General features: G+C 63.9%; 57 protein-coding genes, 1 tRNA gene and 1 other RNA gene (2 of these 59 running past the window's edge). 22 read left to right on the top strand and 37 right to left on the bottom strand.

What is annotated here, in order from left to right; translation table 11 throughout:
* From lon to ffs, 6 genes are all read right to left on the bottom strand, one after another.
* A protein-coding gene (gene lon / locus JY451_11650) for an endopeptidase La (protein QZH74333.1) crosses the window boundary here: on the bottom strand, positions 1-72 show its 5' portion. The gene continues 2331 nt to the left of window position 1, outside the view; the window shows 72 of its 2403 coding nt (coding positions 1-72); its start codon is at positions 70-72; its stop codon lies beyond the left edge, outside the window.
* A 116-nt stretch (positions 73-188) separates the two neighbouring features.
* A complete protein-coding gene (locus JY451_11645; protein ID QZH74332.1) occupies positions 189-1034 on the bottom strand; it encodes an energy transducer TonB in 846 nt (281 codons plus the stop codon).
* 96 nt (positions 1035-1130) lie between these two features.
* Positions 1131-1964 carry a hypothetical protein gene (locus JY451_11640; protein ID QZH74331.1) on the bottom strand — a complete coding sequence of 278 codons (834 nt, stop codon included), beginning with the start codon at positions 1962-1964 and terminating at the stop codon, positions 1131-1133.
* A gap of 9 nt (positions 1965-1973) precedes the next feature.
* The gene (locus JY451_11635) at positions 1974-2312 is read right to left on the bottom strand and encodes a YbaB/EbfC family nucleoid-associated protein (protein QZH74330.1); all 339 of its coding nucleotides are present in this window, start codon (positions 2310-2312) and stop codon (positions 1974-1976) included.
* Between the two features lie 20 nt (positions 2313-2332).
* Positions 2333-4141, bottom strand: a complete 1809-nt coding sequence (locus JY451_11630) for a DNA polymerase III subunit gamma/tau (GenBank protein ID QZH74329.1) — start codon at positions 4139-4141, stop codon at positions 2333-2335.
* 49 nt (positions 4142-4190) lie between these two features.
* Positions 4191-4285: signal recognition particle sRNA small type (ffs, locus tag JY451_11625), an RNA gene on the bottom strand.
* Positions 4286-4395: 110 nt separating this feature from the next.
* Here ffs and JY451_11620 point away from each other — a divergent pair.
* Positions 4396-4797, top strand: a complete 402-nt coding sequence (locus tag JY451_11620) for a hypothetical protein (protein QZH74328.1) — start codon at positions 4396-4398, stop codon at positions 4795-4797.
* A 21-nt stretch (positions 4798-4818) separates the two neighbouring features.
* On the opposite strand, the gene JY451_11615 is transcribed toward JY451_11620, so the two are convergent.
* The 3 genes from JY451_11615 to JY451_11605 form a co-directional block, all read right to left on the bottom strand.
* The gene (locus JY451_11615) at positions 4819-5097 is read right to left on the bottom strand and encodes an ETC complex I subunit (GenBank protein QZH74327.1); all 279 of its coding nucleotides are present in this window, start codon (positions 5095-5097) and stop codon (positions 4819-4821) included.
* A 166-nt stretch (positions 5098-5263) separates the two neighbouring features.
* Positions 5264-7702, bottom strand: a complete 2439-nt coding sequence (gene hrpB / locus JY451_11610; GenBank protein QZH74326.1) for an ATP-dependent helicase HrpB — start codon at positions 7700-7702, stop codon at positions 5264-5266.
* 158 nt (positions 7703-7860) lie between these two features.
* The gene (locus JY451_11605) at positions 7861-8883 is read right to left on the bottom strand and encodes a polyprenyl synthetase family protein (GenBank protein QZH74325.1); all 1023 of its coding nucleotides are present in this window, start codon (positions 8881-8883) and stop codon (positions 7861-7863) included.
* A gap of 105 nt (positions 8884-8988) precedes the next feature.
* On the opposite strand from JY451_11605, the gene JY451_11600 reads away from it, so the two are divergent.
* The gene (locus JY451_11600) at positions 8989-9297 is read left to right on the top strand and encodes a chorismate mutase (GenBank protein QZH74324.1); all 309 of its coding nucleotides are present in this window, start codon (positions 8989-8991) and stop codon (positions 9295-9297) included.
* Here JY451_11600 and JY451_11595 read toward each other — a convergent pair.
* Complete coding sequence (locus JY451_11595; GenBank protein QZH74323.1) at positions 9294-9797, bottom strand: hypothetical protein; 504 nt, start codon at positions 9795-9797, stop codon at positions 9294-9296. The genes JY451_11600 and JY451_11595 overlap by 4 nt on opposite strands.
* Positions 9798-9976: 179 nt before the next feature.
* On the opposite strand from JY451_11595, the gene JY451_11590 reads away from it, so the two are divergent.
* Together JY451_11590 and JY451_11585 are read left to right on the top strand one after the other, a co-directional pair.
* Complete coding sequence (locus tag JY451_11590) at positions 9977-11092, top strand: PAS domain-containing protein (GenBank protein QZH74322.1); 1116 nt, start codon at positions 9977-9979, stop codon at positions 11090-11092.
* Complete coding sequence (locus tag JY451_11585) at positions 11089-11469, top strand: response regulator (GenBank protein QZH74321.1); 381 nt, start codon at positions 11089-11091, stop codon at positions 11467-11469. The genes JY451_11590 and JY451_11585 overlap by 4 nt, the downstream gene beginning before the upstream one ends.
* Positions 11470-11475: 6 nt before the next feature.
* Here JY451_11585 and JY451_11580 read toward each other — a convergent pair whose 3' ends face one another.
* The 4 genes from JY451_11580 to JY451_11565 form a co-directional block, all read right to left on the bottom strand.
* Positions 11476-12786 carry a HAMP domain-containing histidine kinase gene (locus JY451_11580; GenBank protein QZH76701.1) on the bottom strand — a complete coding sequence of 437 codons (1311 nt, stop codon included), beginning with the start codon at positions 12784-12786 and terminating at the stop codon, positions 11476-11478.
* Positions 12787-12964: 178 nt separating this feature from the next.
* A complete protein-coding gene (locus tag JY451_11575; protein ID QZH74320.1) occupies positions 12965-13642 on the bottom strand; it encodes a response regulator transcription factor in 678 nt (225 codons plus the stop codon).
* Positions 13643-13742: 100 nt separating this feature from the next.
* Positions 13743-14063, bottom strand: coding sequence for a hypothetical protein (locus JY451_11570; GenBank protein ID QZH74319.1), 321 nt, complete (start codon positions 14061-14063; stop codon positions 13743-13745).
* A gap of 75 nt (positions 14064-14138) precedes the next feature.
* Complete coding sequence (locus tag JY451_11565) at positions 14139-14855, bottom strand: SIMPL domain-containing protein (protein ID QZH74318.1); 717 nt, start codon at positions 14853-14855, stop codon at positions 14139-14141.
* 111 nt (positions 14856-14966) lie between these two features.
* Here JY451_11565 and JY451_11560 point away from each other — a divergent pair, with 111 nt between their 5' ends.
* Together JY451_11560 and JY451_11555 are read left to right on the top strand one after the other, a co-directional pair.
* Entirely contained in the window at positions 14967-16952 is a 1986-nt protein-coding gene (locus JY451_11560; GenBank protein ID QZH74317.1) for an ABC-F family ATP-binding cassette domain-containing protein, read from the top strand.
* A 77-nt stretch (positions 16953-17029) separates the two neighbouring features.
* The gene (locus tag JY451_11555; protein QZH74316.1) at positions 17030-18187 is read left to right on the top strand and encodes a hypothetical protein; all 1158 of its coding nucleotides are present in this window, start codon (positions 17030-17032) and stop codon (positions 18185-18187) included.
* 5 nt (positions 18188-18192) lie between these two features.
* Here the strand turns inward: JY451_11555 and JY451_11550 are convergent, their stop codons facing one another.
* The gene (locus JY451_11550; protein QZH74315.1) at positions 18193-18666 is read right to left on the bottom strand and encodes a hypothetical protein; all 474 of its coding nucleotides are present in this window, start codon (positions 18664-18666) and stop codon (positions 18193-18195) included.
* Positions 18667-18774: 108 nt separating this feature from the next.
* On the opposite strand from JY451_11550, the gene JY451_11545 reads away from it, so the two are divergent.
* Together JY451_11545 and JY451_11540 are read left to right on the top strand one after the other, a co-directional pair.
* Positions 18775-19347, top strand: coding sequence for a helix-turn-helix transcriptional regulator (locus tag JY451_11545; protein ID QZH74314.1), 573 nt, complete (start codon positions 18775-18777; stop codon positions 19345-19347).
* A 9-nt stretch (positions 19348-19356) separates the two neighbouring features.
* A complete protein-coding gene (locus JY451_11540; GenBank protein QZH74313.1) occupies positions 19357-20550 on the top strand; it encodes a glycosyltransferase in 1194 nt (397 codons plus the stop codon).
* 41 nt (positions 20551-20591) lie between these two features.
* Here JY451_11540 and secF read toward each other — a convergent pair whose 3' ends face one another.
* The 3 genes from secF to yajC are packed head-to-tail and all read right to left on the bottom strand — an operon-like array spanning position 20592 to position 23531.
* On the bottom strand, positions 20592-21569 hold the full coding sequence (secF, locus tag JY451_11535; GenBank protein QZH74312.1) for a protein translocase subunit SecF: 978 nt from the start codon (positions 21567-21569) through the stop codon (positions 20592-20594).
* A 13-nt stretch (positions 21570-21582) separates the two neighbouring features.
* Positions 21583-23184 (bottom strand): protein translocase subunit SecD, encoded by a 1602-nt coding sequence (gene secD, locus JY451_11530; protein QZH74311.1) that lies wholly within the window; start codon positions 23182-23184, stop codon positions 21583-21585.
* A gap of 23 nt (positions 23185-23207) precedes the next feature.
* Complete coding sequence (gene yajC / locus JY451_11525; GenBank protein ID QZH74310.1) at positions 23208-23531, bottom strand: preprotein translocase subunit YajC; 324 nt, start codon at positions 23529-23531, stop codon at positions 23208-23210.
* Between the two features lie 159 nt (positions 23532-23690).
* Between yajC and JY451_11520 the strand changes: the two genes are divergently transcribed.
* Positions 23691-23767 (top strand) — tRNA-Pro (locus JY451_11520).
* A gap of 439 nt (positions 23768-24206) precedes the next feature.
* Here the strand turns inward: JY451_11520 and JY451_11515 are convergent.
* The 5 genes from JY451_11515 to JY451_11495 are packed head-to-tail and all read right to left on the bottom strand — an operon-like array spanning position 24207 to position 30744.
* Positions 24207-24833 carry an NAD(P)H-dependent oxidoreductase gene (locus JY451_11515; GenBank protein QZH74309.1) on the bottom strand — a complete coding sequence of 209 codons (627 nt, stop codon included), beginning with the start codon at positions 24831-24833 and terminating at the stop codon, positions 24207-24209.
* A gap of 2 nt (positions 24834-24835) precedes the next feature.
* Entirely contained in the window at positions 24836-25168 is a 333-nt protein-coding gene (locus tag JY451_11510) for a Rieske 2Fe-2S domain-containing protein (protein ID QZH74308.1), read from the bottom strand.
* A gap of 1 nt (position 25169) precedes the next feature.
* Complete coding sequence (locus JY451_11505; protein ID QZH74307.1) at positions 25170-26330, bottom strand: acyl-CoA dehydrogenase family protein; 1161 nt, start codon at positions 26328-26330, stop codon at positions 25170-25172.
* Positions 26331-26345: 15 nt separating this feature from the next.
* On the bottom strand, positions 26346-28247 hold the full coding sequence (locus JY451_11500) for a PQQ-binding-like beta-propeller repeat protein (protein ID QZH76700.1): 1902 nt from the start codon (positions 28245-28247) through the stop codon (positions 26346-26348).
* A 25-nt stretch (positions 28248-28272) separates the two neighbouring features.
* Positions 28273-30744 carry a TonB-dependent receptor gene (locus JY451_11495; GenBank protein QZH74306.1) on the bottom strand — a complete coding sequence of 824 codons (2472 nt, stop codon included), beginning with the start codon at positions 30742-30744 and terminating at the stop codon, positions 28273-28275.
* A gap of 157 nt (positions 30745-30901) precedes the next feature.
* Here JY451_11495 and JY451_11490 point away from each other — a divergent pair, with 157 nt between their 5' ends.
* The 4 genes from JY451_11490 to JY451_11475 are packed head-to-tail and all read left to right on the top strand — an operon-like array spanning position 30902 to position 33408.
* Positions 30902-32254 (top strand): aromatic ring-hydroxylating dioxygenase subunit alpha, encoded by a 1353-nt coding sequence (locus tag JY451_11490; protein ID QZH74305.1) that lies wholly within the window; start codon positions 30902-30904, stop codon positions 32252-32254.
* Positions 32255-32271: 17 nt separating this feature from the next.
* Complete coding sequence (locus tag JY451_11485; protein QZH74304.1) at positions 32272-32562, top strand: antibiotic biosynthesis monooxygenase; 291 nt, start codon at positions 32272-32274, stop codon at positions 32560-32562.
* A complete protein-coding gene (locus JY451_11480; GenBank protein ID QZH74303.1) occupies positions 32549-32869 on the top strand; it encodes an antibiotic biosynthesis monooxygenase in 321 nt (106 codons plus the stop codon). The genes JY451_11485 and JY451_11480 overlap by 14 nt, the downstream gene beginning before the upstream one ends.
* A complete protein-coding gene (locus tag JY451_11475; protein QZH74302.1) occupies positions 32866-33408 on the top strand; it encodes a nuclear transport factor 2 family protein in 543 nt (180 codons plus the stop codon). The genes JY451_11480 and JY451_11475 overlap by 4 nt, the downstream gene beginning before the upstream one ends.
* A gap of 4 nt (positions 33409-33412) precedes the next feature.
* Here the strand turns inward: JY451_11475 and JY451_11470 are convergent, their stop codons facing one another.
* Genes JY451_11470 through JY451_11440 form a run of 7 tightly spaced genes read right to left on the bottom strand, consistent with a single transcriptional unit; the run spans position 33413 to position 40529 of the window.
* Positions 33413-34822: a 2-oxo acid dehydrogenase subunit E2 gene (locus tag JY451_11470; GenBank protein ID QZH74301.1), complete on the bottom strand. Its 1410-nt coding sequence runs from the start codon at positions 34820-34822 to the stop codon at positions 33413-33415.
* 5 nt (positions 34823-34827) lie between these two features.
* Complete coding sequence (locus JY451_11465) at positions 34828-35838, bottom strand: alpha-ketoacid dehydrogenase subunit beta (GenBank protein QZH76699.1); 1011 nt, start codon at positions 35836-35838, stop codon at positions 34828-34830.
* A 10-nt stretch (positions 35839-35848) separates the two neighbouring features.
* A complete protein-coding gene (locus tag JY451_11460; GenBank protein QZH74300.1) occupies positions 35849-36820 on the bottom strand; it encodes a thiamine pyrophosphate-dependent dehydrogenase E1 component subunit alpha in 972 nt (323 codons plus the stop codon).
* Complete coding sequence (locus JY451_11455; protein QZH74299.1) at positions 36820-38163, bottom strand: aromatic ring-hydroxylating dioxygenase subunit alpha; 1344 nt, start codon at positions 38161-38163, stop codon at positions 36820-36822. The genes JY451_11460 and JY451_11455 overlap by 1 nt, the downstream gene beginning before the upstream one ends.
* A gap of 23 nt (positions 38164-38186) precedes the next feature.
* Positions 38187-38948 (bottom strand): SDR family oxidoreductase, encoded by a 762-nt coding sequence (locus JY451_11450; GenBank protein ID QZH74298.1) that lies wholly within the window; start codon positions 38946-38948, stop codon positions 38187-38189.
* A gap of 2 nt (positions 38949-38950) precedes the next feature.
* Positions 38951-39715, bottom strand: a complete 765-nt coding sequence (locus tag JY451_11445; GenBank protein ID QZH74297.1) for an SDR family oxidoreductase — start codon at positions 39713-39715, stop codon at positions 38951-38953.
* Between the two features lie 58 nt (positions 39716-39773).
* Entirely contained in the window at positions 39774-40529 is a 756-nt protein-coding gene (locus JY451_11440; GenBank protein QZH74296.1) for an SDR family oxidoreductase, read from the bottom strand.
* A 101-nt stretch (positions 40530-40630) separates the two neighbouring features.
* Here JY451_11440 and JY451_11435 point away from each other — a divergent pair, with 101 nt between their 5' ends.
* Complete coding sequence (locus tag JY451_11435; protein ID QZH74295.1) at positions 40631-41284, top strand: TetR/AcrR family transcriptional regulator; 654 nt, start codon at positions 40631-40633, stop codon at positions 41282-41284.
* Between the two features lie 6 nt (positions 41285-41290).
* On the opposite strand, the gene JY451_11430 is transcribed toward JY451_11435, so the two are convergent.
* The gene (locus tag JY451_11430; protein ID QZH74294.1) at positions 41291-42016 is read right to left on the bottom strand and encodes a ThuA domain-containing protein; all 726 of its coding nucleotides are present in this window, start codon (positions 42014-42016) and stop codon (positions 41291-41293) included.
* A 102-nt stretch (positions 42017-42118) separates the two neighbouring features.
* Here JY451_11430 and JY451_11425 point away from each other — a divergent pair, with 102 nt between their 5' ends.
* On the top strand, positions 42119-43333 hold the full coding sequence (locus JY451_11425) for a CoA transferase (GenBank protein QZH76698.1): 1215 nt from the start codon (positions 42119-42121) through the stop codon (positions 43331-43333).
* Here JY451_11425 and JY451_11420 read toward each other — a convergent pair.
* The gene (locus JY451_11420) at positions 43321-43689 is read right to left on the bottom strand and encodes an OB-fold domain-containing protein (protein ID QZH74293.1); all 369 of its coding nucleotides are present in this window, start codon (positions 43687-43689) and stop codon (positions 43321-43323) included. The two genes, JY451_11425 and JY451_11420, sit on opposite strands and share 13 nt — an antisense overlap.
* Positions 43690-43757: 68 nt before the next feature.
* Here JY451_11420 and JY451_11415 point away from each other — a divergent pair, with 68 nt between their 5' ends.
* Positions 43758-44909 carry a thiolase gene (locus tag JY451_11415; protein ID QZH74292.1) on the top strand — a complete coding sequence of 384 codons (1152 nt, stop codon included), beginning with the start codon at positions 43758-43760 and terminating at the stop codon, positions 44907-44909.
* A gap of 25 nt (positions 44910-44934) precedes the next feature.
* Positions 44935-45495, top strand: coding sequence for a carboxymuconolactone decarboxylase family protein (locus tag JY451_11410; GenBank protein ID QZH74291.1), 561 nt, complete (start codon positions 44935-44937; stop codon positions 45493-45495).
* Positions 45496-45553: 58 nt separating this feature from the next.
* Here JY451_11410 and JY451_11405 read toward each other — a convergent pair whose 3' ends face one another.
* The 3 genes from JY451_11405 to JY451_11395 all read right to left on the bottom strand — a co-directional run bounded on the left by JY451_11405 (position 45554) and on the right by JY451_11395 (position 49111).
* A complete protein-coding gene (locus tag JY451_11405) occupies positions 45554-47053 on the bottom strand; it encodes a CoA-acylating methylmalonate-semialdehyde dehydrogenase (GenBank protein QZH74290.1) in 1500 nt (499 codons plus the stop codon).
* A gap of 98 nt (positions 47054-47151) precedes the next feature.
* Positions 47152-47934 (bottom strand): enoyl-CoA hydratase/isomerase family protein, encoded by a 783-nt coding sequence (locus JY451_11400; protein ID QZH74289.1) that lies wholly within the window; start codon positions 47932-47934, stop codon positions 47152-47154.
* Entirely contained in the window at positions 47927-49111 is a 1185-nt protein-coding gene (locus JY451_11395) for an acetyl-CoA C-acyltransferase family protein (GenBank protein ID QZH74288.1), read from the bottom strand. Before JY451_11395 ends, JY451_11400 begins: the two co-directional genes overlap by 8 nt.
* A 188-nt stretch (positions 49112-49299) precedes the next feature.
* On the opposite strand from JY451_11395, the gene JY451_11390 reads away from it, so the two are divergent.
* Entirely contained in the window at positions 49300-50511 is a 1212-nt protein-coding gene (locus tag JY451_11390; protein ID QZH74287.1) for an aromatic ring-hydroxylating dioxygenase subunit alpha, read from the top strand.
* Positions 50508-51413, top strand: coding sequence for an SDR family oxidoreductase (locus JY451_11385; GenBank protein QZH74286.1), 906 nt, complete (start codon positions 50508-50510; stop codon positions 51411-51413). Before JY451_11390 ends, JY451_11385 begins: the two co-directional genes overlap by 4 nt.
* A 12-nt stretch (positions 51414-51425) precedes the next feature.
* Here JY451_11385 and JY451_11380 read toward each other — a convergent pair whose 3' ends face one another.
* Both JY451_11380 and JY451_11375 read right to left on the bottom strand, forming a co-directional pair.
* Positions 51426-53060 (bottom strand): acyl--CoA ligase, encoded by a 1635-nt coding sequence (locus JY451_11380; GenBank protein QZH74285.1) that lies wholly within the window; start codon positions 53058-53060, stop codon positions 51426-51428.
* A gap of 52 nt (positions 53061-53112) precedes the next feature.
* Entirely contained in the window at positions 53113-53607 is a 495-nt protein-coding gene (locus tag JY451_11375) for a VOC family protein (GenBank protein ID QZH76697.1), read from the bottom strand.
* 163 nt (positions 53608-53770) lie between these two features.
* Between JY451_11375 and JY451_11370 the strand changes: the two genes are divergently transcribed.
* From JY451_11370 to JY451_11360, 3 genes are all read left to right on the top strand, one after another.
* The gene (locus JY451_11370; protein ID QZH74284.1) at positions 53771-54274 is read left to right on the top strand and encodes a MaoC family dehydratase N-terminal domain-containing protein; all 504 of its coding nucleotides are present in this window, start codon (positions 53771-53773) and stop codon (positions 54272-54274) included.
* A 397-nt stretch (positions 54275-54671) separates the two neighbouring features.
* Positions 54672-55397 (top strand): cytochrome c oxidase assembly protein, encoded by a 726-nt coding sequence (locus JY451_11365; GenBank protein ID QZH74283.1) that lies wholly within the window; start codon positions 54672-54674, stop codon positions 55395-55397.
* Positions 55394-55455, top strand: partial view of a cytochrome b/b6 domain-containing protein gene (locus JY451_11360; protein QZH74282.1) — the 5' portion only. It continues 589 nt past the right edge of the window; 62 of the gene's 651 nt are visible here — the first part of the coding sequence; the start codon lies at positions 55394-55396; its stop codon lies off the right edge, out of view. The genes JY451_11365 and JY451_11360 overlap by 4 nt, the downstream gene beginning before the upstream one ends.

Genomic DNA, 55455 nt, shown 5'->3' with positions numbered 1-55455 from the left:
GACAAACAGCGGAACGACCATGCCGGGAAAGACGACAATGTCGCGCAAGGGGAGGAGAGGATAGGCGTTCATAGTGTTTTCCGTGCTTTACTTTACGCGGCGCGCGGGTGCTGCCGCCATGCTTGACCCGGAATATGGGGGCACCCGCGGCGCGGTGCAACGGGGGGTGGCTGGGGAGGTGTGGACGGTCAGCTTATCGAATAGATCACGTTGCTGGACCAGAACCCAAAGGTGGGCTCCCCTTGCGGACCGAGCGCGGGTTCGAAGCGCGCATACTCAGCCAGCGCCGCACAGGCGACAGCCGCGAAGTCCTCATTGGTGAGTGCATTGAAAATCGCACATCGCTCCACCCGTCCCTCCGCATTGATCAGAAGAGTGACGGCGAGACTTGCCTCCCGTCCCTGAGCCAAAGCTCTGCGCGGGTAGTGATTTATAATCTGTCTGGTCCATGCCTGCCGGTCAAGGGGAGTTGGCGGTCTTGTCAGGGCTCCCAGGATAGCAAGGTCTACGCCCCAGCCGGTGATCAGTTCGTCCATGCAGGTCCGCAAGGCTTCCATCGCTGCATGCATACTGCCGGTTTTCAGAAAGACCGGCTGGGCAAAAGCATTGTCGATCTGGAACCCGCGAATCTCGCTTTCTCGCGCATTGCGCGCTGCGTCGTCCAGCCGATAGATGGCCTCACCTTCTACACCCCTGCTCAAAGGCGACACACGGCCGTAGAAGCCCCGCATGTTGCTTTCGCCGGTGATGAAAGTCGGAGCAGGCAGTTCGCTTGGTTCTCCGGGGATCGACGCAATTGCAGGTGTTCGCCGGGAAAGTTCGAGTTGGTCGCTCGCCACCATCATCCTCGCGGTTTCACCCGGAGAGAACTGGCGCAGCTCGAACAGCACGCGCTGGTTCTCGGCGCCAAATCCGCGCATCAAAGCGCAGCTATCGTCTGCGTAATCGAGGTTCCACGGCGATGCGGGATCGAGTTCGAGCACTGGTGTGCCAGCTTCCTGCGCCAAGGCGGGATTGCACAGGAGCAATGCCACTATCACAGCGGTCGGGATTGATGATGTTCGCATTAGCCTCTCCCGTTTCACCGCCGCCCGTCTCCGACATCCAGCTTAGCTCGTCAAATTCGGCTCTCAATTCAGCTGATGTGAAACAACCGTTGTCCAGTAACTCCTGATCGGATCACCACTAGCATCGAGTGCCGGATCGAAGCGGGCCAGGCGAGTCAGTCTTGCGCATGTCCAGTCCCTAAGCTCTTGCGAACCCATGCCGGCCTGGATGTGGCACTCACTGGCGCGACCATGGGTTTCGACGATCAAGCGGACATTGAAAAAAGACTCGTCGCCCGTGCGCGAGATCGGGCTAGGCCACGCTCCGCTGACTTCCCGCTCGATCCAGTCGCTGATACGGTTGAGGTGTGGTCGGCGCGTCAAACTGTGGTGTGCTTCAACATCGATACCCCAATGCGATATCAACTCGTTCGTGCAGCGTTCCAATGCTGGGAGGGCTTCGTCCATTCGCCCGATTTCGAGAATGACTGTTTCCTCGAATATTCCCGTAAAGCCGACACTCGTGACCGGATCAGATTGCTGTCCAAGTCCACTTTCGGAATAGAAAACGATGCCGGAGCCTCGTTCAGCAATCTGGATGGGAAGAAATGTTCCAGCCGAGCGCGTCTCTGCGACAGAATTCAGAAAGTATCGAGGATTGAAGGGAGAAACCTCCCTTCCCTCGCTCACAATCACGAAGCGCAGGCCTCCTGAGGGCTCAAACTGCCGAATCTCAAGCGATACGCGATCGGTGGCATTGGTGAAATCGCGGCTCAAGGCGCAACTGTCGTCGTCGTAATTGAGCGTCCAGTCGGAATCGGGGGACAGCGTAAGAGCTTCCCTCCCATCCTGGGCCGATACGGATGCGCTCGTCCACGTCAAGGCGACCGCAGCCACCAAGAGAGCAGCGAGACGCATCACCACCCCTCACATCCCCGGCAGATTAAACCCCGGCGGCAGGCCCAGCCCTTGCTGCATTTCCGCCATGTGTTCGCCCGCCTTGCGGTCCGCCTTGTCGCGGGCGTCGTTGAAGGCGGCGGTGACGAGGTCTTCGAGGATCGACTTCTCCTCCGCCACCATCAGGCTGTCGTCGATCGACACGGCGATAATCCGGCCGCGGGCGCTGGCGCGGACTTTCACCAATCCGCCGCCCGACGTGCCTTCGACCTCGATGTTGTCGAGCTTCACCTGCGCGTCCTGCATCTGCTGCTGGATCTTCTGCGCGGCTTCCTGCGCGGCGCGCATCATTTCTTCGATATTCTGCATGGGGGGTTCCTTTCAGGGGTTCAGGCGCGGCGCGTCCAGTCTTCGCGGCCGCGCGGGGGTTCCTTGCTCTCGACCATTTGCGCATCGGGGAAGGCGGCAAAGGCGGCTTCCACCAGCGGGTGATTGCGAATGCGATCGGCCTCGGCGCGGCGTGCGGCTTCCTGCGCTTCGACCAGCGTTGGTGCGCCCTCTCCCTCGGAGCGGATCACTTCCCAGCGGGTGCCGAACACTTCCTGCAGGCCCTGCCGCAGTTCGGGAGCGATGTTCTCGCCGAAGCCCGGCGGCTGGGCATATTCGAGGCGGCCGGGTTCGAGCGCGATCACCCGCACCTGCATCCGCAGCATGGTGGCGAGCGACATCGCATTGGGCAGGTGCGACTGGTCGATCCGCTCCACCACCTCGGCCCATTGCAGCGCTGCCGGGGCATTGCCAGGAGCGCCCGCGCCGGGACTGCCCGCCGCCGCCGCGCCGCCGCTCATCACGAAATCCTTCAGTTCGCGCGCCAGCTTCTCCGGATCGGGCATGTCCGCCGCGTGCATCACCCGCAGCAGCGCCATCTGCGCCGAAACCAGCGGATCGGGGGCGGTCTTGACCTCATCATGGCCCTTGAGCAGCAATTGCCACAAGCGGTGGATCTGCCCGGCGGAGAGCCGCTCGGCCCAGCTTGCAATCGCCGCGCGCTCTTCTTCCGAAGGCGCGTCGGCCCCGCCGATCTGCGCCACGGCTACGCGGTGGGTGAATTCCATCAGCGAACGCAGCAGCGACAGCGGCTCCACCCCCAGCGCATACTGGTCGGCAATCGCTTCGAGAAGCTTGCGCGGCTCACCCTCCAGCAGGTGCTGGAACAGCCGCCGCTGCGCGCCCCGGTCCGCCAGCCCGAGCATGTCGCGCACCTTGCCTGCGCGGACCATGGCCGCCGAACCGTCGCTCTCCATGTCGGCATGGGCGATGGCCTGGTCGAGGATCGACAAGCCGTCACGCACCGAACCTTCGGCCGCCGCCGCGATCATCGCCAATGCATCGGCTTCGGCTTCGACGCCTTCCTGTTCGCAAACCCAGCCGAAATGGCCTTGCAGCATTTCGGCAGGTATCCGCCGCAGGTCGAACCGCTGGGTGCGGCTGAGCACGGTGACAGGGAGCTTGTCCACCTCGGTGGTGGCGAACAGGAACTTGACGTGCTCGGGCGGCTCTTCCAGCGTCTTGAGCAGGCCGTTGAACGCCTGCTTGGAGAGCATGTGCACTTCGTCGATGATGTAGATCTTGTAGCGCGCGGAGACGGCAGCGTAGCGCACCGCCTCGATGATCTCGCGGATATCGTCGATGCCGGTGTGGCTGGCGGCGTCCATCTCGATCACGTCGATATGGCGGCCCTCGGCAATCGCGCGGCACGGCTCGCACTGCCCGCAGGGATCGATGGTCGGCCCGCCCTGCCCGTCCGGCCCGACGCAATTGAGCGCCTTGGCGATCAGCCGCGCGGTGGAGGTCTTGCCCACCCCGCGCACGCCGGTCATCAGGAAGGCATGCGCCAGCCGCCCGCGCGCAATGGCGTTGGCGAGCGTGCGGACCATCGGTTCCTGCCCGATCAGTTCGCTGAAGGTCTGCGGGCGGTATTTGCGCGCGAGGACGCGATAGGGCTGGCCGCTGTGTTGTGCTTGCTGGGGAACGGGCGCCGCCTTGGGCTCAGGTTCGGCTTGGGGTTCGGGCAAGTCGCCGAACATCGAATTCTGCCCAGCCGCTTCGAGTTCGGCGGCAGAAGGCGCAGAATCTTCCGGCTCGTCTGCATCGAGAGCCCATGGCGGGGTATCCGGGTTTTCCGGGGAATCACTCATGCAGCAAGACTAGGGCCTAGCCGCACGAATGTCATCGCCACAATCTGTTGAAAAAGGAGCCGGGCGACCCGCTGCCATCTACCTGGGCTGCTACCTTCCGGTCCTGACCCGGTGAGCAGACGCGAACGTCCACCCGACTCCCGTTGCGGCATCTAGTGCCTGATCGCCGGACTTGCAACCCGCGCGCAAATGGGGGTTTCCTGCCAGAGAAAATCTGCCACACACTACACTCGGGAAAGAGGGGATTACACATCATGAAGAATGCGATTCTGACCACCGCGCTGCTGTTGGCGCTAGCGGCGTGCAATGGCGAAGACGCAACCGAAGCGGGAGAAGCAGATGCCACGGCAACCGAAACGGCTGCTGGCGATGGTCCCGCTGCGGATGCCGCTGCTCCGGGAGGCAAGTCCTCCGGCGAGGAAGCAACCGAAGCAGCCGCCACGGGTGACGCAGCCCCGGGCAAGGCCGACGGTGCGACGCAAACCGAGGTCGATTTCGGCGACGACAGCAGCCAGTGGGCCAATGATGGTGAATGCGACGATCCCCGCTTCGAGGGGCCGGGCATGACCACGACGCCGCTGCTCGATTCGGACATCCGTCACGATGCCACTGACTGCCGCGAAGCATTCGAACGCGGCGACCTTACCTTGCGCTGATCCGAGAAGGGCCTGCGCCGGTCAGCGGAAGTTGTCGGCGTAGGCCTGGATCTTGAGCTTCTTCGGCGGCACGGTGTGGACCCGCGCGGCGATGCCGTACTTGTCGGCATAGGCCTGCGCGGCTTCGGCGCTGGGGAAAGTCAGCTGCACCTGCTGCTGGGTGTCGCCGCTGCCGGCCCAGCCCATCAGCGGATCGGGCCGCTTGGCTTCGGACTGGTTGAAATCGAGCACCCATTCATCGGTGCGCGCCTTGCCGGACTGCATGGCGTTTTTCGGGCGTTTGTAAATGCGGGCTTCCATCGCGAATCCTTGGCCATGAAGTGAAGCGAAAATCAACCCCTCCCGCCTGCGGGAGGGGAGCGAGACTTGCCGAACCGAAGGTGAGGCTTAGTCGCAGCGAGGTGGGCTTGCTCGACCAGCGGTGACAGGCCCACCCCCAACCCCTCCCGCAAGCGGGAGGGGAGTCTTAGCGACTGCGCTCAAACGCGTTCTTCGTCTTCAGGCTCGGCTTTTCGAGCCACGGTTGCTCGGGCCAGCGATGCTTCGGGTAACGGCCCTTCATGTCGCGGCACACGTCCGCCCACGAACCGCGCCAGAAGAGGGGCAGGTCGCGGGTCGCCTGGACGGGTTTGCCGCCGGGGCTGGTGAGATGGAGCAGCAGCGGGGTGCCGCCGATCATCGGGTGCTGGTCGAGCCCGAACAGCGCCTGCACGCGTACCTCGATACTGGGGGCATGTTCGCCTGCGTAGTCGATAGGGTGACTGGCGCCTGCCGGACTGGTGAAGTGTCGCGGCGCGGCCTTGTCGAGGTGCTGGCGTTCGTCCCACGAAAGCAGGCCCAGCGCGGCATCGGCATAGCGCGAGGGCGGCAGGTCGAGATCGCGCCTGTCCGTGAGCAACGGCGCCAGCCATTCCCCGGCGCGCTCGGTCAGATTTGCTTCCGACAGCGCCGCAATCCCGGCAAACCGCGCCCGCGCCAGCAGGTCCGGCGGCAGCAGTTCCCGCAGCCGTTCCACAGCCTTCTGCACAAGAATATCCACAAGCGCCTGCCGGTCGGGATCGGGGTCCGGCCCGCTCGCTAGCGTGATCGCGCCCAGCCGACGCTCGCGTCGCGCTTCGGCCCGGCCCTCGGCGGCGTTCCAACGGGCGACAGATCGCGCTTCGATCCGGTGAGCGAGGTGTTTCTCGACATCTTGCTGCGAGAGCGTCGCCGCGGAAGTGATCCGCGCACCCTTGGCCTGCCCCTGCGCATCGCCGATCACCAGCCACTCGGCACGCGCCATCGGTGAGGCGGGGTCGAGCGTGAAGCCGCGTCCGCCTGCGGAAATCCAGTTCTCGCCGGAAGCATCGCGGCGGCGGGCGATCATGTCCGGGCGACCTGCGGCGAGGAGGATTGCGGGGGTCACTGACCGTCCCCCGGTTCCCCCCGAAGGGAGGGTACAAATTGCGCTTGCCCGCTTCGCCCAGCCTTCCGCCAGTCGCAATGCCCCCTGCGCACGCGCCGAACGCTCGCCCTCCCAGTGCAAGAGCCGCGCCTCAAGGTCTTCCGAGCGCCCGCCCAGCCCACGTTCCTGCAACAGCACCGCCAGCTTGGCCGCCAGCAGTGCCGCGCCTGCCTCCGCCCCGGCGAGCAGCATGGCCGCCTGCCACGGTTCCATCGGCAGGGCCGCGATCCGTTCCCCGTGCGGAGTCAGCGCACCGGCAGCATCGAGCGCCCCCAGCGCCGCCAGCCGTTCGCGCGCACTGGCGACCGACGGGGCGGGAGGGAGATCAAGCCAATGCAGGCTGGCCGGATCCGTGACGCCCCACTTGGCAAGGCTCAGCACCAGTGGCGCGAGATCGGCGGTGAGCATTTCCGGCGGATCGAACTCGGGGCGCCCGGCGTGGCCCACCTCTTCCCACAAACGATAGGCGACCCCCGGCCCCTGCCGCGCCGCGCGCCCTGCCCGCTGCGCTGCCGCCGCGCGGCTGGCGCGGTGGGTGACGAGGTGCGTGGTGCCCGCAGCCCGATCGAATTCCGCGCGCCGCGCCTGCCCGCTATCGACCACCACCGAGACGCCTTCCAGCGTCAGCGAGGTTTCGGCGATGCTGGTGGCAAGCACGATCCGGCGGCGGCCTTCGGGATCGCGGCGGATCGCGGCGCGCTGTTCGGGCGGTTGCACTTGCCCGTGGAGCGGCAGGATCGGCACCTGCGGCAGCCTTTCGGCCAGTCGCTCGCGCACCCGCTCGATCTCGCCCACGCCGGGGAGGAAGGCGAGCACGTCGCCCGTCTCCTCGCGCCAGGCGGTGAGAACGGCGGAAGTCATCGCTTCGTCGAGACGTTTTTCGGGCGAGGCACCCAGCCAGCGGATGTCCAGCGCCCAGGCCTTGCCCTCGCTTTCGATCACCGGGGTCTGCGCCCCCATCAGCCGCGCGAACCGCGCCCCGTCGATGGTGGCGCTCATCACGCCGATGCGCAGGTCCTCGCGCAGCACCTGCTGGCATTCGAGCGCCAGCGCGAGGCCGAGATCGCTGTCGAGATGCCGTTCATGCGCTTCGTCGAACAGCAGGCAGGAAATGCCCTTAAGCTCCTGATCTTCCAGCAGCCGATTGACGAGGATCGCCTCGGTCACGACGAGAATGCGGGTGGCCTTGCTGGTATTGCTGTCGAGCCTTGTGAGATAGCCGACGTGCTGCCCGACTTCCTCGCCCAACAGCTGCGCAATCCGCTCCGCCGCCGCGCGCGCGGCAACCCGGCGGGGGCTGGTGAGGATGATTTGGCCGGTGCACCATTCTTCGCCGAGCAGCGCTGGTGCCACGGCGGTGGTCTTGCCTGCACCGGGTGGCGCGACGAGCACCGCGGAATTGCCTTCGCGCAGCGCTGCGAGAAGGTCCGACAGGACGGCGTGGATGGGGAGGTTTTGCATCAGGCCCAATACGTAGCCGTCATTGCGAGCGGAGCGAAGCAATCCATCTCCAAAGCTTGTGGTTGAGGCGGTCGTGGGAGATGGATTGCCGGGTGGCCTTTGGCCCTCTTCGAGTCCGCCTTCGGCTCCTCGCAATGACGAGCAATAGAGGGCTGGACCTAGTACCCCCGCGCCACCGCGAACTGCGCCGCTTCCACCATTGCCCGGCGGGCGGCGGAATCGGGGAAGATCGCGAGCGCATCGCAGGCGCGCTGGGCGAAGTGGCGGGCGCGTTCGCGGGTGGCGGAAACGCAATCGTGGCGGCGGATCAGCTCCACCGCGTGGGCGAGATCGGCATCCTCGTTGGCAAAACCGGCTATGGCATCGCGCCAGAACCGGCGTTCTTCCTCGTCCCCGCGCGCATAGGCGAGGATCACCGGCAGGGTCATCTTGCCTTCGCGGAAGTCGTCGCCCCGGTCCTTGCCCATTTCAGCGGTGCCGCTGTCGTAATCGATGGCATCGTCCACCAGCTGGAAGGCGATGCCGAGATTGCGGCCGTAATCGTCGAGTGCCATTTCCTCCGCTTCGGGCCGTTCGGCGACCACGGCGGCGATGCGGCTGGCGGCGGCGAACAGCGCGGCGGTTTTCGCGCCGATGATGTGGAGATAGCGTTCCTCGCTGGTCTCGATCCGGCGCTGGGCGGTGAGCTGGTCGACTTCACCCTGGGCGATGATCGCGCTGGCGCTGGAGAGGATCTTGAGCACCCGCAGGCTGCCATCCTCCACCATCAGTTCGAACGCGCGGCTGAACAGGAAATCGCCCACCAGCACAGTGGCGGGGTTGCCGAAGATGATGTTCGCCGCTTCCTTGCCGCGGCGCATTTCGCTGCCGTCGACCACATCGTCGTGCAGCAGGGTGGCAGTGTGGATGAATTCGACCGCGGCGGCGAGCTTGTGGTGACGCGTGCCCTGGTAGCCGACCACCTGCGCCCCGGCGAGCGTGAGCATCGGCCGCATCCGCTTGCCACCGCCGCTGATGAGGTGCCCGGCAAGCGCCGGAATCAACGGGATTTCGCTCTGCATCCGGTCAAGGATGATCGCGTTCACCGCATTCATCGGCGTGGCGGTAAGCGTCAGGATCGGCGTGAGCGTGGGCCGCTCTTCGCCATTCGTGCGCTTCAGGGGGACGACATTGTCGCTCATCCGGGCCTCATTGGCGGCGCGGGAGGGTGTTGGCAAGCTGGCATTTCTGCCGCATGGGATCGGGCAAAGCGATCACCCTTTTTCGAGACGGACGTTAGCCCAAGCATGACCGATCCTGCCACCGATGCCCAGCTTGCCAGCTTCCGCCGCAGCATCGACAATATCGACGCCGCGCTGATCCACATGCTGGCCGAACGCTTCCGCATCACCCAGGCTGTGGGCGAATACAAGGCGCGCACCGCCCTGCCCCCCGCCGATCCGGACCGCGAGGCGCGGCAGATTGCCCGGCTGCGCAAGCTGGCGGCGGAGGCCGATCTCGATCCCGAATTCAGCGAGAAATTCATCCGCTTCGTGATCGATGAAGTGATCCGCCACCACCAGCGCGCGCGGGACGACAGCCAGCCCGCGGGTTAGGCAGTCTCGCCGGGTCCGCGCCTGCGGTCGCGGCGATCGCGCCGGTCGCGCCGTTCGCCACGCCGTTCGCCACGCCGGTCGCGCCGGGCATCACGGGCGTCTTCGCGGCGGTCACGGCGGTAGTCGCGAGCATCCTCGCGCCGATCGCGGCGATATTCGCGCCGGTCGTCACGCCGCTCACGGCGATAGTCCGCGCGCCGATCCTGGTAGCGCTCGTAACCGCTCCAGTTGTCGGCATAGCGGCGGCCGGAAACGCGGCGTGCCAGCCAGTAATTCTGATGATGCCGCGCCCAGCGGTGGCGCGCGCCGCGCCGGTCATACACGTAGTATCCGGTGCCCGGGTAATAGTAGTCGTCGTACCAGCCGTAATAGGGTGAATTGTACCCCACGCCGACCGACACGCCCGAATAGCCGTAATTGTCATGGCCGTAGCTGGAACAGGCACCGAGACCGAGCGAGGCGGCAACGGCGAGGGTGGCTCCCAAAAGTCTGGGTGACATGCTCTCTCTCCGCAATAGTTGAGTATTGCGAGTTACTTACTCTTACAGTTATGCACCGGCGCTGAATGCATTTGAAAGGTTTCCGCGGCCTCATCTTCCGCGCGGCTTTGCGCTGGCAAGGGAACCGAACCACACCAACTTGCGTTAATCCGGCAAATCAATTTCGCAGAAGTGTACCCATGTCTGACAATCATGATCACGAGGCCCCGTCCTTGCGGCCGGAGGCACCGCACCCGTCACACCGCGAGCCGCCGGCCTACGATCCAACGCCGCAGAAGTTTCGTGCCGAGCGCGGAACCGACGCCTTCGACGGTGCCTCTGCCGCGCTGTTCGAACAGGCGATGGGTCAGACGCGCATGGCCATCGTGCTATGCGACCCGAACCTTCCGGACATCCCGATAGTTTTCGCCAATCGCGGCTTCCGCCAGCTGAGCGGCTATCCCGAAGAGGAAATCATCGGCCGCAATTGCCGCTTCATGCAGGGGCCAGAAACCGATCCCCGACAAGTCGCGCGCATTCGCGAAGCGATCCGCAACGAGGATGTACTGGTCGTCGAAATGCTCAATTACCGGCGCGACGGCACACCGTTTTGGAATGCGCTGCACCTCGGCCCGATCTACGATCAGAATGGCAAGTTGCTGTATTTCTTCGGTAGCCAGTGGGACGTTTCAGACGTGCGCGCCGCGCGGGCGGAGCAGCGCCATTCGCGCGATATGGCGCGCGAACTGTCGCACAGGATGAAAAACATGTTCTCGGTCATCTCCGGGATCGTCAACATCACCGGGCGGATGCGCGGGATCGAGGACGAGGCGCGCGAAATCAACGAGCGGGTGCAGGCACTCGGGCGCGCCTACGAAACAACGCTGGACGAGGCTTCGACCGGCAATATCGCCATCGGCCCCGCGATCCGCGCGATCCTGCTGCCCTATGCGGAGCAAGACGGGCGGCTGGCGCTCCGCGGCAACGGACAGTCAGTTCCCTTCTCGGTGGTATCGAGCGTGGGCCTCGCACTGCACGAACTGGCAGCCAATGCCATCAAGCATGGGGCCTGGTCGGTGAAAGGCGGGCACGTCGATGTCGACTGGTTTCTGACGGAAAAGGAAGGACAACGGGTGCTCGAAGTAACCTGGGAAGAAAAAGGCGGCCCGATCGTGAGCGAACCTGCTGGCAAATCCGGGTCGGGAAACGAGATCATCAACCGGATGGTGCGCTATGGTGGCGGAAGCACGCAGCGCGACTGGCATCCGGAAGGACTGCAGGCCACGCTGACCTTCCCGCTGGGGCCGGTACTATGAAACAGCCCTGCAATATGCTCCTGCTGGAGGACGAACCCCTGATTCTGATGGATCTGGAATTCGCGGCGGAGGATCGCGGCTGCACCCCCCACTGCGTCACCGATGTTGCCGGTGCCTTGGCGCTGATCAACGCCGAGCCCGGCATCGATGTCGCCATCATGGACGTCTCATTGAAAAACGGAGAAACCTGCGTCGCCGTGGCCGAAGAGCTGGAGCGGCGAGGTATTCCCTACCTCCTCCACTCGGGGGATCTCAACCGGGCGGATGAAACGATTTCAAAGCTCGGCCGGCACCACATCCCCAAGCCCGCCGATTCGCTCAAGGTGATTGAAGCCGCAATCGCGCTTCTAGAGCCAGAGGCGCAAGCGATTAGGTAAGCAAGCCTAGCGGGCCCGAGGCAGGCTCAGTTTCACCAGCAGGCCGCCCAGATCTTCGCTCTCGTGCAGCGATACGGTGCCGCCGTAAATCTCCGCGACATCGCGGACGATGGCGAGGCCCAGCCCGGTCCCGGGCTTGCCGGTATCCAGCCGCGCCCCGCGTCCGAAAATGGCCTGGCGATCCTTGGCGGGAATGCCCATGCCATCATCCTCGATCCAGATCAGGCACTCCTCGGCCTCCGGCTCGGCATCGACGGTGATGAACACCGAACCGCCGCCGTATTTAGCCGCGTTTTCCACCAGGTTGCCCAGCAGTTCGTCGAGATCCTGCCGCTCCATCGCGACATCGGTCGGCTTACCCGCAATGTCGAAACGAACATGGTGATAAAGCCGCGAGACTGCGCGTTCCACGCCCAGCGCGCTTTCCATTGCATCGGTGCGCGCCAGCCCGGTTGCTCGCCGCCCCACCGCTCGGGCGCGCGCCAGGTGGTGATCGACGTGACGCTGCATCACATCGGCTTCGCGCAACACCGCCTCGGCCAGGTCGGGTGCATGGGCGTGGGCCGCGTTGTTGAGCACGGTGAGCGGAGTCTTGAGCGCGTGGGCGAGATTGCCCGCATGGGTGCGCGCTTCCTCGGCCTGCCTCTCCGAATGGGCGAGCAGCGCGTTCAATTCCTCCACCATCGGCTGTACTTCCAGCGGTAGCGGCTCGGTGACGCGGTTGAACCCGCTCGAACGGATGCGCGCAATCGCCTCACGCACCCGGCGCAGGGGGCCCAGCCCGTACCAGGTTTGCGCCGCCGCCATCAGGAACAGGCCGATGCCGAGCACCGCGAAGGACCACGCCACAGTTGCGCGTACCGTGGCGATCTGGCTGTCGATATCGGCACGTTTCTGCGCCACCACGAATTGCCAGCGCACATCGCTGCCCGGCAGGGTGACGGTGCGCTGGGCGATCCGCAGCGGTTCACTGGGAAACTGGTCCGAATCATAGAAGATCGGCTCGACAGCATTTGCATCCTCGCGGACTTGCAGCCGGTCGTCCCACAGGCTGCGCGAGGGATAGGGTTCATATCCTTCGCCGCTGATCTGCCAGTAGGAACCGCTCCCCGGCTCCAGATAGTTCTGATCGCCCAGGATCGAATTGAACCGCACTTCGCCGAACGGATCGAGCTCCGCCGAACGCAGCATCGAATTGAGCGGGATCACCAGCCGGTTGTCGAATTCGGCCTGCAACTGATTGGTCAGCACCCGGTCAAGCGCGACTCCGCCCAGTGTCAGCAAGGTGAGAATCCAGCCCGCCGCGATCAGCATCATCCGGCGCGACAGACTGCCGGTGTGGGCGATGACAGGTTCCGGCACCGGTTCGGGCGGCACCGGTTCGGGCCGCACCGGTTCAGACGTCACAGGCACGGGCTCGGGCGTCACTTCCGCGGAAGCAGCGTTCCCCCCATCGTGCGGGACATCACCGGCGCCGCCGCCGCTGTCGCTTTCACTATTCGCGCGGCTGGTCGTCGGGGTCGTCGAGGCTGTAACCGAGGCCACGGATCGTCGTAATTACGTCTGCACCCAGTTTCTTGCGAATACGGGTGACGAAGACCTCGATCGTGTTCGAATCGCGATCGAAGTCCTGGTCATAGATATGTTCGATAAGTTCGGTGCGGCTGACCACCTTGCCCTTGTGGTGCAGCAGGTAGGACAGCAGCTTGTATTCCTGCGCCGTCAGCTTGACCGGCTCACCCGCCAGCGTCACCCGGCCCGATCGCGTATCGAGCCGCACCGGCCCGGCGGTCAATTCGGACGAAGCATTGCCCGATGCCCGGCGGATCAGCGCGCGCAGGCGCGCGATCAGTTCCTCGGACTGGAACGGCTTGGCGAGATAGTCATCCGCCCCGGCGTCCAGCCCGGCCACCTTGTCTGACCATGAATCGCGCGCGGTCAGCACCAGCACCGGGAACTTGCGCCCCTCCTTGCGCCACATGCCGAGCACGGTCAGGCCGTCGATTTCCGGCAGGCCAAGATCGAGCACCACCGCATCATAATCCTCGGTGCTACCCATGAAGTGGCCGTCCTCCCCATCGGTGGACAGGTCGATCGCATAGCCATTCTGTTCCAGCGTGCTCTTGAGCTGCTGGCCCAGCGTTGGCTCGTCCTCAACGATCAGGATGCGCATTCAGAAAATCCCCTCAGACATACCCGCGATAGGTGGGCGTTGAACATGAACGCGTCAAGCTGGTGGCTGGTTTCCTGTGGGGACTAAGGTGGGGAAATAATCAGCGCGAGATGCGCAGCACGCGCGCCGTCTGGGCATCGACATCGACCCAGATCATCCGCCCGTTCCGGATGAACTTCAGGCGATAGACCAGCGCGGTGGAATCGTATTCGAAACCGATATATTCGTCATCGGGCCGCATCTGCGGAATGATCCGCCGCTCGATATCGCGGATCGGCAGGTTGCGCCCCGCCTGCATTTCGGCCCGCGCGCTGTTCTGGTCGCCCCGTCCCCGGTCGAACGCCTGCGCCGAGGCGGGCACAGCGGCAACGGCAGCGGCGAGCGCGACAGCAGCAAACAGGGTGTGCGGCAGTTTCATCATGCCGCTGTGCCTAAACCGGGAGCGTTGAACAAGGTGTGAATTCGTCCAACGCGTCCCGTTCAGGCCGGTAGCGGCCTACTCGACGAAAGCGTAGGTGAAGTTTACCGTGATGCCCGCCTGCACCTGGCCCGGACGAACCGGTGTGGAGGAGTCTGCACGGGCAGCAGTAACCTGGATCGCCTCCTGATAGGGCATCGGTCTTCCCGGCATCACGTTTTCGCTGATTTCCAGCAGGCGGACATCGGAATATCCGGCCATCCGGGCATAGTCGAGCGCCTGGGTGCGGCCGGTGGTGAAGGCCGCCTGCCGCGCCTGCACCATCGCCGGGGCCGGATCGTCCACCGCCCAGCCGATGCCGCCGATATCGTTTGCGCCGACTTCCACCAGCGCATCGAGCACGTTACCCGTCCGATCGATATCGCGCACCACCACGTTGACGCGATTGGTCACGCGGTAACCGCGGAATTCCTGCACCTGCGTGCCGTCGTTCCATTGGTATTCGGGATTGAGGTTCACGCCACTGGTCTGGATATCGTCCTCGTCGATGCCGAGCGCTTCGATCCGGTCCACCACGCGGTTCATCGCCTGCGCATTCTGCCGCATGGCTTCGACCGCCGTGGGGGCAAGCGTCGTCACCCCGGCTGAGAGGTTGGCGATATCGGGATCAAGCGACACCGTTTCGGTAACGGCGAGCGCGACAATCGGCCCGGTGGACGTGACTTCGACTTCGGCCTGCGCGGGGGCCGCCATCATCATGGCCGCAGCGAGAGCGGGAACGGCAAACTTCTGCATAGGGAAACTCCACGTGAGAAAGCGCAGCATTTGCGCCCGCACCGATAACGCGGGGCTGAACGATTGCGTTCCTTGCCAGCCCGCCTTGCTACGCCTACCTGCCCCGCCGACATGGCCGAACCACCGATCCTCTCGCTCGAAGGCATGGGCCTGCAACAGGGCGGCCGCTGGCTTCTGGGCGATCCCGCAAAAGGAGACGGGCTGGACCTGCATATCGGCCCGCGTGACCGGATGGCGCTGATCGGCCGCAACGGGGTGGGCAAGACCACGCTGCTACGGCTCATCACCGGTGAGATCGAACCCGATCGCGGGGTGCGCAAGATCAAGCCTTACGCCAATGTGGTATGGCTGGAGCAGGAACCCGATTTCGCCAAGTGCCGGACCCTGATGGACTATGCACTTTCGGGTGATCGCGCACCGACCGAACATTCGGTCGATGCCATTGCCAGCCAGCTCGGCATCGACATGACCACCGACGCGGCAACCGCCAGCGGCGGCGAGCGACGCCGCGCCGCCATCGCCCGCGCGCTGGCGCAGGAGCCGGACCTGCTGCTGCTGGACGAACCGACAAACCATCTCGACCTCGCCGCTATCGACTGGCTGGAATCATGGCTCGACCGGTTCAAGGGCGCCTTTATCGTCATCAGCCATGACCGCACCTTCCTCAAGCGGCTGACCCGCGCGACCCTGTGGCTCGACCGGGGCAATCTGCGGCGCAAGGATGTCGGCTTCGGCGGCTACGAGGCGTGGGAAGAGCAGGTCTATGCCGAAGAAGCCCGCGCCGCCGAGCGGATGGACGCACGATTGAAGCTGGAAGCGCACTGGCTCGAACGCGGGGTCACCGCGCGGCGCAAACGCAACATGGGGCGGCTGGAAAAGCTGTTCGAAATGCGCGCCGCCCGCGCGGCGATGATCTCCCCCGGCGGCGCCGCCAAGCTGACACTGGCAAGCGATTCCGAGTTCAAAAGCAAGTCGGTGATCGTCGCGGACAACATATCTAAGTCCTACCATTCCCCCTCCCGCTTGCGGGAGGGGTCAGGGGTGGGGGCGAGCGAAGCGAGCCTTGCACACACTCAGGCCCACCCCCAGCCCCTCCCGCAGGCGGGAGGGGAGTCGCGGACCATCATCAAACCCTTCTCTCTCCGCATCCAGCGCGGGGACCGGATCGGCATCGTCGGCGCGAACGGTGCAGGCAAGACCACGCTGCTCAAGATGCTGACCAAGGAAATCGAACCCGACACCGGCACTGTCACCCACGCCCGTACGCTGAGCGGCGTGACCATCGACCAGCAACGCTCGCTGCTCGATCCGCAGAAAAGCGTGCGCGACGTGCTGGCGGAAGGCGGCGACTGGATCGACGTGCGCGGCACCCGCAAGCACGTGCAGGCCTACCTCAAGGACTTCCTGTTCGATCCGGGCTTAGCGGACGCGAAGATCGGCACCTTCTCTGGCGGCGAACGCAGCCGCCTGCTGCTGGCGCGCGAATTTGCCCGCACGTCGAACCTGCTGGTGCTGGACGAACCGACCAACGATCTCGATCTGGAAACGCTCGACCTGTTGCAGGAGGTGGTGGCCGATTACGAAGGCACGGTGCTGATCGTCAGCCACGATCGCGATTTCCTTGATCGCACGGTCACGGTGACGCTGGGGCTGGACGGCAGCGGCACGGTGGACGTGGTCGCGGGCGGATACGAGGACTGGGCGGCGAAGCGGAAGGCGGCTGCACGTGGGCGCAAATCTTCTCCCATCCCGCTGGCGGGGACTCGAAGAGGGGGCGAAGCCCCAGCGGTTGGGGGTGGGCCTGAGTCCCCACAAGGCTCGCTTCGCTCGCCCCCACCTCCGGCCCCTCCCGCCAGCGGGAGGGGGAGCAAGAAACTCTCGTACAAGGACCAGCGCGATTACGAGTTGCTTCCCGCCCGCATCGCCGAACTGGATGAGCTGATCGCCAAGGGCGAGGCCGCCCTCGCCGACCCCGCGCTCTACAGTGCCGATCCCGCCAGGTTCGCGCGCATCTCCGGCTCGCTCGACAAGGCGCGCGAGGAGAAGGAGGCGGCAGAGGAACGCTGGCTGATGCTTGCAGAGCAGGTCGAAGGCTGAGCACCGCCGAGTTGTAAAGACGGGATTAACCGCGTTTGCTCACGGCGTTTGCACCAAAACTGGGCACAAGCCAGCACATGGGCATTGCTGCATCCTCCGCACTCCGGGCCGATACCGGAGCCAACGGGCCTGCTTACGGCAGTCTGGAGGGCCTGGGCGGGCCGCGCGTGTTCAAGAAGAAGCCGGTACTGGTGCTCGATCCCGATGAGTTGGAAGCTGCCCACGCGCTGTTCCACGATGCGGGCGCGGAATTGCTGGGCGAAGAAGTCGAACGCGCGCCGCGCCCGGTTTCGATCCTCGGCCTCGCACCGATGGACGACGATCCCGAAGAGCTTGGCCATTCGGACGAGGTGGACGACGACGCCGATGACGACTTGCCCTCGCCCGAAGCCGTACTGTCGCTGACTCGGCGCAAGACCCCGCTTCCCGAACTCGACTATGTCGAGGATCTGGAGGAAGAGGGCTATGCCCTGGGCGATTTCGAGGCCCTGGGCGAACTGCCCGCCGATGGCTTCATCAACGACGGGCTCGATCTTTCCACCCGCATCTTCCCCTCGCTCCCGATCCGCGAAGTGGTGGAAGAGGAATTGGAGGAATTCACGTTCCGGCCGGTCGAAGTGGCCAGACCCGCCGTGGTCATCCCCCCCGCTCCGCCCGCGCCGGTTGCCCGCGCGCCCGAACCCCCGGTAACGCCGCTTGCCCCGATGCCGATCAGGCCCGCCATGGTCCGGCACGAGCTTCCACAGGTCGAAGCCAAGGCTCCGGTGGAACCATTCGCGCCCGTGCCAGAACCCCGCTTCATCCCGCCCGCGCCGCCCGAAAAACTGGAAGCAGTCCCCGAAAAGCCGCGCCCTGCCCGGTTCGAAGAACTCAATCCGGCCAAGGATTACGAGACGCCCGAAGAAGTGCTCGATCTGGATAGCTGGCTGGCCGGAGCGGAGCAGCAATCCGAGCCGGAGCCCGAACCCGGTCCGGGGCCCGAAGCGCAAGCCGAACCCGTTGCCGACCATACCGATCATGTTGACGACAATTTCGATGGCTACGCCTTCATGCGAGACCAGCGCCCGCGCCGTGCGGTGCTCCAGGCAGCGCAGGAAGGGCGGCAAAGCGCCCTGCGTGCCAAACTTTTACGCGAAGCGGAACAGGAAGCGGCCGAAGCGCGCAAGCGGAAAGCGGAACCATCGAACTCGGTGCTGCTACGCTGCTGGAACTGGCTGCGCGGCCTGTTCGGCTGATACGCTCAGGAAATCCGGTAGAAATCCGCCACCCGGTCCAGCGCCAGCCGGAGCACAAGCTTGCCGCTGCGTGCGGGCCAGCCGAGTGCTTTCTCCGCTGTCGGCAAAGATTCCCCGGCGCAGACCACGCGCCAGAGCACGTCCTCCAGCCCTCGCCCCGCCTGCGCCAGTGCGCCGTCGAACCGCGCCCGCGCGGCGACCTGCCGCTCGCCGCCGGTCAGGCCCTGCTCACCCGTTCCGGCAATTCGCACCGGGTCCCAGCGCATGGTGATCGAGGGGCTGAGCTGCGCCCGCTCGTAATCTGCGCGCAGCCGCTCGCCCGCGTCGAACAGCCGCGTGTCGATATGGCCGTGCGCGTGGAGCCAGCCGAGCGGGCTTTCGGCGACATTCACCGTCACGCTGCGCCGCCGCCGCCCGACCCCGCCGCTGCGGCGCGGGCCTTCGGATGTGAGTTCGCGTTCAACCAGTTCGCGCTGCATGGCATTTTCCCTTCGCTGTTGGAAAGGCCCCTTGCAAAAGCGAATCGGTTGTAGGAAAGCTGAATTTCCAACCAATCCGGTTAGTTCGCCCATTGAGAAAGCGACGCCATGATCAATCGCATCCGCGACATCCGCAAGCAGAAGGGCATGACGCTGGCCGAAGTCGCCGCCGCCTGCACCCCACCCACCACCGCGCAGACGATCGGGCGGCTGGAGACGGGGATGCGCAATCTCTCGCTGGTGTGGATGAACCGGATCGGCGCGGCGCTGGGAGTGGACCCGGAAGCGCTGGTGAAGCCGGGCGACACGGCGCAGCCGCAGGTGATCGCGCGCCTCACTAGTGCCGGGGCGGAAAGCCTTGGCAAGCCGCGCGATGCGATCCTGCCGACCGAACTGCTCGATTCTGGCGCGCTGGTCTGCGTCGAAATCGAAGCGGGCCAGGGCGAGTACCGCAGCGGCGACCAGTTGTGGATGCGGCAGGTGTCTCCCGATGCGACGGCCTCGTTGATTAACCGGGACGTGCTCGCCCCGCGTTCGGGCGGGCGGTTCGCCTTCGGACGGCTGATCGACCGGCAGGGCAATTATGTCGGGCTGCTGCCGCCGGGGATCGGCCAGCGGCAGATCGTGATCGACAGCCCCGCCTGGCTGGCGGTGGCAGAGATGCTGGTGCGCAAGCTGTAGCGCCACAAGATGCCCCGCGTCCTTTCCATCGCCACGCTCTATCCCAACGCGCATGTGCCGCGTTTCGGGACCTTCGTGGCGCGCCAGCTGGAAGCGCTCGCCGCGCGGGACGGCTGGGATGTGACGGTGATCAATCCGATCGGCGTGCCGCCAGTGCCGATGCCGCGCTACAAGCCGCTCGCCGCAGCGGCCATCAGCGGAGTGGAAGCCGGAGTGGACGTGCGCCGTCCGCGCTTCACGCTGATCCCGGCGGTGGGCGGGCCGTTCAACCCGGCCATGATCGTGCGCGCCGCCCTCCCCCTCGCCCGCCAGCTCCACGCCCGCGAGCCCTTCGATCTTGTGGATGCACAGTTCTTCTACCCCGACGGCTCTGCCGCCGCGCGGATCGCCGCCGAGCTCGGCCTGCCGCTGAGCATCAAGGCGCGCGGAGCTGACATTTCGCACTGGGGCGGCAAGCCCTATGCGCTGAAGAAGATGCGGCGGGCGGCGCAGCAGGCGGCGGGGCTGTTGGCGGTGAGCAAGGCGTTGGCCGAGGACATGGCGGTGCTGGGCCTGCCGCGCGAGAAGATCACCGTGCATTACACAGGCCTTGATCGCGACCTGTTCCGCCCGCTTGACCGAGCCTCAAGCAGACAGCGGATCGCGGACGAGTTCGGGATTGCCCTGGGTGACGACGAAAAGCTGATCGCCTGCGTCGGCGCGCTGATCCCGCGCAAGGGGCAGCAGCACCTTGTCGATATTGTCGCCGGATTACCGAAGGTTCATCTCGCTCTCGTGGGCACCGGGCCGGATCGCCAGTTATTGGAGGGGGATGTTGCGCGGCTTGGCGTTTCACACCGTGTGCATTTCCTCGGCAGTCTTGACCACGGCAGGCTTCCGTTGGTCTTGAGTGCAAGCAATGTGATGGCGCTTAACTCCGCCAGCGAGGGACTGGCCAATGCCTGGGTGGAAGCGCTCGCCTGCGGAACACCGCTGGTCATCACCGATGTCGGCGGAGCGCGGGAGCTGGTATCCGATGCCAGCGCCGGACGCGTCGTGCCCTACACGCCGACTATCGACATCAGCTATTTCGAGAACGCGATACGCGAAGTGCTGACGGCAAACTACCCGCAGGAAGAAGTCGCAGCCAACGTCGCGCAATTCAGCTGGGAAGCCAACGCGGCGGAGCTGGCCACCTATTACGAAGGGCTGATCGCCCGCTAGGCTCACCCCCGGCCCCTCCCGCAAGCGGGAGGGGAGAAACCCTAGACTTCCCCGCGCGCTTTCCGGTCCTGCCGGTCGGCCAGCGTTTCCTGCGGCACGAAGCTGTCGCCCGTCACGCCCAGCCAGATCAGGATCGGCGCAGCCATATAGACCGAGGAATAGGTCCCGACGAAAATCCCCAGCGTGATCGCGGCGACCAGCCCGAACAGGCTCGCCGGGCCAAACAGCAGCAGCGGCACCAGTGCAACCAGCAGCGTGAGCGAAGTCATCACCGTGCGCGCCAGCGTTTCGTTGACAGACAGGTCGAGCAGCTCCGGCACCGGCATTTTCCGGTATTTTTTCAGGTTTTCGCGGATACGGTCGTAGATGACGATCGTATCGTTGAGCGAATAGCCGATGATCGCGAGGATGGCGGCGATGATTTGCAGACTGAATTCCAGCTGGAACAGTGCGAACATGCCCAGCGTCAGCGATACGTCGTGGAACAGCGCGAACAACGCCCCCACCCCGAACTGCCATTCGAAGCGGATCCAGATATACAGCGAAATCGCCAACATGGCGGCAAGTAGCGCATAGAGCGCGGTACTGCGGAACTCACCCGATACCTTGCCCGAAACCGTATTGTTGCTGTCCACGCGGAAATCGGCATGGGCGGCAGTGACGGTGGAGATGATCTCTTCCGAAATGCGGTTTGCAGCGGCGGGATCCCCGGAGACATCATCGGGCAGCCGTACCCGGATCGAAACCTGGTTCGCCTCGCCGAAGCGCTGGATCACCGGTTCGCCATAGTCGAGCGTGCTCAGCGTCTCGCGCAGTTCGCCAACCGGGGCTTCCGCTTCCTGTTCGAAAGTGCCGGTGATTTCCTGGCCGCCAGCAAAATCGACACCGTAATTGAGTCCCTTGGTCAGCACCAAGGCCCAGCTTGCCGCAATCAGCAACAGGCTGACGACGTAGAACGGCATTCGCCATTTGAGGAATTTGATGTTCGTATCGTCGGGGACGAGCTTGAGCAGTTTCATGGTTCTCTCTCCCCTAGATGTGGATTTCGGAGGGGCGCTTGGCCTTCAGCCACATCGCCACCCACATGCGGGTGAGCGTCACGGCGGTGAAGACGCTGGTGAACAGCCCGATAATGAGCACCACGGCAAAGCCGCGGATCGGGCCGGAGCCGAACAGGAACAGCAACACCCCGGCGATGAAATTGGTCATGTTGGCGTCGTAGATCGCGCGGCTGGCTTCCTTGTAGCCGGTTTCAACTGCCGCCACCACGCGCCGCCCGCGCTTTCGCTCTTCGCGGATGCGCTCGTAGATCAGCACGTTTGCATCCACCGCCGCGCCGATCGTCAGCACGAAACCGGCGATACCAGGCAGTGTGAGCGTCGTGTTCATGAAGGCCATGATGCCGAGGATCATCAGCACGTTGAAAATGAGCGCCGCCGTGGCGTAGACACCGAAGCGGCCATAGGTGGCCACCATCAGCAGGATCACCAGGAGCGATCCAACCCCCATCGCAATCCCGCCCTTGACGATCGAATCCGCACCAAGATCCGGACCGACAGTCCGCTCCTCGATCACTGCCAGATCGACCGGCAGTGCGCCGGAACGCAACTGGATGGCGAGATTGTTGGCAGTCTCGACCGTGAAGCCGCCCGAAATCTGCGCCGAACCGCCGAGGATCGGTTCGTTGAATACGGGGGCGGAAATCACCTCGTCATCGAGGATGATCGCGAAGCGCTGGCCGACGTTCTCGGTGCTGAGCTGGGCGAAACGCGCGCCACCCTGCGGATCGAACTGGATCGACACCACAGGTTCGTTGGTCTGCTGGTCGAAGCTCTGCTGCGCGCCTGTCAGCGTATCGCCGCGAATGCCGCCAAGCCGCCGCACCGCTTCAAACTGGCCGGCAAAATCGGATTCGGCCGCATAAGGCACGATCTCGCTGCCCGGATTGGCAACACCCTGTGCGATGTCGGTCGGCAAGGCCTGCGCATCGACGAGCTTGAATTCGAGATTCGCAGTCTGGCCGAGCAGGTCCTTCAGCGCTTGCGGATCTTCAAGACCCGGCACCTGCACCACGATGCGGTTGTCGCCCTGGCGGATAATCGTCGGCTCGCGCGTGCCGAGCGCGTCGATCCGGCGGCGCACCACTTCGACCGCACTTTCCATCGCCCCTTCGACAGCGGTATCGAGGCCCTGCTCGGTAGGCGTCAGCACCATGCGATTGCCGTCGAGCACCTCCAATTGCCATTCGGCAACCACCCCGGTTCCGGCAATCACATTGCTGAGTTCATCGCGGGCCCGGTCGATATCGGCTGGACTATCAAGCATGAACGAAAGCCGGCCATCGGCCGTAGAGACATCGCCGATTTCAATGCGCGGATCGGCATCGGCCATCAGCTGGCGCATGGTCTCCTCGGTCGATTCCAGCCGCTGTTCGGCAACCTGGGCCGGGTCGGCTTCGAGCAGGATGTGGCTCCCGCCCGCAAGGTCGAGCCCGAGGTTGATCTGCGGCGCGTTGTCGAGAAAGTCCGGCAACGGCGTGTTGGTGAGCGCGGCGATCGAGGGAATGGCCAGCAGCGACAGCACAATCGTGCTGATCCAGAGCGTAAGGCGTTTCCAGAGCGGGAAATCGAGCATGATAGTGCTGGCCGGCTTTCGTTTCAGTCGTTGGCCGGCTTCGCGCCCGCGGGCGGCACGATATCGCCGATGGTGGACTTGACCACCTTCACCCGGGTGTTCTGCGCGATTTCGACTTCGGCATAGACGTCATCAACCTTGACGACCTTGCCCACTATGCCACCGGCAGTGACGACTTGGTCGTTCTTCTTGATCCCGGCAATCTTGGCCTGGTGCTCTTTCGCGCGTTTCATCTGCGGGCGGAACAGCAGGAACCAGAAGATCGCCACCATGCCTATGATCGGCAGGAACTGGACCCAGCCGGGAGGGGCAGCTTCTCCGGCTGCGGCGGCAAGAAATTCGAGCATGTGTGCGATCCATCCGGAACATGTGACTGGTCATTGCGAGGGAGACTTTTGCCCTCCCCCGCCGTTTGCGAGCCGCGCCTAGCAGCATTGCCGACAGGTGGCAATCGAGGCGCTTGCTATCAAGTCCTGCCCTTTCTATAGGCGCCCCTCCACTGGATTCGGGAAGTAGCGCAGCCTGGTAGCGCATCACACTGGGGGTGTGGGGGTCGCAGGTTCGAATCCTGTCTTCCCGACCAGTGGTTTCGATGACTTAGCGGTCATCTCCGGACGTCCCCCACGTCCGTGCATTCTGCCAGCAAGCACAAAACAATCACCACGCGCGATTTCGACCCGATAGGCTGAACTTGGCTGCGCGGTTGATCGCCCAGCAATGAACTGGTGGTCGATGAAATACGCTGGTGCGTCAGGCGGTTCAGGTTCGCAAATCTCCAGTGCCCACCTGGTGCGACAAAGATTTCCGTGAGAAGAGTGGTCTGAACAGCCGCCTCGCCAAGGTCGGGTCGAATAGGTCTTATGCAATTGGCGCAACAAAAGTGGCTCAAAAAGAGCGGATAATTCCGTCATTGGGAGACGAGTTACAGCAAGGCTGAAAGGAGTGTACGCGTCGATCCAGCGCTGGAAAGCCTGTGGTCTAGATCAAAGACAACAGGGGGCGGCCTGTCAGCCGCCCGGAGCCTAATCCACTGCCCAACGGCGGGCCAGCGCGATCGCGGCTTCGCCTGCAGCTTCCACCGCCTGCGCGACCACTTCTTCCGGGCCGAATGTCGGCGCAACCTGGATGCGGGCGACATCAGCGATGCCGATGAACCCCAGCCAGGCCGCAAGATAGGCGTATTGGTGGTCGAGCGCCGCCAGCGCGGGATCGGTGCCGAAGGGCATGGCGCTGGCTGCAATCACCAGCGCTCGCTTGCCTGCCGCCAGCCCCACGACATTTCCCGCCGCGTCGTTGCGGAAGGTCATGCCCGGCTGGGTTACCACATCGACGAAATGCTTGAGCCGGTAAGGAATGCCGAAGTTCCACATCGGCGTGCCGATGACGTAGGCATCGTGGTCGAGAAAATCCGCCGCGACCTGTCGTATCGCGTTCCATTCCGCCACAATAGCTTCGTCCACCGGCTCGCCGAACAGCAGGTTGTAGCGCCCTTCGATCATCTCGCCGCCGAGCGAGGGCAGGTCCGCCTGCCACAGGTCGAGGCGGGTGACCTCGGCACACGCGGGCAGGGCGGCCAGGAAGCGCTCTGCCACCGGGCGCGAGCGCGAACGGCTGGCGCGAGGACTGGCGTCGATATGCAGCACACGCATCGCTAGTTTGCCCCCGGATCGAGCCGCACGTCGAGATCGACGAGAATGCGCCCGTCCACCTCCTCGCATTTCCACGCCTTGATCGGCTGGTCGGTCAGGTCCCCGCTGGGGCAGCCGTTGCGCAGGTCGAAGCGCACGCCATGCAGCGGGCAGAAGATGAACACCTTGCGCACCTTGCCGCCGTGAAGTTCCTGATAGGCGTGGCTGCAGCGGTTCTCGACCGCGAACACACCCGCTTCGCTGCGCACCAGCAGCACCTGTTCTCCGCCATGTGCAACAACCATGGAGCCCTTCGGCGGCACTTCATCCGCTGCGGCGATGGCTTCGAGCGCCATGTCAGCGCCTCTGATCGAACCGGCGGCCTACCATGGCGCTGGCGATATTGGTTTTCTGGATATCGATCGCACCCCCGGCGATGCCCCAGCCCCAGGCGTCGCGCAGCCGGCGCTCCATCGGGAAATCCTTGCTGTAGCCATAGGCACCCATCAGCTGCACCGCGTTGCCGGTCACTTCGCGCGAAATGGAATTGGCAAAGCACTTGGCGACCGAGCTTTCGAGGATCGAGGGAAGGCCGTCCTGCGCGTTCGAGGCGGCGCGCCAGATCAGCAGCCGCGCCGCATCCACCTGCATCTGCATTTCCGCCAGCTTCAGCTGGACTGCCTGGAAATCGACGATCGGCTTGCCGAACTGCTTGCGCTCCTGCACGTATTCGATGACGTCTTCAAGCGCGCCCGAAGCCTGCGCCAGCGACATGGTGGCATTGCCGCAGCGTTCGAGATCGAACGCTTCCATCAATTTCTTGAAGCCGCCAGCGGGCACGACGAGATTGGCTTTCGGCACGCGACATTCGTCAAACATCAGGTCCGAAGACGGAATTCCGCGAAAGCCCATCAGCTGCTCGTTCGGGCCGAAGGACAGGCCGGGCGTGTCGGCCTCCACGAACAGCGCGCCGATGCCCTTGGCGCCCGGATCGTCGGACATGCGGCAATAGACGACATAGCCATCGGCATGGCCGCCGCCCGAGCACCAGCGCTTGGTTCCGGTGATAACGTAGTGGTCGCCATCCTCGATCGCGCGCGTGGCCAGGTCGGTCAGCGCGCTGCCCGCGTCGGGTTCGGACATGCTGACCGCCACGATCATGTCGCCGCTGCACACGGAAGGCACCACGCGGCGGCGCAGCTCCTCACCCGCAAAGCGCTCGATCGCCCGCACCGGACCGACGCAGGATTCGAAAACGGGGAAAGCGACGGCCGAGGAAATCTTGCCGAATTCCTCCAGCACGATCAGCGCTTCAAGATTGCCGAGGCCCATGCCGCCCAGCTCTTCCGGCACGTTCATGCCGAGAAAGCCGAGATCGGCATATTGCTTTACCAGCTCGCGCGAAGGCGGGTGATTGTCCGCTTCGAGCCGGTTGGCAATAGCGGGCAGTTCCTCGCGCGCGAAGCGGCGGGCGGCCGCCTGCAATTCACGCTGGTCGTCGGTCAGGCTGAAGTTCATCGGGGCGGATGCGTCCTATTGCTTTTCGAACACCAGCAAGACGTTGCCGGGCATGTGGAAATAGAGGCCGTAACCGGAATTGACGATCACGTGGCCGTTGTAAACGGCCGGACCCGGGCCGCTCATGCTGCCTCCGGCAGCCGTGGTCCCGCCGATCGTCTCCACCGGCTGGCGGGTATCGTAGGACCACAGGACTTCGCCCGTAGACCCGTCATAACCGGCCAGCCGCCCATCGAGATGCCCGGCGATCACTGCGCCGGGTACGGCGGTGGCGGCAGAGGAAATGCCCGGATCGCAGTACGATTCGCCATTGCAGCGGTTGTCGGCGAAATTGCGCCACAGGATGTCGCCGGTGGCGGCGTCGAGGGCGTGGATTCCTGCGCCATTGATGGCAGCATCGTAAATGCGCCCATCGTACGTATCGGCAAGATCGGTGATCGGCACGTAGACAGTGCTGCCTTCCGCCGCGAGGCCGAAGTGGACCCCGCCTTGCGTGCCGCCATGACCGAGCCTGGTCTGCCACAGCAATTCGCCGCTATCGGCATCGACACCGTGGACCACGCCAGATTTCTGCCCGACAACGATCACGTCGCGCCCGCCGCCCACCGGTACGATCAGCGCCGAAGCGGCAATATCGAGATCGGGGCCATTTTCTTCCGGGCAGTTCTCGTTGGCGAGCATGCAGCCCACATTCCAGGCATCGTTCTGGGTAAACTGGACCTGCCACAGGCGGCTTCCGGTCCGCGCATCGACTGCAAACAGCGCGTCCGAATTTGCGTCCGCCGGGGAAGAATAGTTCTCTCCCGAACCGAAATAGAAGCGGTCACGCGCGGCGTCATAGGTTGGGCTGTTCCAGACGGGGGCGCCAGACGGGCCGAGGATGCGTGCGCCGACGCTGGTTGTTCCCTGCTCGGCTGGTGGATTGGGGACGGTATAGGTCTTCCACACCTGCTCCCCGCTCGCCGGGTCGAGCGCCACAACGGCACCACGGAAAGTGCAGCAGCTGTAATTCGGATCCGCTGCCGATGTCACTTCGAGCGAGGACACCGGAACCGCCAGCAGCCCGCCGCCCAGCGTGGGCGTTCCGGTGATGGTGGCATTCGGATGGTCGTCGGCATCGACCCGCCAGATCTGCTCGCCGCTCATCGCGTCGACGGCGTAGACCCGGCCGAGAATATCGCCGAAATAGAGCCGTTGCGCCTCAGCATCCGCCACGATCCCGGTGCGCACTTCGGCCCCGGCACGATAGGTCCACCGGGTGCAGCCGGTGTCGATATCGAACGCATAGACCGTGCCGGACTGGCTGCCGACGAAGATGGTATCCCAGCCTACGGCGGGCTGTGAGCGTGCGCGGATCGCCCCCGGATAGGCGAAGGCCCATTTCAGGCGAAGACCGGGAATGTCGTCCGCTTCGATCCCGCCGGTGGCGGCAGGCACGAAGCGCGAATTGTCATGCCCCCATCCCACGCGGGCGGGCGGCGCGCCGCTGCCGCCCACGCCGGGATCGGCGCAGGCCTGCGGCGGAGCCGGGGGCACGTAGTCGTCCAGTTCGATGCGGGCGAGGTATTCGGCGATATGCAGCTGATCCGCTTCGCTCAGGTGCGCTGCCTGCTGCTGCATGATGCCTTCGCGCATCGATGACAGGATGGCATCGGGCTCAAGCATTTCCAGCCAGACCACGGCAGGTGCCTTGGGCACGGTGCCACTGTGGCAGGCCAGGCAATTCTGCGCGAACAGGGCCTGGCCAGGGTGGTTCTGCAGGTCGATCGGCGTGCCGTTGCGCGCCTGCAGTTCCTCCAGCGATTCCATCCGCGACGGACCTTCGCCTTCGTTCCCCGATGCCGGGAGAGGCGGGGCATCCTGCCCGAACGCAAGCGATGCGCATGCGCCGAGCAGGATGGCCGATGCCAGTGCGATCCAGCCGTAGCGGTCCTTCATCGGTTCAGTTTCCGAAGTTGAAGCCCACCTGGACCCCGAAATAGGCTGGCGGCCCGTACTGGCTGTTGAGCCACAGGCCAGCCACGTTCTGCGAAGCGGTGCGGTAGCGTTCGTCGGTGATGTTCTGGGCGATCAGGCGCAGATAGTAGGCATCGTCAACGTCGCTGAGCGTGATCGAGGCATTGAGCAGTGTCCGCGCGTTGAGGAACGTGTTGCCCAGCGGACTGTCGATCGCCTGGGTGAACAGGCTGCGGCTCTGGTGCGCGAGGCTGGCGTTGAACACCAGTTCGTGATTGCTGCCGAGCTCCTGGATGTAGGTGCCGTCGAGAGTCCACTGCAACTCCGGCGCGCGATCCAGCGGGGAAGTCGACAGGTCATAACCGGCCGTGGGTGCATCGTATTCGCCATACTGCGCATCCTGATAGCCCAGTACCGCGCGTAGCAGCAGGTTGTCGGTCGGCTCGGCGGTGAGTTCGGCTTCGATCCCGGCCACTTCCGCGCTTGCCGCATTGACGAAGATCGTCACCTGATTGGGCGAACCGTTGACGACCAGCGGTACGTTGAGCTGGCGCTGCAGGTCATTGTATTCGACATAGAAGCCGGTCAGGTTGAAGCGCATCGCATTGTCGAACAGTTCCGACTTGAAGCCCACTTCGTAGCTGTTGGCGGTTTCCGGATCGGTTGCCCGGGCCGCTTCGGCAAAGGCATCGAGGTCGGTCCCGAAGGGCGCGAAGCCGCCGATCTGGTCGTTGAAACCGCCAGCCTTGAAGCCGCGCGATGCGGTGGCATAGGCGAACAGGTCAGGGGTCGCCTGATAGCCGAGGCTGACGCGCCAGGTCAGCTGGTTGGCGCTGTCGTCCACCCGGATGACCCCGGCCGGGTAATTGTAGACGCTGGCGTCGAGCGCTTCGTCGATCGTCAGGCCAAGATCGAACCCACCTTCGAGCGCGGGGATGAAAGTCTGCTGGCGGCCATACCAGGTCTTGTCTTCCCAGGTGTAACGCATGCCGCCGGTAAGGATGAGTTCGGGGGTAATCTCGAAGGTGCCTTCGCCGAACACCGCAAGCGATTCTGCCTCCTGCGCGTTGCACAGGATGTAGGGCGTATCGTTCCAGTTGCCGAACGGCAGCGGACCGGCCGTCAGGTCGAGGAAGCCGAGAATCTGCGAAACGCAGAAGTCGGTGTCGTCGGTCTGGTAGAAGCCTCCCGCCACGATATCGAAAGGCCCGCCGAAATCGCTGGCGAAGCGCAGTTCCTGCTGGAAAGTCTCGCGGTCATCGTCGCGCGTGGCATCGAAGATCGACAGCGGGTTGCCCTGCGCATCGAGCGGGGCATGGCCCGGGTAGCTGTTCGGCAGCCGCGACTGCTGGCTGCGCCAGCCGGTGACGGAGGTCAGCGTGCCGGCATCGAAAGTGAAATCGATATTGGCATAGAGCCCGTCCACGTTGATGCGCTGTCCGCGCCCGGCGAACAGCAGCGCATCGTCACGCAGGGTGATGGCCGCGTTGTCCAGCGGATCGTCGCTGTCCGGGTTGAAAGAGCCGGTGTTGAGCAGGTCGGTCAGGAACGGCGTGGTACCGGTAAATCGGTCGTTTTCGTTGACCGAGGGAACCGAGCCGGAGCGATCGCGCAGCATTTCATACTGGAACAGCGCGGAAATATTCTCGGACGGTTCGAACAGCAGCTTGGCGCGGCCCGAATAAACTTCGGTATTGCCGATCCGGTCGCCGTTCAGGCAGCCGCTCGACCCCTGGAAGGGGTTGGCGACGAAACCGGTGACGGGGCCGTAGCAGCCGCCATTGCGGTAAAAGCCGTCATCGGTCTCGATCCCGCCGACGAGGCGCAGAGCCAGCACATCGTCGATAATCGGGACGTTCACCGCATTGGCAATGTTGAAAGTTCCCCAGCCGCCGACTTCGGCACGGCCCTGCCAGCTGAGTTCGTTCATTTCCGGGCGCACCGTGCGCACGACCACCGCACCGCCGGTGGTGTTCTTGCCGAACAGTGTGCCCTGCGGACCGCGCAGTACCTCGACCTGCGACACGTCGAAGGTGTCGAGAAGCTGGGTCTGGACGCTCGGGACAACGAAATCGTCGACCAGCACCGCCACGGGCGGTTCGAAATAGACGATGATGTTGTTCTGCCCGACACCGCGCATGGCGAAACTGGCCGCGTTGAAGCCGGTGATCGTTTCTGCCGAGAAATTGGGAACGAAGGCGGCCAGTCCGCCGATATCGCTGAGGTTCGCGCGATCGATCAATTCCGCATCGATGGCAGAAACGGCGATCGGAGTCGTCTGCAGGTCGGAATCGCGCCGGGTGGCGGTCACGATGATTCGCCCGATGCCCTGTTCGTCTTCCTGCGCGCCTTCCCCGGCCGGATCGCCGCCCACATCCTGCGCGCCGGCAATCGACGGCATCGCGACAAAGGACATCGCCGCCCAAGCAGCACCAACATAGAGTACCGACTTCTTCATCACAATCTCCCTGCAACTTTCCTTGCAGCCGGGTTTCGTCCCAGCTTGCCGGTTGACAGCGCCTTCCTGCCACAGCAGAATATAACAATCAATCATGCTTGTTTTTTTTAATTCGTCGGCGACCCGGATCGACGATGCAGGCAGTGGGAGAATTCGCGTGAACTTCGATTTCCGCAACTGGGCCATCCACGTTGGCGATCCGCACCCTTTCAACGCCGAACGGCCGCGACCGGACAACGGCACGCATCGCCCTGATCCATCCCGCTTTTTCACTCCGGAATACGCGGAAGAGGAGTGGGAGAAGATGTTTACGAAGACCTGGCTCCTCGCCGGTGTCGAAAGTGACATCCCGGAGGAGGGGGACTGGTTGCGCTTCGAAATCGGGCCTGAATCTTTTGTCGTGGTGCGTCAGGCCGATGGCGGCGTGCGCGCATTCTACAATGTCTGCCCCCACCGCGGCAGCCAGATCGCGCTGGCGGACTTCGGATCGGCGAACAGCTTCGTCTGCCCGTTCCACAGCTGGAAATTCGCTATCGACGGGACCAACACCCACATCACCGACAAAGAGACGTTCCATCCCGACGTGCTATGCCACAAGACCGACCTGGCCGAAGTGCGCTGCGAGACAATCGCCGGGTTGGTCTTCATTTCGATGAACGACGAGGTGATTCCGCTCGCCGACCATCTCGGCGAGGTGGCCGAGCATCTCGCGCTCTACGAGATCCAGGACATGGTGGTGGTGCAGCACAAGAAGTCGGACTGGGCCGCGAACTGGAAAGGCGGGGTCGACGCGTTCTACGAAATCTACCACCTGCATTCCGTGCATCCGCAGACGCAGGCGGTGATGGACGATCGCACGCAGATCGACCTGTTTCCCAACGGCATGAGCCGCCAGTTCGTGCCCTTCGCCCAGCCCAGCCCGCGCTTCCCCGACCAGGAAACGGTGAACGCCGGGATCAGGATGATGCTGGCCGATGCGGGGATCGACCCCGAAAGCTTCGAGGGCACGGCACAGGACAGCCGCGCTGCCATCCAGCAGGCCAAACGCCAGCGCTCGGACAAATACGGCCTCGGCTACGAACGCTTCAGCGATACGCAGCTGAGCGATTCCACGATTTACGGTCTCTTTCCGAACATCCAGATCGGCTGCCATCCCGAAGCGGTCTTCATCCACCGCTTCCTGCCCGACGCCGACGATCCCAAGCGGTTTACCTACGAAACCATCATCCTGTTCAAGCCCGAGGATATTCCCGGCCACCGCCCCCCTGCATGGATGGGCTTGGCGGAAGACGCGGACATTACCGGAATGACCCGTCCCGACATCGTCCACACCGCAATCGGCGAGCCGCCCGAACTGGGCGAGGTGCTGGATCAGGACAGCGAACTGCTCCCGATCGTGCAGAAGGGCGCCCGCTCACGCGGTTTCGCCGGGCCGCTGTGGAGCGAGCAGGAAGCGCGATTGCGGCATTTCCATGCCGAGCTGGACCGTTACATCAACGGCGAAAAATGACAGGACGGGAGCAAGCGATGCCGACCACATTCCTTTCAAGGTTCAAGATCAAACCCGGCACGGATGCCGAATTCGTCGAGTTGATCGACGCGATGGAAGCCAATGCCGCACGCGAACCCGAAACGCTGCAGTACAAGTTCTATCGGCTGGACGAACCCAACGCTTTCGCCGTGTACGAAAGCTTCACCAGCGAAGCGGCGGATCTCGCGCACCAGCAGAACCCCGAAAGCGCACCGATCATCGCGCGGATGATCGAATGCATCGACGGCACCTACACCCGGGAGTATCTCTACGATGTCAAAGGCTGAACGCGGCGGCGCGCCGGGCAAGAGCTTTATCGCCACGCTCCGCGTGAAGCCGGAAAAGCGGGCCGATTTCATCGCCTGCCAGACCGAGCTCAAGGCGCTCGTCCACGAACAGGAGCCCGATGCCTGGGTCTACGAGGTGCTGCAGGCCGATGACGACGAAAACCTGTTCTACTGCATTGCCACGTTCAAGGACCAGGCGGCGTTCGACCATCACATGCACATCGACTTCCACGGCCGGCTGGTGCCGCCAATTCTGGAATGCCTGGCAGAAGACATGCAACTGGCGTTCCTGCGTTCGCATTCATGAGCGATGCCGCGCTGGCCGGGCGCCTGCGCCGCATCGAGGACCGGCTCGACATCGCGCAATTGCAGGCGCGCTACACGATCCACATCGATGACCACGATCTGGACCGGATTGGCGAACTGTTTGCGCGCGACGGATGCTTCCGCTCCGCCGATGGCGTAATGGGGGCCCACGGGCGCGAGGCAGTGTGCGAGCAGTTTCGCGGCCGCTTCGCTGCGCTTGGTTTCGGCTTTCATGTCACGCACGATCACTGGATCGAGCTTGACCCCGAGGACCCAGATCGTGCCAGCGGGATCGTATCCAGCCATGCCGAAGTGGTGCGGCAGGGCACGCCGATGATCGTGGCCATGCGATACCAGGACAGCTACGTTCGGGAAGATGGCGCCTGGCGGTTCGCCGACCGGCTGCTGCGCTTCTTCTACTATCTTCCGGTTGCGGACTATGCGGGCGCCCTGCCAACGCGCGAGCGGATGCGCGCCTATGGCGATTGTCGCGCTGCCGATCTTCCCGAGGGTGCCCCTACCTTCGAAACGGACAGCTGAGCGGTCAGAGCTGGTCGGGGTTCTCGACCAGATCGGCCAGCGCCGCAAGGAAGCGGGCACCCTCCACACCATCGATGGCGCGGTGATCGCAACTGAGCGAAAGATGCAGGACCGGGACGATGCGGATCGCGCCGTCATCGTCCACCGGCTCGGGCCGTGCCGCGCCAACTGCGAGGATCGCGCCCTGCGGCGGATTGATCACGGCATCGAAGGACTCGACGCCGAAACTGCCGAGATTGGAAATCGAGAAGCTGCCGCCCTGGAATTCCTCCGGACGCAGCTTCCCGGCGCGGGCGCGCTGGGCCAGCCGGGCGCTTTCCCGCGCAATGTCCTGCACGCTGCGTTCGTCAGCATGGGTGATGATCGGCGTGATCAGGCCGCGATCGGTCGCCACCGCCATGGCAATGTCGGCATGCGCAAAGCGATGGATCGCGCCATCGTGCACCTGCACGTTGCAACTCGGCACTTCGCGCAGTGCCAGCGCTGCGGCGCGGATCAGGTAATCGTTGATGGTGCCGATCTTCCCCTCGCGCTCGCGCAGGGCAATCAGGGCATCCGCCCGCACCCGGCGGCGCAGGTAGATGTGGGGGATCCCCTGCTTTGCCTCGGTCAGACGACGGGCGATCGTCTTGCGCATGGCCGTCATCGGTTCGATCGTGACCTCTGCGCTCGTAGAACTCGCCACTGCTGTTGGAACGGCAGCCGATTTGGCGCCTGCAACGGCCAGAACGTCCGCCTTGCAGATCCGCCCGCGCGGCCCGGTACCCGCAAGCCCCGCAAGATCCACGCCGTGCTGTGCGGCAATCCGCCGTGCAAGCGGGCTTGCGAAAGCCTCTTCCTGCCCGGACGGCGCAATCGGCCCGCGAAGTACCGGTGCGCGCGAACCGGCAATCGCCTTGTCGACATCCTGCCGGGTGATGCGGCCGTTGCGCCCGCTGGGGACTATGTCTTCCACCGACAATCCCGCAGCCTCCGCCGCGTGCCTTGCGGCTGGTGAAATCGCGAGGGCGTCGGGTAACGCGGTTCGCTGAACCGGGGCCGGTGCGGGAGTCGTCTCCTCACTGGGTACCGAGGTTGGAACCGGCTGTTCCGGCGCGCTTGCAGCCGCGGCAGAGCTTCCCGCCGGCCTGTAGGCCGCCACGAAAGCATCGATTTCCGCTGCGCTGGCATCGGGCGGTCCCATCACGCCCAGCAAGGCCCCCACCGGCTTCGTCTCCTGCGCCCTCGCCAGAATACGCACGAGGCAGCCATCGGCTTCGGCCTCCACTTCGTTGGTGATCTTGTCGGTCTCGATCAGCACGATGACATCGCCCTTGGCGAAAGGCTTACCCTCCGCCACCTGCCAGCCCGCGACAGTTCCTTCGGTCATCTCGATGCCCCACTTGGGCATGGCAAAGGGCTTGAGCGACGCCATGCGCCTCAACCCCAGTCCAGCGTGCGGCGAACCGCTGCTTCGATGGCGGGCGGGCCGGGCACATAGGCACGTTCGAGTTCGGGCGAGAAGGGCACCGGCGTATGCGGCGCGGTCACGCATTCGGGCGGGGCATCGAGGCTGGTAAAGGCCTTCTGCGCCACCATAGCGGTAACGTCTGCCGCAAGGCCGCAGCGCGGCGGGCATTCGTCCACCACCACCAGCCGCCCGGTCTGCTCCACGCTGTCGAGGATGGCCTCCTCGTCCAGCGGACTGGTCGTGCGCGGGTCGATGATGTCGCAGCCGATCCCTTCCTCGGCCAGCTTGTCGGCAGCCTTTTCGGCAAAGCTGACCATGCGCCCGAAAGCGACGATGGTGACATCGCCGCCTTCGCGCACCATCCGGGCATGGCCGAACGGCACCCGGTGAACTCCGTCGGGCACTTCGCCTTTCTTGCCGTACAGCGCCTTGTGTTCGAAGAACATCACCGGGTCATCCCCGTGCAGCGCCTCGTTGAGCAGGCCCTTGGCGTCCGCCGGGGTGGTCGGCATGGCAACCTTCAGGCCGGGAATGGCGGTGAGCAGGTTGTAAAATGCCTGGCTGTGCTGGGCAGCGGCATTCATTCCCGCGCCGTAGATCAGCCGCACCACCACCGGGCAGCGCGCTTCGCCGCCGAACATGTAGCGGAACTTGGCAATCTGGTTGATCAGCTGGTCCCCGCAAACGCCGATGAAGTCGGCGAACATGAGCTCTGCGACCGGCCGCATTCCGGCCAGCGCCGCGCCCGCGGCTGCGCCGACGATGGCGCTTTCGGAAATGGGCGTGTCGATCACCCGATCAGGACCGAACTTGCCGATCAGCCCGGTGCTGGTGCCCCAGATGCCGCCGATGGCCTCCTGTCCGCCCGCGGTCCCTGCCCCGCCAGCCACGTCTTCGCCCAGCAGGATGACGCTGGGATCGCGTTCCATCGCCTCGTGCAGCGTCTGGTTGATCGCCTCGCGGATGTTCATCACGCTCATCGTCCGGCCCTCAATATTCTGCATAGACGTCTTCGGTGACGTGCGATGGATCGGGCCTTTCGGCCTTGCGCGCGGCATCGACAGCCGCATCGATCTGCGCCGCGACCTCGGCATCGACAGCGTCGAGTTCGGCAGAGCCGAAATGCTGCTGGGTGACGGGGGATGCGCGGAAGATCTTCAGCGCATCGCGTTCCTCGCGCAGGCGGTCGACTTCCCCCTTGGCGCGATAACGCTGCGGATCGCCTTCGAAATGGCCATAGAAGCGCTCGGTATCGAGCTCGATGGCGGCAGGAAGGTTGGTGCTGCGCACATGATCGAGCAGTGCGGCCATCGTTTCGAAGGTGTCGTAGAAATCGCAGCCGTTGGCCCGCCATGCCTTCATGCCGAAGGCCTCGGCACGACTGGCGATATCCAGCGCTGTCCCGACGGCATAGCGGTCACCCGTGTGCTCGGAATAATGGTTGTTCTCGAACACGAAGATCGCCGGCACCTTGATGACGGCGGCCATGTTCATCGCCTCGAAGGTGGTGCCCTGGTTGCAGGCCCCGTCGCCGGAAAAGGCAATGGCGACCTTGCCATTGCCTTTCGCCTTGGCCGCAATTGCCGCGCCGACAGCCTGGGGCGCCCCGGCACCGACAATGCCGTTCGCGCCCAGCATGCCGATGGAGGTATCGGCGATATGCATCGAACCGCCGCGCCCCTTGCACAGGCCTTCGCGGCTGCCGTAGATTTCCTTCATCATCCCCGAAACGTCGCAGCCTTTGGCAATGCAGTGCCCGTGGCCACGGTGGGTGGAGACGATCATGTCATCCTTGTCGAGATGTTCGCAAACGCCGACCGCAGCGGCTTCCTGTCCGGCATAAAGGTGCGTGAAGCCGGGGATTTCGCCCTTGGCGATTTCCTCGTGCAGGCGTTCCTCGAACTGACGGATGGTCGCCATGCGGCGATAGGCGCGCAGCAGGCCGTCTTGCGAATACTGCATCAGATATCCCCTTCGCCCGGCCCGTTATGCCCGTACAGGTAATCGCTCAGCGTCTTGTGGAAGTGCCGCAGGCGGACTTCCTGCTCGCCGATCCACAGCCCCTCGAACGCCTCGCTGTTCATGCCCGCCTGCACGTGGGGCAAGTTGAAGGCGTCCTGGTCGAGCACCTGGCCAATGGACTTGTCGCCGTGGCGGAAAATCTGGTGGCGCACCCGTTCCGGCCACTTCTCACCTTCGGGCACCAGTTCGAACATCCAGATATCGTACAGCATCCTGTTCGGATCGGTCGGGTGAGGTCGCTGCCGGAACATCATCACGTCATCGGCATGGACGTTGAGCGAGACATTGGGAAAGATCGTGTAGTGGTAATCATCGGTCAGCTGGTCGTCGTTCAGCGCCGAATAGTCCTTGCCCTGCGCAGCGCCATTTTCCCGCTTGAACTTCTGCAAGGCCTCGCGAACCCCGTCGATCGGCCCTTCGTACTCGGCCGGGTCCATTCCGGCGGCTTCCATCATCCCGCTGAAGAGGGGAGGGAGGATCGAGGGCAGCGAAACGCGCGGGCTGACCGCGGCAAAGGGGATCAGGTAACGGTTGTGCTTGTCGTAGCAGTCGTACTGCACGTTCACATCGTCGAGATACCATTTCAGCTGCGGGTGGATCCCCTGCACATGATAGGTTTCGCTGAAGGCATCCACGCTCGCCTTCCAGTTGCAGTCCCACTCCACGGTAATGTCCCGCGTCCAGGCCATCCGTTCCATGTGATAGGGATCAAGGTGTTCGGGGATCACGCCGAGATAGTCGCGCAGCGGCTCGACATCGGGATTCAGTGAAAACCAAACGAAGCTGCCCCACTCGTCCACCTGCACCGGGCGGACCCGTCCACACGGTGGCGGACCCTGCGGGAAGGTTTCCCGGTCCGGAATGTGCAGCAGCTTGCCCTTGGGCGAATAGGCCCAGTGGTGATAGCTGCAGCGGAAAATCCCGTCTTGTTCCTTGACCGAACCCAGCCCTTCTTCGGCGACCAGCCGGTTGCCGCGATGCAGGCAGAGATTGTAGAAGCCGGCGACCGAGCCATCCTTTTGCCGGACCAGCAGCACCGACTCCTTGCCGATGTTGGTGCAGATGTAGTCGCCAGCTTCCGGAATATCGTCGGACCTGCCGCCGAGCAGCCACACCTTCGTCCACATGCGCTCCCATTCGAGCTGCATGAATTCCCTGGAGGTGTAGCGTTCTGCAGGGATGAGTGCGTGGCCCAGACCCGGATCGGGCGCCTTTTCGACCGGTGTGCCGCCGGGCACTGCCTCGGCAACGCGCTTGATCTGCTGGTGGCGTTTCACATCCATGGCGCTGGCTTTCCTGCTCCGCCTCAGAAGTGGGTGTTGTTGGTGAAGCCACCATCGACGACGATGTGAGAGCCGTTGCACCAGCTTGCCGCCGGGCTGGCGAGGAAGGCCACCACGCGGGCGATTTCCTCCGGCTTGCCAAAGCGGCCCTGCGGATGCTTTCGGATCAACGACTGGTAGAATTTCTCCATCGCCCCCTTCAGCATTTCCCAGTTGCCGCCTTCGAATTCCACCGGCCCGGGGGAGACCACGTTGACCCGGATACCGTCCTTGCCATGCGCGAGGCCGAGCTGTTTGCCATAGGTGATGAGCGAGGCTTTCAGCGCATTGTAGGCCTGCGGCCCGCCCATGTCCTCCAGCGCGGAAGTGGTGCCGATCAGCACGATCGCGCCGCTCTTGCGTTCGATCATCCCTTCGAGGACCGCATCGATCGCCCGCACCGGTCCCATCACGTCCACGGCGAAGTTCTTTTCCCAGTACTTCAGGCTTCCCAGACCACCCGAAGCGGAAGTTATCGGAACCAGGATATCGACCCCGTCGAGCTCGCCGTCTGCCCACTGCATCCAGGCCCTGAACTGTTCCGCATCGGTGACGTCACAGCCTTTCCCGATGACTTTCGTGCCGTATTTCTTGAGGTTGGCAATGGCATCCTTCACCGAGTCATCGTTGCGCGCGGTGACGGCCACGTCGCAACCTTCGCGGGCGAGGGTTTCTGCGACCGCATAACCAATTCCGCGTGCACCGCCGACGACAATCGCCTTCTTGCCCTTAAGTCCAAGATCCATCCCTATGCCTTTCGTAATGTCTGGAAGTCGCTCTTGTCGGGCAGACGGCCCAACTGCGCCCCGCCGGAGACCTGGACGATCTCGCCGGTTGTAAAGCAATCGTCCGAGGCGAGCCATGCCACTGCCGAGGCGACTTCCTCGGGCGTGACTGCGCGCCGGCCTATCGGCACATGGCCGAGATAGAGAGCAGCGAGCGCCGGATCGGCGAAAATTCCCTCGGTCATCGGCGTACGCGAGAAACCCGGAGAAACCGCGTTCACGCGAATGCCCCTTTCGCCCAGTTCCACCGCTGCCACGCGGACCAGCTGCTCCAGCGCCGCCTTGGCGCAGCTGTAGGACGCAAGCCCGACGCCGGCGAGGCTCGCGGTCAGCGATGAAAACATCACGACATTGCCGCCTGTCGGCATCGCCGGAATGGCATGCTTCAGCAGCAGCGCGTTGGCGGTGAAGTGCAGTTCCATCTGGTCTTCGATCTGGGCACGATCGATCCGTGCGATTCCCCCGGCGCAGGTGGTTCCCGCAGCGTTGACCAGCACGTCGATCGCACCGGTCTGTGCGAACATTGCCGCAATCGAATCCTCGTTACGGATGTCGCAGACCACATGGTCGCCGCCCAGTTCCTGCGCCAGCGCGGCCACCGCGTCCGCGCGCCGTGCCGCGACAGTCACCTGGCAGCCATCGGCGGCTAGACGCTGCGCAACAGCCTCTCCGAGACCACCCCGGCTCGACGCGCCGATGACCAGTGCCTTCCTGCCGGTTCGTTTCATGCACCAATCCTAGGACATGCCGCCGCCACTGCAAGAAAAAAGTCAGGCATGATTGTTTTTAAGGCCGGATGCTGCCGCCGTTGTCGATGAGATATTCGCCGCCTGTCAGGAAGCGCGCATCGTCGCTGCAAAGGAACACGATCAGGTTGGCAACATCGTCCGGCGCACCGATGGACCCGGCGGGAAGAACCCCTTCGGGGATTTCCTGCTGTTCCCCCGGACGCCCCATCGCGCCCTGCACCATGGGAGTCTCGATAGCCGAGGGATGGAGCGTATTGCAGCGCACCTTGTATCCCTGATCCTGGCAATGGATGGCAATCGACTTGCTCATCGAACGGACCGCACCCTTGGCAGCGGAATAGGCGAAGAAGGGCGGGAAACCAAAATGCGAGGCGTTGGAGCACATGTTGATGATCGAGCCGTTTTCGGACTTCGCCAGCAAGGGAAGCCCCAACTTGCAGCCGAGAAACACGCCCTTGCACATGATGTCCATCGTGCGATCGAACTGCTCAACAGTGGTCTGTTCGGGATCGGCGACAATCACGATTCCGGCATTGTTGACCAGAATGTCCAGCCGCCCGTGATCGGCGGCAATGCGGTCATAGACGGCCCGCCAGTCTGCTTCCGATGCCACATCGTGCCGCATGGCTATGGCGCTGCCCCCGATCTCGTCGGCGACGGCCTGCGCCGCGCTTTCGTTGACATCGGTAACATAGACCAGCGCTCCCGCTTCGGCGAGGCGCAGGCAATCGGCCTTTCCCAAGCCCGATCCGCCGCCGGTGACCAATGCGATCCTGCCTTCCAGCTTTCCCATGAAACTTCTCCCGGATGATTCGTTTGACTGCCCGCTTAACCCTTTAGTATGGTCGCGTGTAAAGCAGTCATGCCTGTTTATTTCCAGACCCTAGGCCATTCATGTCAGCGCGCAAGCAAAGCCCCCTCCTGACCGATACTCTGCGCGATACTGCGCGGCCGCTGATCGAGCCGACCGCGCAGGCGCTGAAAAGTGCCAAGACGCGTTCCCGGCTGATCGAGGCGACGATCCGCTGCCTGGTGAAATATAGTTATGCCAATACCACCACGCCCAAGGTGGCGGAAGAAGCAGGCCTGTCGCGCGGGGCGATGCTGCATCACTTCGAGAATGGCCGACAGCTCATGCAGGCCACGCTGATCGAATTGCATCACAAGCGGCTGCGTGCCTTTCGCCGAGCCGTGGGCACGCTGAACGATGATGCACGCACGCTGTTGCGATCCTATTGGGAACAGCTCCTCAGCCCCAAGTTCGTGGCTTTCCAGGAATTGGCCAGCGCGGCCCGCACCGACAAGGAGCTGGCCGCCACGCTGGAGCCGGTGCGCAAGGAATTCAACGAGCGCTGGCACGATCTGGCCATCGAACTGTTCCCGCAGTGGGGGAGAGACCCGAAAGCCTTCAGGGTCGCGCTGGCGCTGACCCACAACACGCTGGAAGGCATGGCGCTCAACCGGCTGACTTTCGGTATCGACGAGGAAGAGATCGAACTGGTGCTCGATCATCTCGAAAAGGTCATCCTTGACCTCCGCCCGGCTTAATCGTCGCTAGCGCCCGCTTCCCCAGCGGATCGCGCGCCGCAAAAGTTCATAGAATACCGGGTAATTCCAGGCACATCGCTCGACATGCGGGTAATAGGCGGCGATCGGCTGGAGGTCATAATGCCCCCGGCAATGGCCGAGCGTCAGGTACATGATTGCGCCGTTTCCGATCCTGCGTTCATAGAGCACCGGCACTTGCGCCTCGTCCAGGCCTTGCAGGCCAAATTCGGCGCAGTCACCCCTGAAAGAGGTGTGTAGCAGCGTCTCGATGTCTCCCGTCTGCCGGGTCAGGTAGAGCTCGTCTACCACCGAAAAATCGCGCAGGCCTGCTGTCATCGGGTGATCGCTGCGGGTGACATGCACCTTGAAGGGCACGATCGGCGGGTGACCGACGAACTGGGTCCCGAGCAGTTCCATGAACTGCGGTGCCTCGTCGGGCGTTTCCACCCGACCGCCATCGCTCAGGCGCAAGATCGAATTGGTCCCGTGCAGGGCCAGCCAGCGCCCACCCTGATCCAGCCAGCGGCGCATTGCTTCGACCTGATCATCGTCGGGAACGAGGTCGCAGGTATAGGTAATCAGCAGGTCTGCTGCCGCAAGGAGCCCGACGTCGTCATAGCTCGACGCAACGCTGGTGCGCAGTTCCGGCCGTTCTGCCAGCAATTTGAGCAGTTCCAGCCGGGCAAAATCGATATCATGGTATTTTCCGGCCGCGATCAGGTGAACGCGCATGGTCTTTCTCCCGGCACCAGCGGCCACCGGCCTGCTGCCCCTTGCACTTCGGCCATTCCCGGCGCAAAAACAAGCATGATTGTTTTTTTTGAAGGATTGCTGATGGCCGGGGCAGGCGCCGGAAAAGGTCCGCTGGCGGGCGTGCGGGTGATCGATTGCACCAGCGTGCTGATGGGCCCCTATACCACCCAGATCTTTGCCGACCTTGGCGCAGACGTGATCAAGGTGGAGTCTCCTGCGGGCGATACCACCCGTGCCTTGCCGCCAGGTCCGACCGAAGATTGCGGCGCGATGTTCATGAATGTCAATCGCGGCAAACGCAGTCTCGTCCTCGACCTGAAGGACGAAAAGGGCCGGGATGCCTTGCTGCGGCTGGTCGAGGGCGCAGATATTTTCATCCACTCGATGCGGTTGAAGGCCATCGAGCGATTGGGGCTTTCCTATGCCGATCTGAAAAAGCGCAACTCCTCGATCATCTACGCCAACCTGTACGGATACGGGCGCAATGGCCCCTATGCCGACTATCCTGCCTATGACGACATCGTGCAGGCAGCGTCGGGCATTGTCGACCTGCAGGCCTCCCTGTCCGGCGGGGAGCCGACCTATCTGGCGACCGTCGTGGCCGACAAGGTGGCCGGCCTTACGGCTGCCTACGCAGTCATCGCTGCCCTGTTTGCGCGGGAGCGGCTGGGCATGGGGCAGGAAATCGAAGTGCCGATGTTCGAGACGCTGGCATCCTTTGCCATGCTCGAACATCTGTGCGGCGCGGTGTTCGATCCCCCGATCGGTCCCCCCGGCTATGTCCGCGCGCTCTCGCCCGAGCGACGCCCCTATCGCACGGCGGACGGCTATATCGCGGTAATGATCTACAATGATCGCCAATGGCGCAATTTCTTTGCTGTCATCGGCAATCCGGAATGGTCGCGCGATCCGATGTTCCGGTCGCTGCGCACGCGAACCCAGAACATCTCCGCAGTTCTCAGCCAGCTTGCCAGCGTCATGCAGCAACGCAGCACGCAGGAGTGGATGGCTGTTTTTGAGGAAGCGCAGTGCCCTGCCATGCCGGTCCGTTCGATCGACGACCTGCTCGACGATCCGCATCTGGAAGCAGTGGGCTTCTGGCATCGCTGCGAGACCCCGGATGGCATGGTGCGGATGCCGGGAATGCCGGTCCACTTTTCGGAAACGCCCGGTCAGGCGGGGCGTCCCGGCCCACGGCTGGGGGAAGACAGCGCCGAAGTGCTTGCCGAGGCCGGTTTTACCCCGGCCGAGATCGCCGAACTGACACCGGGCTTTCCGGCGGATCAGGCGGGATGAAACACCACCAGCGGCCCATCCGGTTCATGCGCGATTGCCGCGATCACCGCTGCGCCAATGGCCGCACCGTCCGGCGCAACAGTGTCCACGCGGCTCATCATCCGCACGCCCTCTTCCAGATCGACCAGCGCGACGTGGTAGGGCTGCTGCGGCGGGCGCTGGCTGACCACGGTAAGCGAATACACCGTTCCCCGCCCGCTCGTCTCGACCCATTCGAGCGGCTGTCCTTGCGGTCCGGTCAGGCGTGGCGGAAAGTAGCATTTGCCGTCAACGGGATCGCGTTGCAGCAGGATGCGCCCCTGTTCCAGCGCCTGGCGCCAATGGGCTTCGGGGCCGAGCGTTGGTTGGGAGTCCATGGCGCTTGGCTATGGCGCGCAGCGGAAAAGGTCAATCGCGCGGCGAACCGCAAGCGCGGTGGCGCGCGATGAGCGATCCCTTCCCTCGCGCAAGTGCAGCTATCGCCGGGCTGGCTACCTTCGGGATCGGGGAGACGCCCGGCTTCACTTCTCTCGAACTCGCAGCACAGGCGGGCCTGCTGGCGCTTGATGATGCGGGCATGTCCATCGCCGATGTCGATGCGCTGTTCTGCTGCCTGCCCGACGATCTGTTCGCCGGGCTCTCGCTGGCCGAGACCTACGGCATCCATCCGCGCTTTACGGACAACAACCGCACGGGCGGATCGTCCTTCGCCAGCCATGTGATCACCGCTGCGGTGATGATCCACGCGGGCTATATCGACTGCGCGATCGTCGCCTATGGCTCCAACCAGCGCAGCAGCGGCGGCAAGCTGACGACGCCTGCCAGAAGTTCCCGCTGGGAAGCCCCGTACCGCCCGCTCTATCCGCTCAGCAGCTATGCCCTTGCCGCTGCGCGCCATGCCCATGAATTCGGCACCACGCGCGAACAGATGGCGGCGGTGGCCGTGGCGGCCCGGCAATGGGCGAACACCAATCCGGAGGCTTTCGCGAAAGGCGAATTGACCATTGCCGACTGCCTTGCCAGCCGCATGATCAGCAGCCCGATCAGCAAGGCCGATTGCTGCCTTGTAACCGACGGCGCAGCGGCCATTGTCCTGACCTCCACCGAGCGCGCAAAGGATGGCCGGAAGCCGGCCGTGCCGGTGCTCGGTGCGGCGGCGGCAACCTGGCACAATGCAATCAGCCGGGCGGAAGATCTCACCCGCACTGCTGCAATCGAATCCGGCGCGCGGGCCATGGCGGCGGCGGGCGTGGTGCCGGGCGATTTCGACACGGTGCAGCTCTACGATGCCTTTACCATCAACACGATCCTGTTCCTCGAAGATCTCGGCTTTTGCGCCAAAGGCGAGGGCGGACCCTTTGCTGCAAGCGGGGCGATCGCGCCCGGGGGCAGCCTGCCGGTCAACACCAACGGTGGCGGCCTCAGTTGCTGCCATCCGGGCATGTACGGGCTGTTCGCCATCATCGAAGCCGCGCGCCAGATCCGTGGCGATGCCGCCAACCAGCAAGCCGATGCCAGGCTGTGCCTTGCGCATACCAACGGCGGAACGCTCTCCAGCCAGGCCACGCTGGTGCTGGGCGCGATGGAGACTGTCTGAAGAGTGAAGCCAGGAGAGTAGAGCCATGCCCCGTATCCACATCCCGTCCGAACATGCCCACGATCCGCTGTCCTATGCCTGGGGCCAGTTTACCCCCGAAATCGGTGCCGCGGCAGCGGCTTACTCGCTCGCGGTCTACGAGCATTCGCAGCTCTCGATGCGTGAAATGGAAGCGGCCAGGATGCGGACTGCGCTGATCAACGGTTGCCACCTGTGCCGCGAGATGCGGGCGGACCGCGATCTTGCCGGGCACATAGAGCGCAGCGGCGGCGACGTGGCCCGCGCCGCAAGTGTTCGTGACAACACGCCGCCGCCGGAGGAATTCTACGCAGCCGTAGCCGATTGGCGCCAGTCCGCGCTGTTTTCCGACCGCGAGCGCCTCGCCATCGAATATGCCGAGCGGCTGGGCGAGGCCCCGAAGTCGATGGATGAGGACGAGCACTTCTGGGAGCGTATGCACGCTCATTACACGGATCGGGAAATCGTCGACCTGACGTTCTCGATCGGCTCATGGATGGCACTGGGCCGCTTTACCCACGTCCTCGCGCTCGATGGCGTCTGTATGCCGACGATGAACAGGTCATAGGCCCTCATCCACGACGACTTGCGCCATAACTACCACTGCGGCACCGCGGAAGTAGCGCCTACCCCATCGTCGGGATCAAGAACGCGTTCGATCCATCGCCGCCGCCATCGGGCCAGCGCTGGGTGACCTTCTTTGCCTTGGTCCAGAACCGCAGGCCTTCCATGCCGTACTGGTCGGCATCGCCGAAGCCCGAGCGCTTCCAGCCGCCGAAGCTGTGGTAGCTCACCGGCACCGGGATCGGCACGTTGATGCCGACCATGCCGACATTCACCCGGTGCGCGAACTCGCGCGCGGCGTGGCCGTTGCGGGTGAAGATCGCGACGCCGTTGCCGTACTGGTGCTCGCTGGGGAGCCGCAGCGCGTGCTCGAAGTCGGTGGCGCGCACGATCTGGAGGACGGGGCCGAAGATCTCTTCCCTGTAGCTTTCCATGTCGGTGGTGACGTGATCGATCAGCGTCGGCCCGACGAAGAAGCCCTTCTCGAAGCCCTGCAGGCTGAACCCGCGCCCGTCGACGACGATCTCGCCGCCTTCGGCCTCGGCAGTGTCGATCCACTTCTCCACCCGCGCCTTGTGTTCGGGGGTGACGACCGGGCCGTAATGCGCCTGCGGATCGCTCGACACGCCCACCCGCAGCGCGTGGATCGCCGGGACCAGCTTGGCGCGCAGCCGCTCCGCCGTCTCCTCGCCCACCGGCACCACCACCGGCAGCGCCATGCAGCGCTCGCCAGCACTTCCGAAAGCCGCGCCCATCAGGTCGTTCACTGCCTGATCGAGATCGGCATCGGGCATGATGACGCCGTGGTTCTTCGCCCCGCCCATCGCCTGCACCCGCTTGCCCGCCGCCACGCCGCGACTGTAAACGTACTGGGCGATGTCGGACGAGCCGACGAAGCTGACCGCAGCGATATCGCGGTGGTCGAGGATCGCATCGACCATTTCCTTGTCGCCGTGCACAACCTGCAACAGGCCTTCGGGCGCTCCGGCTTCGAGGAACAGCTGCGCCAATCGCACCGGCACGCTCGGATCGCGTTCGCTCGGCTTCAATATGAAGGCATTGCCCGCCGCAATCGCCATGCCGAACATCCACATCGGGATCATCGCCGGGAAGTTGAACGGAGTAATCCCCGCGCCGATCCCCAGCGGCTGGCGCATCGAATAGACATCGATCCCCGGCCCGGCGCCGTTGGAATACTCGCCCTTCAAGGCCTGTGGGATGCCGCAGGCGAACTCGATCACTTCCAGTCCGCGCTGGATGTCGCCCTTGGCATCGTCGACCACCTTGCCGTGTTCGCTGGCGAGCAGTTCGGCGAGATCCTGCATGTTCTCCTCGAGCAGGCGCTTGAAATTGAACATCACCCGCGCCCGGCGCTGCGGATTGGTCGCCGCCCAGGCGGGCTGCACTTCCTTCGCCTTCGCCACCGCCAGATCGAGCAGCGCCGCATCGCCCAGCACCACCTCCGCCTGCACTTCACCCGTCGAGGGGTTCCACACCTTGTGCGTCCGGCCCGTTCCGCCTGAACCTGCCCCACCGGCGATGAAATGATCGATCTGGCGCATGCAAACTCTCCATTCTTGTCCGGTCATCAAGGGCCGGTGGTTATTCAATAAGTCGGACTGGCCCGAACCTTTCGCGGCCCGGGCAAGATTTCTATGACTCAGCGCCCGATAAAGGCCGGGGTGCGCTTTTCGCCGAAAGCGGCAATGGCTTCGCGGCAATCCGCCGTATCGCCGGTGCGCTGCTGCGCCTCGCATTCGCGTTGCAGCGCTTCGGCATAGCTGCTCGATTGCGCCAGCCGCACCGCACGGCGGATTTCACCGTAGGCGGTGGTTGGACCTTCTGCGAGCCGCTGCGCCAGCGCGAGCCCGTGCTCTCGCAAATCTGCCGCCGGCACAACCTCGTGCGCGATGCCCCACTCGCAGGCCTGCCGCGCATGGATCGGTTCAGCCAGCATGAGTGCCCGCGTTGCCCGTGCCGGGCCGATCAGCCGGGGCAGCATCCAGCTCGCGCCCGCGTCGAGCGCGAGGCCGACCCTGGGGAAAGCGAGCAGCAGAAAGCCGTCTTCCGCCATGATCGTGAAGTCCGCAGAAATGGCGAGCGAGGCTCCAGCCCCTGCGGCGGCCCCATGGACCAGGGCGATAACCGGGATTTCCAGATCGGCAAGCGCGAGCATCAGCGGATTGATCGACCGCGCTATTCCCTGCCGTAGCACCTCGCCAAAGCCCTCTTCACCCGCGCCGTCCATCCTCAGGTCGCCGCCCGAACAAAAGCCCTTGCCAGCACCCGCCAGCACCAGCGCCCGAGCATCTCTTGTTTCCTCCAGCGCCGCATGGAGCACGTCGGCCATTGCCCAAGACAAGGCATTGCGCGTTGGCGGATCGTCAAGCGTGAGCACCACGACATCGCCGATCCGTTCGGACCGCACCAAGGGGTCAGCCATCCATGTTCTCCACCACCAAGGCGATGCCCTGACCGCCACCGATGCACATGGTGACCAGGCCATAGCGCCCACCGGTGCGTTTCAGTTCGTACATGCACTTTACCGTCAGGATTGCGCCGGTCGCACCAACCGGATGGCCGAGCGAAATACCCGAACCGTTGGGATTGGTCCGATCAGGGTCGAAGCCAAGCTCCTTCGCCACGCCGCAAGCCTGCGCGGCAAAGGCCTCGTTACTTTCGATCACGTCGATCTGGTCGAGCGCGAGGCCGGCCCGCTTCAATGCCACCGGCACCGCGCCCACCGGCCCAAGGCCCATGACTTCCGGCTCCACCCCGGCATGGCCCCAGCCGAGGATGCGCGCCATCGGGGTGCGTCTTTCGCGCGCAACTGCTGCCCCGCTTGCCAGCACCAGGGCGGCCGCGCCGTCGTTGATACCGCTGGCGTTGCCCGCCGTTACCGTCCCGTCCTTGCGGAACACCGGGCGCAGGCTCGCCATGCCTGCTGCCGAAGCATCGGTCCGCACGTGTTCGTCGGTGTCGAACACCACCGTTCCCTTGCGACCGACAATTTCGACCGGCACGATCTGCTCGCGGAAACGCCCTTCGGCTATGGCGCGGGCGGCCCGGCGATGGCTTTCGACCGCCGCGGCATCCTGTTCCTCGCGACTGATGCCGCATCGCTCGGCCACGTTTTCGGCAGTGATGCCCATGTGGAAGTTGTGAAACGGATCGTGCAGCGCGCCGAGCATTCCGTCCTGCAACGACAGATCACCCATCTTGGTGCCGAAGCGCGCGCCATTGGTCATGTGAGGGGCACTGGACATGCATTCCGTTCCTGCGGCGATGGCATGATCGCATTCGCCCAGGCGGATCGCCTGCGCTGCCGAGACGATCGCCTGCAGGCCGGACCCGCACAGACGATTGACGTTCATCGCCGCGCTCGAGACCGGCACCCCCGCGTTCACCGAAGCGACCCGGCTGACATAGGCATCCGAGGGCTGTGTGGGGATGACGATACCGACCACCACCTGCTCGATCGCCGAGCCATCCACCCCGGCCCGGGCGATCGCTTCCTTCATCACGATGGTGCCGAGTTGCGCCGGGCGGAATTGTGCCAGCGAGCCGCCAAAGGTGCCGATGGCGGTGCGCACGCCCGAAAGGATGAAGATGTCTTCCATTGTGGTTTCCTGCTTTGGTTCGACCGGCAACAGGGGTCATCCGCGTTACCGGTGGGGAGGGGTTCTGCACTTCTCTACCACTTTTCGGGACCCCATATCACCAATGTTCGCGGCAAACAAAAAAACATTCATGATTGTTTTATGCTTTTCCCGCGCTATGGTGCCTGCGAGTACTGGAGAAGTCTGAAATGGACGCTGCAATCACTGCGCAGATCAAGCAGCGGATGGAAAGCGAGACCGAGCGCAAGGCGCCGCCCGAAGGTTTCCCCGCGCTGCCCCCAATCCCGGCCGGACGATATGTCGACCCCGCCTTTCTTGCGCTGGAGCGCGAGCGGATGTGGAATCGGGCCTGGCTCTACGCCTGCCACGCCGACCAGATCCCAGAGCCCGGCGACTGGATCCTGATCCGCAATACCGGGTCTCCGATCATTGTCGTGCGCGATCTTTCAGGGGAGTTCCGCGCCTTCTACAACACCTGCCAGCATCGCGGGGCGCCGTTGGTGACCGAGAATTCGGGCAATGGCCGCGGCTTCGTCTGCGGTTATCACGGCTGGTCGTACACGCTTGACGGCAAGCTGGTTGCCGTGCGCGACAGGCGCGACTTTCCGGAGCTGGATTTTTCCTGCCACTCGCTCAAGCAGGTGCGTTGCGAGACCATCGGCAAGATCATCTTCGTCAACCAGGATCCGGATGCCGAGCCGTTGTTGCAGCATATCGGCCCGATGGCGGCAGAACTGGAGCAGTTCGAATTCGACCGACTCGATTTCGTCGAAAGCCGGTCCTATGAAGTCGAATGCAACGTGAAGGTGCTGCTCGACGCCTTCATGGAAGTCTATCATCTCAAGTCCATCCACCAGCAATCGGTGGACCGCTTTCTCGATCACCGGGGAATGACCGCAACGCTCTGGCAAAAGGGGCATTCGCGCATGGTGACGCCGAACCGGCGTCCCGACTGGAAAGACCCGGGCACCATCGGCATGCCCAAGTTGCCCAACGTCACGGAAATTCCGCGGGACAACAACGTCAGCTACATGATCTATCCGAATTTCGTGATGCCGCCGTCCGACAGCGGGATCCCGATGTTGCAGTTCTGGCCGACCGGGACCAACACCTGCCGCGTCGTTTCCACTTGGATCGCCCCCGAATACGACGCCGAAAATCCCCATCCCAAATGGAGCGATCGCAAGGCGAATTGGGAACGCATCCTCTACGAAGATCTGCAATATGCCCCGCAGATTCAGGAATCGCTGGAATCGCCGGGCTTTGTCGGCATCCCGCTGAACTATCAGGAGCGGCGCATCTATCATTGGCACGAAGAACTCGATCGCCGCATCGGCGTGAACAGCCTGCCCGAAGGCTTGGCGGTGACTCCCAGGCTGGAACAGTGGGTCGAGGCATGAACAGGATCGATCCGGTCATCGCCGGAACCGAGGAAGGCCCGCAATTCGGCTTCACCAATCACCAACTGGCGACTCTGGAAACCGTTTACCGCGACGACTTGCTGAAGGATCAGGTCATCGTCGTCACAGGCGGGGGTTCGGGCATCGGCAAGGGCATTGCCTTCCTGTGCGCGCGGCTTGGTGCCCATGTGGTGATCTGCGGGCGCACCGAAGAGAGGCTGGTCGAAGCCTGCGATGCGATGGAGGAAGCCACCGGTCGCCGGCCGATGCACATTCCGATGTCCATCCGCGATCCGGAGGAAGTCGAGGCCTTCTACGATGCAGTTTTCGAACGGCACGGTCGTGTCGACCACCTGATCAACAATGCCGGCGGCCAGTTCCCGCAGGATGCCATCGATTTCAGCCGCAAGGGCTGGCTGTCGGTAATCGATCTCAATCTCAACGGCACATGGTGGATGACGCAGACCCTGGCGCAGCGCTGGCGCGCGCAGGGGGCAAAGGGCAATGTCATCAGCATCGTGGCGAATGTCGAGCGGGGCATGCCGCAGGCGGCGCATACATGCGCAGCGCGCGCGGGGGTCATCTACCTTTCGAAGACGCTGGCTACCGAATGGGCGCCGCTGGACATTCGCGTCAATTGCGTCGCGCCCGGCGTGATCGAAAGCGAGGGTTTCCGCGTCTACCCGCCCGAAGCGCTCGAACGGTTCCACGATGCCAATCCGATGAAACGGCGCGGCGATGTGTGGGACATTGCCGAGGCCTGCGTTTACCTGATGGCCCCTTCGGGCGACTTCATTACCGGCGAGCTGCTGGTGATCGACGGTGGCCAGGCCCAGAACGGCGCCGTATGGCCGGCCGGTCGTCCGGACTGGTTCGGTGGCACCAGATCGAACCGTACCTGAGCGGGATTTCGTTTACCGTTCGATCCCCCTTTCCTCCAGCAGCATATCCCGCAGCCGGAATTTCTGGATCTTGGATGTCGACATCGGCCACCCGGTGACGAAGCGGACGTCGCGCGGCAGCTTGAAGTTGGCGATCTTGCCGCGGCAATGCGCGATCAGTTCATCCGGCTCCACCGACTCGCCGGGAGCCAGTTCGACAAAGGCCACCGGCACTTCGACGTAGCGATCATCGGGAATGCCGACGACCTGCGCCAGCTTCACGGCATCGTGCGTCTGCAACACGCCTTCGATTTCCGCCGCTGCGACGTTTTCACCGCCGACCTTGAGCATGTCCTTGGTGCGGCCGTGGAACATGATCGTGCCCGCTTCGTCGAAAGAGCCGATGTCACCGGTGTGCAGCCAGCCGTCACGAATGCTCTCGGCGGTCTTTTCCGGGGCATTGTAGTATCCCGACAGCATGTTCGGCCCGCGGGCGCAGATTTCCCCCCGCTCGCCCGGAGCGCATTCCCGGCCTGTTTCGATATCGACGATCCTGACGTCCCACTCGTCCAGCGGCACGCCGAGACGACTGGTGCGGCTATGCTCGGTTTCGTCCAGTCTGCTCGTGCAGATGGTGCCTGCCGCCTCGGTCAGCCCATAGGTTCCGACATGGACGATGGAGGGCATGGCTTCGATCATGGCGGTCTTGATCCAGGCAGGCTGGACGGCGAAGTTGCTGTTCATCAGCCGCATCGAGGCAAGGTCCGTCACCTTGAAGCGGTCGTGCGAAATCAGGTCCTGCATGATCGTTACGAAGGCAGGATAGGCAATGGTTGCGCGCTCCCTCTCCAGCATTTCCAGCGCCGTCCCGGCATCGAAGTAGGGGACGGTCATGTAGGCGCCGCCTGCGTCCATGATCATCGTCATCGGGAGAATTCCGGCGATGTGATAGATCGGGAGCGGCGACCATACCTTGTCGGCATCGGTGACTTCGTACCGCAGGCCAAGGTTGCGGCTGTTGCCGACCATCGCCCGGTTGGAAATCATGCACCCCTTCGGATTGGACGTGGTGCCCGAGGTATAGAGGATGAGACCGATATCCCCCGGCTGCACGGCCTCGGTCAACGCCCTGATATCGGTATCGGGCACACTTTCGCCAAGCGCCATCGCACGGCTCAGCGGTAGTAGCGCCGGGCCGCATTTCTCCTCGAGGCAGATGATCTGCCGCAGATCCGGCGCTTCGGGCAGATCGAGCGCGAGGCAATCGGCGGAACCGCGAAGCGAGGCAAGCGCAGCTTCCAGCCGCTCACCAAAATCGAGCGAATCCGCGACCCGGCCGGTGGTCACCAGCACACGCAGGGCGGCATCCTTGACCAGATAGGCCAGTTCGCCTGGCTGGTAACGGGCATTGACCGGCACCACGACCGCGCCGATGAGCGCGCAACCGTAGTAGATCTCAAGGAATTCCCGGCAGGTCGGCAGCAGCACGCCGACATGCTCACCGCGCCGCACGCCGAGTGCCACCAGCGTCTTTGCCCAGCGCGTCGATGCATCCAGCAACTGGGCATAGGTCTGGCGAGAATCGGGAAAGATCAAGGCAATGCTGTCGCCGTGCGAGACCGCGCGGTTGCGCAGCATCTTCCCGATCGTATGAATGGTATCGCTCATCAGTCTCTCCCGGTGGCCTCCCCTGCGCTGCGGCAGGTGGTGGTTCGTCCGTTCACAATTCTCGTATCAGGGTTGCCGGATCGCCGTCCCATTCCTGCGCGGCGCGCGCGATCAGCGCGAAGAAACTGCGGATCGGGGCGCAGTCTTCGAGAATCTCGACCATGTGGCCGATGCCGGGGCGGCAATCGACGTAGCAGAAGCGGGCCTTGCCGAAGTATCCCGAGCTGGCGACGGTAAATCCCTCCTGCTCGTATTCGGCGACGGTTACATCGTAATCCGCGACCATGATGGCGATGTGATGCATCGCCTCCTGCCCCGCCGGCACGGAGTCGCGATAGCAGGATGGGGCATCGTCATGCTGCTGCACCAGTTCGATCTGCACCGGCCCGGCCTGCGCGATGGCAGTGGAAAAATCGACGCGTCCGGGCTTCCCGCGATACAACGGTTCGCGAATGGGAATGTGGCGGTTCACCAGGAAGGGCCCGACTCCTGTCGTCCGGTGCCAGCGGCGGGCGGCCTCCTCCAGATCGTTCACCACCCAGGCCATTTGCAGGACAGCATGGCGGGCGGGATCGGTATTGCTCACATCAGGCCTCGATTGCGGTTTCGGTGCCCATAGTAGCACTGCCAAGGATCAAGTAAACATACAGGCATGATTGTCTTTTTCTTGGCTCGCCCTAAACTCGCCAGCCAAGCAAGGAGACAGGCACATGACTGCGGATCGCCCACCGCTGAAGTTCGAGGATCTGGTAATCGGTGAGGAGCGCCGATCGTCCAGCCGCACGATCACCGAAGCGGAAATCGTCGAGTTCGCCCGCCAGTACGATCCGCAGTGGTTCCACACCGATCCCGAAGCGGCGCGGCAGTCGCATTTCGGGGAGGTCGTTGCGAGCGGGGTGCACGTGCTGGCGATCTGGCGCCAGCTCGATCACGAGATCAACAGCGACATCGACTATGTCTGCGGCATCGGCTTCGACAACTTCCGCCTGAAGACCGCACTGCGGCCGGGGGACACGGTATATGTGACCTCGCGCATCCTGTCGAAAGAACTGTCCAAGAGCGGCAAGCCGCGCGGAACCTGCGTCGGCTACTACGAAATGCGCAACCAGAACGACCAGGTTGTTCTCCAGTTCGAGAGTATCAACCTGGTGCACACGCGCGCCGCCGCAGCGCGGGAGGGGCCTGTCAATGCAAATGCACCGCTAGAGAAGTGAACCGGGGAGGTTAGAGGGGTCCGGTCAAGGGCAAACGCACCTGTCGCAATGCGAGCAAGGGTGGGGGATGACCATGCTTCGACCAGGAAAAGTTGAAAGCCCATTTCGTTACTTCAACTCTCCGCCCTAGGCCATCCGTCTGGTTGTGCTGATTTGCGACTGCTACCCGGTGTCATCGCGACAGGCCGAGGACCTGCTGTTCGGGCCCGGGATCGGCATGTGTCACGAGTCCATGCGGCTGCGGTGGAACAGGTTCGGCCCGCTGGCATTCCAGCCGAGCTGCGCGAACCGCATCTCTGCAAGAGTTGCAGGTGAGTTACGCGTCACATTTTTCAGGCAGAAGGAACCCGAATGCTGCGCGAAGCGTAAATGGGTTGCAAGCAAGGAGGGGCTACAAATGCCATCCGCGATCCAGTGGCTGCCTTATTGTGGCGTCGCACCAGCGCCCACGGAGTGGTTTGCGCGGTGGAATTTCGATCCGATATTGCTGGCGATTGTCGCGCTCGGCCTGATCGCAGGACGCCTGATCTCCCCAGAGCGAACGGCTGCCCACCTTGCCTCGGTTCTGGTCATCCTCCTGCTATTCGTTTCGCCCTTCTGCGCGCTGGGATCGGCGCTGTTTACTGCGCGTGCTATCCACCACATTGCCCTCGCGCTTGTCCTTGCTCCCCTTCTGGTCAATTCCTTGCGACTCCATGAGAAACGAATTTCATTGTCCCTCACCCAGCTCACAGTGATGCAGGCGGGCATCTTCTGGGCATGGCACATCCCGGAATTCTACTCCGCTGCGTTATCAAGCGATGCAGTCTTCTGGATCATGCAGATGAGTCTGACAGCGAGTTCGGCGTTCTGGTGGGCACGGCTGAGGCAGTCGAGCGCCACGGTGGCGACCGGAGCGTTGCTCGCGACAATGGTGCAAATGGGTGCGCTGGGAGCGCTGCTCGTCTTTGCCGATCGTGCCTATTATGCGCCCCATGTCCTGACCACCCACCTGTGGGGACTGTCGCCGCTGGAAGACCAGCAGATCGCCGGACTGATCATGTGGGCTCCCGCCTCTGCGGTCTATCTGCTGGCGGCGATGGTGGTGCTCTATCGCTCGCTCGCGCCGGTTCCCGCACGATGAAGCCGTGGGTCCAGCAGTGGCAGGAATGGTCGGTAAGCTACCGGGAGCGGGGGAAGTA

It is taken from the genome of Erythrobacter sp. (assembly GCA_019739335.1).
In the GTDB taxonomy this organism is placed as follows: domain Bacteria; phylum Pseudomonadota; class Alphaproteobacteria; order Sphingomonadales; family Sphingomonadaceae; genus Alteraurantiacibacter.
This window is presented reverse-complemented; position numbering and strand designations above follow the sequence as displayed.

Excerpts from the sequence above, each read along its gene's own strand:
- JY451_11385 (QZH74286.1), top strand. The coding sequence starts at position 50,508 with ATGAACAGGATCGATCCGGTCATCGCCGGAACCGAGGAAGGCCCGCAA.
- hrpB (QZH74326.1), bottom strand. The coding sequence starts at position 7,702 with ATGCAAAACCTCCCCATCCACGCCGTCCTGTCGGACCTTCTCGCAGCG.
- JY451_11565 (QZH74318.1), bottom strand. The coding sequence starts at position 14,855 with ATGCAGAAGTTTGCCGTTCCCGCTCTCGCTGCGGCCATGATGATGGCG.
- JY451_11420 (QZH74293.1), bottom strand. The coding sequence starts at position 43,689 with ATGGACTCCCAACCAACGCTCGGCCCCGAAGCCCATTGGCGCCAGGCG.
- JY451_11440 (QZH74296.1), bottom strand. The coding sequence starts at position 40,529 with ATGGGAAAGCTGGAAGGCAGGATCGCATTGGTCACCGGCGGCGGATCG.
- JY451_11405 (QZH74290.1), bottom strand. The coding sequence starts at position 47,053 with ATGCGCCAGATCGATCATTTCATCGCCGGTGGGGCAGGTTCAGGCGGA.
- JY451_11580 (QZH76701.1), bottom strand. The coding sequence starts at position 12,786 with ATGATGCTGATCGCGGCGGGCTGGATTCTCACCTTGCTGACACTGGGC.
- yajC (QZH74310.1), bottom strand. The coding sequence starts at position 23,531 with ATGCTCGAATTTCTTGCCGCCGCAGCCGGAGAAGCTGCCCCTCCCGGC.
- JY451_11555 (QZH74316.1), top strand. The coding sequence starts at position 17,030 with ATGGGCATTGCTGCATCCTCCGCACTCCGGGCCGATACCGGAGCCAAC.
- JY451_11450 (QZH74298.1), bottom strand. The coding sequence starts at position 38,948 with ATGGATCTTGGACTTAAGGGCAAGAAGGCGATTGTCGTCGGCGGTGCA.
- JY451_11635 (QZH74330.1), bottom strand. The coding sequence starts at position 2,312 with ATGCAGAATATCGAAGAAATGATGCGCGCCGCGCAGGAAGCCGCGCAG.
- JY451_11560 (QZH74317.1), top strand. The coding sequence starts at position 14,967 with ATGGCCGAACCACCGATCCTCTCGCTCGAAGGCATGGGCCTGCAACAG.
- JY451_11370 (QZH74284.1), top strand. The coding sequence starts at position 53,771 with ATGACTGCGGATCGCCCACCGCTGAAGTTCGAGGATCTGGTAATCGGT.
- JY451_11510 (QZH74308.1), bottom strand. The coding sequence starts at position 25,168 with ATGGCGCTCGAAGCCATCGCCGCAGCGGATGAAGTGCCGCCGAAGGGC.
- JY451_11430 (QZH74294.1), bottom strand. The coding sequence starts at position 42,016 with ATGCGCGTTCACCTGATCGCGGCCGGAAAATACCATGATATCGATTTT.
- JY451_11615 (QZH74327.1), bottom strand. The coding sequence starts at position 5,097 with ATGGAAGCCCGCATTTACAAACGCCCGAAAAACGCCATGCAGTCCGGC.
- JY451_11395 (QZH74288.1), bottom strand. The coding sequence starts at position 49,111 with ATGGAAGACATCTTCATCCTTTCGGGCGTGCGCACCGCCATCGGCACC.
- JY451_11605 (QZH74325.1), bottom strand. The coding sequence starts at position 8,883 with ATGAGCGACAATGTCGTCCCCCTGAAGCGCACGAATGGCGAAGAGCGG.
- JY451_11475 (QZH74302.1), top strand. The coding sequence starts at position 32,866 with ATGAGCGATGCCGCGCTGGCCGGGCGCCTGCGCCGCATCGAGGACCGG.
- JY451_11375 (QZH76697.1), bottom strand. The coding sequence starts at position 53,607 with ATGGCCTGGGTGGTGAACGATCTGGAGGAGGCCGCCCGCCGCTGGCAC.
- JY451_11445 (QZH74297.1), bottom strand. The coding sequence starts at position 39,715 with ATGAAACGAACCGGCAGGAAGGCACTGGTCATCGGCGCGTCGAGCCGG.
- JY451_11505 (QZH74307.1), bottom strand. The coding sequence starts at position 26,330 with ATGAACTTCAGCCTGACCGACGACCAGCGTGAATTGCAGGCGGCCGCC.
- JY451_11595 (QZH74323.1), bottom strand. The coding sequence starts at position 9,797 with ATGTCACCCAGACTTTTGGGAGCCACCCTCGCCGTTGCCGCCTCGCTC.
- JY451_11380 (QZH74285.1), bottom strand. The coding sequence starts at position 53,060 with ATGAGCGATACCATTCATACGATCGGGAAGATGCTGCGCAACCGCGCG.
- JY451_11620 (QZH74328.1), top strand. The coding sequence starts at position 4,396 with ATGAAGAATGCGATTCTGACCACCGCGCTGCTGTTGGCGCTAGCGGCG.
- JY451_11495 (QZH74306.1), bottom strand. The coding sequence starts at position 30,744 with ATGAAGAAGTCGGTACTCTATGTTGGTGCTGCTTGGGCGGCGATGTCC.
- JY451_11465 (QZH76699.1), bottom strand. The coding sequence starts at position 35,838 with ATGAGCGTGATGAACATCCGCGAGGCGATCAACCAGACGCTGCACGAG.
- JY451_11600 (QZH74324.1), top strand. The coding sequence starts at position 8,989 with ATGACCGATCCTGCCACCGATGCCCAGCTTGCCAGCTTCCGCCGCAGC.
- JY451_11435 (QZH74295.1), top strand. The coding sequence starts at position 40,631 with ATGTCAGCGCGCAAGCAAAGCCCCCTCCTGACCGATACTCTGCGCGAT.
- JY451_11390 (QZH74287.1), top strand. The coding sequence starts at position 49,300 with ATGGACGCTGCAATCACTGCGCAGATCAAGCAGCGGATGGAAAGCGAG.
- JY451_11545 (QZH74314.1), top strand. The coding sequence starts at position 18,775 with ATGATCAATCGCATCCGCGACATCCGCAAGCAGAAGGGCATGACGCTG.
- secD (QZH74311.1), bottom strand. The coding sequence starts at position 23,184 with ATGCTCGATTTCCCGCTCTGGAAACGCCTTACGCTCTGGATCAGCACG.
- JY451_11630 (QZH74329.1), bottom strand. The coding sequence starts at position 4,141 with ATGAGTGATTCCCCGGAAAACCCGGATACCCCGCCATGGGCTCTCGAT.
- JY451_11410 (QZH74291.1), top strand. The coding sequence starts at position 44,935 with ATGCCCCGTATCCACATCCCGTCCGAACATGCCCACGATCCGCTGTCC.
- JY451_11470 (QZH74301.1), bottom strand. The coding sequence starts at position 34,822 with ATGGCGTCGCTCAAGCCCTTTGCCATGCCCAAGTGGGGCATCGAGATG.
- JY451_11425 (QZH76698.1), top strand. The coding sequence starts at position 42,119 with ATGGCCGGGGCAGGCGCCGGAAAAGGTCCGCTGGCGGGCGTGCGGGTG.
- JY451_11460 (QZH74300.1), bottom strand. The coding sequence starts at position 36,820 with ATGCAGTATTCGCAAGACGGCCTGCTGCGCGCCTATCGCCGCATGGCG.
- JY451_11365 (QZH74283.1), top strand. The coding sequence starts at position 54,672 with ATGCCATCCGCGATCCAGTGGCTGCCTTATTGTGGCGTCGCACCAGCG.
- secF (QZH74312.1), bottom strand. The coding sequence starts at position 21,569 with ATGAAACTGCTCAAGCTCGTCCCCGACGATACGAACATCAAATTCCTC.
- JY451_11540 (QZH74313.1), top strand. The coding sequence starts at position 19,357 with ATGCCCCGCGTCCTTTCCATCGCCACGCTCTATCCCAACGCGCATGTG.
- JY451_11575 (QZH74320.1), bottom strand. The coding sequence starts at position 13,642 with ATGCGCATCCTGATCGTTGAGGACGAGCCAACGCTGGGCCAGCAGCTC.
- JY451_11585 (QZH74321.1), top strand. The coding sequence starts at position 11,089 with ATGAAACAGCCCTGCAATATGCTCCTGCTGGAGGACGAACCCCTGATT.
- JY451_11485 (QZH74304.1), top strand. The coding sequence starts at position 32,272 with ATGCCGACCACATTCCTTTCAAGGTTCAAGATCAAACCCGGCACGGAT.
- JY451_11570 (QZH74319.1), bottom strand. The coding sequence starts at position 14,063 with ATGATGAAACTGCCGCACACCCTGTTTGCTGCTGTCGCGCTCGCCGCT.
- JY451_11400 (QZH74289.1), bottom strand. The coding sequence starts at position 47,934 with ATGGCTGACCCCTTGGTGCGGTCCGAACGGATCGGCGATGTCGTGGTG.
- JY451_11550 (QZH74315.1), bottom strand. The coding sequence starts at position 18,666 with ATGCAGCGCGAACTGGTTGAACGCGAACTCACATCCGAAGGCCCGCGC.
- JY451_11515 (QZH74309.1), bottom strand. The coding sequence starts at position 24,833 with ATGCGTGTGCTGCATATCGACGCCAGTCCTCGCGCCAGCCGTTCGCGC.
- JY451_11455 (QZH74299.1), bottom strand. The coding sequence starts at position 38,163 with ATGGATGTGAAACGCCACCAGCAGATCAAGCGCGTTGCCGAGGCAGTG.
- JY451_11590 (QZH74322.1), top strand. The coding sequence starts at position 9,977 with ATGTCTGACAATCATGATCACGAGGCCCCGTCCTTGCGGCCGGAGGCA.
- JY451_11640 (QZH74331.1), bottom strand. The coding sequence starts at position 1,964 with ATGCGTCTCGCTGCTCTCTTGGTGGCTGCGGTCGCCTTGACGTGGACG.
- JY451_11480 (QZH74303.1), top strand. The coding sequence starts at position 32,549 with ATGTCAAAGGCTGAACGCGGCGGCGCGCCGGGCAAGAGCTTTATCGCC.
- JY451_11415 (QZH74292.1), top strand. The coding sequence starts at position 43,758 with ATGAGCGATCCCTTCCCTCGCGCAAGTGCAGCTATCGCCGGGCTGGCT.